Origin of the sequence: Acaryochloris sp. IP29b_bin.148 (assembly GCF_028285565.1) — a bacterium.
Classification (GTDB): domain Bacteria; phylum Cyanobacteriota; class Cyanobacteriia; order Thermosynechococcales; family Thermosynechococcaceae; genus Acaryochloris.
The window spans coordinates 1-42125 of the sequence record NZ_JANQOY010000174.1; the positions used below are offsets into that span (position 1 = coordinate 1).

Here is a 42125-nt window from a genome sequence, read left to right on the forward strand (position 1 = left end):
CGAAATGTAAATTCTATCAAATCTTATACAGAGAAAGGTTTTCAGATTAGTTCATAAAATGAAACTTAGTTGATCCTTTTTAGCCAACTCTACTTATGCTCAAAGACGGAGTGAACAGGCACTGCCAATTGATTCACCCAATTGATGCCAGACCCGAATGCGGAGAGTGCCATGTATGATCATCAGCACCTAATACAGCAGTTACGGCAACTCAATGGCAAAGGATACAAGGGATATCAATCCCTGCGGGGAGACTACCAGTTTCCTGAATTTACGCTGATTCTGGATCGGATCCAACGTGATCCCTTTGCTCGGCCCAGTCAATGCCGCGTGCAAATTCCACAGCAAATTGCTGGTTTTTCGCCAGAACTATACGCCAATCATAGTCGAGCAGTGGGGTTGCGAGATTTTCTCACGCGTCGGTTTAGTCAGATGACTCAACACCATCAGCAGCGTACTGGCACAGGCAATAGTGGACGGATTGCCATTGCTCAGCCGGGGCCAGAAATTTTGGAGCGGACCACTGCCTTGATCGACGATCAGCAGGTTGAGCTGCGATTCTCGGTGGGGTTGCCTGCCCAAGGACGACGGGTTGATGGCGATCAGGCGGCCCACTTATTCGGTGAGCAGATTCCCCAATGGGTCGCCAGGTTGTACTATCCTCAACTCTCTGCTCAGCACCTCCAACTCCATATTGATATTAATGAAGATGCAGACTGGTTACGGCAACGGTTGCACGCACAGGGGTTGGTGGCCTTTGTCGCCAACGGTGCGATTCTGCCTCGGCAGAGTGGTATTGCCACCCAGCCTCTAGCATCAGCCATACCGTTTCAATCGCCTCCGTCTTTACAGGTTGAGTTTGATTGTCCCCATCATGGCCTGATGGCAGGGCTAGGGATTCCGCAGGGGATTACCTTGATTGTGGGAGGAGGCTATCACGGCAAATCAACCTTGCTTAAAGCCTTAGAACTAGGGATTTACAACCATATTCCTGGCGATGGCCGTGAGTTTGTGGTGACAGATATGGATGCGGTCAAAATTCGAGCCGAGGAGGGACGTCCTGTAACGCATTTAGATCTGTCTCCATTGATTAATCATCTTCCCCATCAGCAAGCCACCACGGCGTTTTGCACCACCAATGCCAGTGGTAGCACCTCTCAGGCGGCCAATATCCTGGAAGCTCTAGAGCTTCAGGCCAAAGTGTTGCTCCTGGATGAAGATACAACCGCTACAAATTTAATGATCCGCGATCGCAGAATGCAAGCCCTAATCGCTAAAGACCAAGAACCCATTACGCCATTGATTGATCAAATTCGCCCCCTGTACGAGAATCACGGCGTTTCCAGCGTTCTCGTGATGGGAGGCAGTGGTGATTACTTTGAGGTGGCTGATACGGTGGTTGCTATGTCTGCCTATCGGCCCGAAAACGTAACGGAGCAGGCCCATGCGATCGCAGCTCAATACCCCAGCGATCGCACCTGTGAACTCAGCCAACCCATCGGTGCCAGACCGTCTCGAAGCATCCACCTGGATCCGGCGATGCTGGTCTGGAAGGGCCGACCCGCCAAGGTAAAAGTGCATGATTTGCGAGAAATTATTTTAGGTAGAGATGCGATCAATCTCAGCCAGGTCGAACAATTGGTAGAGCCAGGGCAATTGCGGGCCATTGCAGCTGCGATCGTACTCTTACATCAACAGCCCTCCACAGCGGCTTTGACCACCATCCTTCAGGACATCATGTCCAGACTAACCACATCGGGACTATCCACGCTGAGTTCCTTTCCCGAAGGCGATTTTGTCCAGTTTCGGCGATTTGAGCTAGCCGCTGCCCTTAATCGCTGGCGTTCACTCAAAATAGGAGATTAGGGGGTCAAAACGTTGCTGAACGCTGATGTCCTTCGCCATGACAGAATAGGACAGATTTTCCAGCACTCGGGTAGAGTTCTGGAAAACCCTTTATCGTCCTAAGCCCTATCTTCATTTTCTTCAGCATCCATGAACTCCCTCGGCAGACATATACTCGTTGAATTTTATGATGGCTCTGCAGAGATCCTCAATGATGTTCTTCTGATCGAAAACAGCATGCTAGAAGCGGCTCAGGAATCAGGAGCCACGATTATCAGCTCCGAATTTCACCGATTTCCTCCAAGTGGGGTTTCAGGCTTTCTGGTTCTCCAAGAAAGTCATTTTGCCATCCATACCTGGCCCGAATATGGCTATGCTGCCCTCGATCTATTTACTTGTGGGACATCCGTTAATCCCTGGATTGCCTATGAAATCCTCAAAAGCGCTTTTCACGCCGACCACGGATCGGCTTTAGAACTAAATCGAGGGCAATTGCATTTACTGGAAACAGTAGAAGCTGACTTGAAGCAAACCGAGGAGATCGCCACCTATCCAAACACTAATCCACAGGAAAAAAGAACCATCTGGTTTACGGAGCGCAACGATAATATCGCGTTCTCTATTCGCCATCGAGGAGGCTGGATCTTTCGAGAAAAGTCTCCCTATCAAACAGTGGAAGTTTTAGACACCTTTGAGTATGGCAAAATGCTCGTTATTGATAACCGGGTGATGTGTAGTGAGGCAGATGAACGAGCCTATCACGAGATGATCGTCCATGTGCCCCTATTGACCCATGCTGCTCGTAAAGTGCTGGTGATTGGCGGCGGCGACGGCGGTTGCGTCCGGGAAATTTTTCGCCATCCCCAGGTTGAACAAGTAACCCTCGTGGAAATTGATGAAGTGGTTGTCAAAGCCGCGAAGAAACATCTGTCCACCCTCTCCCTCGCACTGAACCATTCCAAGCTACAACTTATCATTGGGGATGGTATTGAATTTGTGGGGAAGACGAATGATGACACCTACGATCTAATCATTGTCGATGTCTCAGAACCGGTGGGTTGCTCAACCGCATTGCTGACAAAAGACTTTTATCAACAGATTCACCGTATTTTGTCGGTGGGTGGGGTAATGGTCACTCAAAGTGAGTCCCCTCGGTTAAGTCAGTCTAAGTTTTCGGAACGATATGGTGATTTAAACCAAATATTTGGGGCCTCACAGGTGCATTGCTATCTCGCGTTTATCTCAACTTACCCGACTGGAATTTGGAGTTTCGCCTACTGTGCGAAAACGGGTCCCCACCCACTACATGATTTTGATCCACAGCAGGCTCAACAATTTGCCCAAGATCATCAATTGGCCTACTACAACCCAAGTGTTCACCAAGCAGCCTTTTGCTTGCCCACCTTTGTCAAAAATATGATCACAATGCGGCTCTAGACGCTTAGGACGCTGAATAAACGGACGATGGGCACCCCAAAATTGCAGCGGTTTGTCATCTTGGCTCACTGTTATGGATTGTCTAAAAATGCTGATCAACCAATCGCTAGCGTTGCCATTGGAAGATAGCAGCTCCCCAGCTGAGGCCCGCTCCAAATCCCGATGCTGCGATGGTATCACCGGGCTTGATCTGACCTTGCCTGACTGTTTCATCTAAGGCCAAAGGGATTGAGGCAGCAGAGGTATTGCCATAATTGGCCATATTGCTGATCACTTTTTCTGCAGGCATTTTTAAGCGTTTCGCAACGGCATCTAGAATGCGTTGGTTCGCTTGATGTAACAGTAGCCAATCAATATCTGCAGTGCTGAGGTTGGCTTGAAATAAGGCTTTTTCGATGACCTCAGGGACCCGGTTGACGGCAAAGCGATAGACTTCTTTACCATTCATAGAAATAGGCTGATAGGTCCCCTGAGCGACCTCCATTCCTTGAGTCAGTGGGCGGGCTTTACCTTTATAGTTCACATTAAGACAATCATGCAGACAGCCATCACTATGCAAGGCAAATCCCAACAGGCGATCGTTCTCGTTTGCCTGTAAAACGACGGCGCCAGCTCCGTCGCCAAACAATACGCAGGAGCGCCGATCGGTCCAATCGACCCAACGGGAAAGCACATCAGCCCCGATAAGTAAAATATTGCGATACACCCCTGTACGGATAAATTGGGCGGCGGTAATCAAGCCAAATACAAACCCGGAGCAGGCGGCTGTCAAATCAAAGGCAACGGCGTGCTTTGCCCCCAGCTCAGCCTGTATCTGACAGGCGCTGCCAAATAAATCATCGGGGGTTGAGGTAGCCAACAAAATCAAATCAATATCCGTGGCCGCAACTTGAGCCATTGATAAAGCGTTTTGGGCTGCGATCGCACCCAAATGCGCCAAAGACTCTTGAGCGTTCGCTAAATGCCGAGAGCGAATGCCTGTACGGGTGGCAATCCACTCATCCGACGTATCCACTATTTGACTAAGGCCATGATTATCCAGTGATGCAGCAGGAGATGCTGAACCGCTCCCCGTTACTGCCATACCAGCGGCCAGATACTGCACAACTATTCTCCATTGGAGGCAGAAGCCACCGTCTGTTGATAGCAAGACTGAATACGTTGGGACACTTGGTTATCCGCCGCTTCTTTTGCCAGTCGGATAGCATTAAAAATAGAGGGAGCTTGGGAACTGCCGTGGCTAATAATACACACGCCTGCAACACCTAAAAGTAAGCCACCCCCATGTTCAGCATGATCCATACGCTGCTTGATTCGGCGCAAATTAGGCTTGAGAATACTGGTTCCCACCTTGCCATGAATACCTCTAGGCAGCTCTTCTCGTAAAATTTGCAGGGCAACTTCACCGACAGCCTCTGCAAATTTCAGCAAGATATTGCCCGTAAAGCCATCACAGACAATGACATCAAACTGGCCTGAGAGAACATCCCGACCTTCAGCATTGCCAATAAAGTCAATATGAGGATTCTGTTCAAGCTGTTGATAGGTTTGAACAGCGACCTCATTGCCCTTACAGGGCTCCTCGCCAATATTCAGCAACCCCACTTTGGGGGCTTCGGTTCCTAGCACAAATTGGCTGTAGATGGTGCCCATTGTGGCAAATTGGTCTAGAAAACTAGGCCGGCAGTCAACATTGGCACCCACATCCAGCACCAACACAGGTTTCCCCGCAATAATAGTTGGGAAAACGCCACCAATCGCAGGACGATCAATACCTGGAATCCGTCCTAATCGCAGTAATGCTGCTGCCATTGCTGCACCTGAGTGGCCTGCTGACACCACTGCGTCGGCCTGCTGCTTTTTAACTAAATCCATCGCCACATTAATCGACGCCTTCCGTTTACGGCGCAGGGCGCTAATGGGCTCTTCATGCATTTCAATCATCCCTTCCGCAGGGATGATCTCAACTGGAACAGACTCAGTATGATTTTTTATCGAGGTTTGGAGGCGATCTGGATCGCCCACCAAGAGAATATCTGCATCTAATTCTGCTTGGGCTCTAAGAGCTCCAGCAACAATTTCATCTGGGGCATGGTCACCCCCCATGGCATCAATAGCAATTCGTGCGCGAGTGGCTCCCATGTGGCAATCTTGTAGAATCTTTAAGCATTTTAGCAGATTGTCTTAGTCTAACTTAACGGAATTTACTAAACTCACAAACTGAGATGAAATGAATTCCATGTAAGCAGAGCGAAACTTAGTATCCAAGTTCGCATCCATTCAGGCTCTCAGCCAAAACATATCCCCCACTTGGATGCCAACCCTAGCATCATCCTATAACACTGTTCCCCTGCTAACCAAAACAACCACCTTCAAGCAGCAAGCGTACAATTGAGAATCTCGATACTTCTGCTTGGATGGTCGCCTGGCTTCAGGAAATCCCTGAATGAACGGCAGTTTAGCAATGGTAAAGACCAACGGATCGTGGATCTCTATCTCAAAAAGTCGAGTGAGCTGAGCAGTGTTGATGCACAACCCATTTTTAATTTTGCAAACTGCTGATGCAATTCAACAGTGAAATGCGGACGAAAGGACTTGAACCTTCACACTTTGCAGTACTAGAACCTAAATCTAGCGCGTCTACCAATTCCGCCACGTCCGCAAATTTGGCTTTAATATCATAACCTAGCTTTAGACGTATCAGCTCTTTTTCGAAAAAAATAGTCTTTTGAGAATACGGTTGAGCATAAATTCAATCCAGCACAGAGATGTAGCTGAAACGCTGCGAGAAAGCATAGTCTGCTTTGAGGGCTTTGATGTCGTATATTCCAGGGGCGTTTTTGAGTGACGACACTGCATTGAGTGAACGGCTTAAGCGACTGAAAAAGATCTAAACCCCATTGACACAATTTGAAGATCTACCCCGGATTGATTGAGGGTAAGCTTTTGTTCAGAGAGCACAGTTTGGGCATTAACGAGGCGATGGTATTGGACTGGTCTACCTTTGGTGTTGTAATTGTGCCACCGATCGCAGGGGGTATCATTGGCTATTTCACCAATGATCTGGCTATTTCCATGCTGTTTAAGCCCTATCGTGCCATTAAGGTAGGCAATCGCCGATTACCCTTTACACCGGGTCTGATTCCCCGCAATCAGGAGCGGTTGGCCCAGAAGGTGTCAGATGCGATTATGACCTCTCTGCTCACCCCCGAAGAGCTGCAAGCGATTGCTCAACGGTTGCTGCAAACTGAGCGAGTGCAAGGCGCCATTTTGTGGCTATTGCAACTTGCCTTAGATCAGGTGAAATCTGACCAAGATCAAAGAAGCGTCAAGATTTTAGCCAATATCTTGCGAGACTTTGCCGACCAGTCCTTACCCCGTATCATCGTCGCCTTAGCCCGACGGGAAGATTTTCTCCAAGATCAACTGGACCAAGTCTTTGATCAGGTCTTACTGGATTTGCAGCTCACCGATGAGCAAGCCCAACAACTGGCGAATTGGATTATCACTGTTGTTGTGCCGCCCGATACCCTCCGGTTATTGCTGATTGACTTTCTCACCGATCGCAATATTGCCATTTTGGATCAGGATTTGCGGACTAAAACTAGCGGTACATATTGGTGGGTTGCCAACGTGATGGGGGCTCAAAGTGCCCTGATTCGGCTACGGACCTTTTGTATCGAAGAGAAATTGGCTTGTAATGCCATATTGGCAGAGCTGTTCGTGTCCTTGAGTATTCGTCAGCGTTTTATTGAATGGTTGGCCAGTCTCTCGCTCCAAAACCTGCCAGTGCGCACTGTACGCCAACTACGACAACAGTTTCGGGAAAGCGTGCGGGGATATACGCAAAACAAAGGGGTCTCTGTCTTGCAAAATTTGGGAACCTCCGTTGATTGGAATGAAACAGCAACCCTAATCGTTAACCGATTACGCACGTCCGAAGTCGTCGCTACCTCTCTGAAGGACATCAGTGAAGACCTCGCCCTTATCCTAGAACGCTATTTAGAACGGGATTTAGAGATGATTGTAATCAAGGCCCTCCCCATTTTAAATCTCGATCAGGTGATTATTGATCGCGTTAAACGCACGGCTCCCGAAGATCTGGAGACAGCGATTCAGGGCATTGTCAAAACTGAATTACGGGCCATCGTGATTTTGGGCGGTGTATTGGGTATTGTGATTGGACTGATCCAATCCGCCATTTTGTTATTTTCTTGAAGCTAGTTAGAGTTCACCCATTTTTGGTGCCCTGCCTGCTTAGTTTAAGAATGCAGCGGAATCAGGGAAAGATAAGAAGAGAATTTGTGTTGTTTCTCTATTATCTGATACCGAGGTTAGTCGTTTCTCCCCCTTTGACGCCAGCTATGAGTTCTGAATACGAAGTAACGCCTATCAGCGATGCTCAGCCCCTTGAGCAATCCGGACCACAGCCTATTATTCAAACCTTTAGCCTTCGTAAAACCTATCGAACGGGGTTTTGGCTGAACAAGACCGTCACCTCTCTCCAACAATGCAGTGTTCAGGTGATGCCAGGTGAAACCTTTGGTCTATTGGGTCCAAATGGTGCAGGCAAAACCACATTATTAAAGATTCTCTTAGGCATTGCTAAACCCTCAGCCGGTAGGGGATTCCTCTTAGGGAAGCCCTTGGGCGATCGCTCGGCCAAGGAGCAGATCGGATATTTACCTGAAAATGCCTATTTCTATGACTATTTAACGGGATGGGAGTTTTTGAGGTATGCAGCGGGCATTTTTCAGATTCCACCTCAGGTTCAAAAGCGACGCATTCCAGAGCTATTGGATATGGTGGGTTTAGATCGCAAAACGGCCAAGAAGAAGCAGATGCGGCGCTATTCCAAGGGCATGTTGCAACGGGTAGGAATGGCCCAGGCCCTGATTAACGATCCTAAACTTGTCTTTTTAGACGAACCGATGTCGGGCCTTGATCCCATGGGACGGTATCAGATGCGGGAAATTATTTTATCCCTAAAAGAACAAGGTAAAACGGTCTTCTTTAACAGCCATGTCTTGTCTGATGTGGAAATTATTTGCGATCGCGTCGCCATATTGGCCCAAGGTCAATTAATTTGCGAGGGCACCCTCGATCAACTGTTAGGAACCCAAACTCAAACCTATCAGGTGAAAGGGCGAGCCGGAGATCCACAAATCCTCTCGGAACTGTTGGTTGATTTTGAGATGCAAGCTTCGCAATGGCATGGTCAGCTCCAAGGAGAGCCGTATACCTTCTTATCCAAACTAGAGCAAATGGACGGTACCCTCACGGAAATGAAGATGGTGCGGCAATCCTTGGAAGACTTTTTTATCCAGCAGTTGCGACAGAGAGGCATTCACAAAAGTCGCTAGCTATTCGCCATTGAAATCCCCGGTGGGGTCCTCATCAATGGTAGGCGCTACCTGTGAGCCGTCTGCTTCGCCTTCTCCTAAGGCAACTAACACAACCGTAATATTATCTTGTCCACCCTCTTCCTTTGCTGCTTCAATCAAAGCATTCGCAACCGTCTCACAGGGTTGCTTCGGTTGGAAGAAGGGGGCAATCTGTTCGTCCGCCAGTTCCTCCGTTAAACCATCACTACACAGCAATAACTGATCGCCTGCTTTGACATCCAGGGGCTGGATGCCCATTTCATCGAGTTCTTCTCTCCCCAAACATTGGGCTAATACATGCCGCCAGGGATGGTGACGAGCCTGATCAGGCGTTAGGAGTCCAGACTTAACGGCCTGAGAAATCCAAGTGTGATCTTCTGTGATCTGATCTAAATGAGCGTCTCGCCAGCGATAGAGCCGCGAGTCACCAATATGAGCACACCATGGCTGTCCTTCTTCTGGGAAGAGGACGACCACAACGGTTGTTCCCATATCAGCCCGCTCTGGGTAGTCTTTCTGATTCTGAATAATAGCCTGATTGGCCTTTAGCAGTGCCTTTTCTAGTAAATCATGGGGTTGAAGTTGAGCTTGCCAGTTGTCCAGCAAAAACTCACGGATGGTATCAGCCGCAATCCGGCTAGCTTCCTCTCCACCCGCGTGGCCTCCCATGCCATCCGCCACGATAAAAAATCGACCTTCGGACTCATCAATGCTGTAGGAGTCTTGATTGGCTTTTCGAACAAGCCCTTGATCACTAAGGCCTGCAAACAGACGTTTCATATTAATATCAACGATTCAATTGGTCCTCTAATGTAGTCACCGTCACTTGCAATCAAGAAGATTATACAAGGGCTCAGACATGCCAATAGTTTAGCTAAAAAGCAGAGAACCTTTTCCTATACGACTCTAGAATGCTACAACATTCGCTCAAAACTGTCATACCGCTTCATTCTTAACAGCAGACGCAAAAAGACTAAACTGGCAAGAATGGCGATAAAAGCTGCGATCGCAGCGAGCCACACATACTTATTCACCAGCAGAATTGTGGCCGATAGCGTGAACGCACCAATCAGCAGGGCATAGTTGGTGCCCATATGGGTCAAATTGAGTCGGCGCAGAATTCGGTCTGTTTCAGCGGACCGCACCCGCATTCGCAGGTCGCCCTGTTCCAACTTATCGAGGGTATCCTCCATTCGTCGAGGGAGCCCCAGGGCCGTATTACTCACCTGAGCCGCTTGCCGCCCTAACTCGCCCAACAGATCACCACTTTGATTATTTGAAAAGCCACCATTTGTCATAAGCTCTGCTGCAAAGGGTTCTGCAACCTCCATAAAGTTAAATGTGGGATCGAGTCCCCTGCCTACACCTTCTAAGGTGGAAAAGGCTCGCATTACAAATGTAAACGTTGCGGGGAAGCGAAAGGGTTGATCGTAAGCAATCTCAAACAGATCATCCCCAATCTGAGCAACGGACTGTTGATCAAAGGGCTGCCCCATGAAGTTATCCAGCATATATTGGATCGATCGCCGAATCGGCCCCATATCATCAACGGGGAGTAGTGCGCCTAAATCAATCAACGAAGCGATCACCTGATTGGCATCTTTTTGGGCAAACCCGAAAAACGTCTTGAGCAATTTCTCGCGCGTGATCGAGGTAATCCGCCCCATCATGCCAAAATCATAAAAAATCAACTGCCCATCTGAACTCACCGCCAAATTACCGGGATGGGGATCGGCATGAAAAAAGCCATCGGTTAACAGCTGGTAGAGATAAGCTTTCGCACTCAGTTGAGCAATTCGCTTGCGATCAATACCGGCGGCATCAATGGCGTCATAATTACTGATTTTGAGCCCTGGAACATACTCCAGCGTCAGCACCCGAGGCGTTGCATATCGCCAAAAGACTCGGGGCACATAGACCCAGTCTTGATCTCGAAAATTACGGCGAAACTGGTCTGCATTGCGGCCTTCATTTAGATAATCAATTTCTTCGTAGAGGATTTTGCAACATTCTTCGTAAATCCCTAACCAGTCCCGTCCGGGTCCCCATTTGGGATGATTCTGAAAGTAATGGGCAATGCCCTTCAAAATCCTCAAATCAATATCAAACAGTTTTTTGAGGCCTGGACGTTGAATCTTGACGACCACCTCTTCTCCCGACTGCAGTTGGGCACGGTGGACTTGTCCTAGACTAGCGGCGGCGAGGGGAACTGGATCAAAACTGCAAAATAATGCTGGAATGGTCCGACCAAAGTCCTGCTCAATAATCCGCTCAACCCGTTCATAACTAAAAGCAGGCACCCGATCTTGGAGCTTGGACAGCTCTTCCACATACTCAGCCGGGAATAAATCGGCACGCGTTGAAAATAGCTGCCCAACTTTGATAAAGGTAGGGCCTAAATCGAGTAAGGTTTCTCGAATCCAGGCCGCCTGCTTTCTCCGTCGAGCTGCCCGTTTCGCGTCTGTCATCCCGCCCGGATAACTCCAAGACTTGCTCAACCACCAGCGAGAGCTGAGCAACTGCAACACAAAGGCCCAAATGTCCAGAAAACGACGTTGGCGAGAATAGCTGTCTCGATTCCAGCGGTAGGCTTTGCGATTTTGTTTGGGTAAGATCAACTCAGAGGGAGGAACTGACACAAGCACTAACTAGAATGGCTGCGGTAGTTTTGTAGAGCGGAACGAAGTTGAGCAATTTCCGCCCGCAGCTCATCAATGGTTTCTTGTAAGTCAGCAGTGGCCGATGAAGCGCTAGAGGTCGATGTATAACTTTGAGGATTACGAACAGCCTCAGCATCAGCTCTTTCCATGACCTGATTAGTGAATTGACGGATTTTTTCCCGCTGCTCAGCGTCAAACTGACCCACGCTACTGAGGGTGTCCGTAAGCTGATGCTCTAGTTCTTCATACAACACTTCAGCAGTTGCTCTACCCAAAAAAAATGCACGAATTAAGGGGTTGGTCATGGGATAGTATCGTTAACATGGCTTCGCAAAAATTATAACTTGCCTCTTTGCACTCCTGCTCTAACTGACATCCGAGGATAATTGGGAAAAATAAAAATACACCCTCATTTCTGTGATCGGAGTGATGTTGGTCATTGCTCTCCTCTAGATGGATGGATATCAACTTATCCCTCCCCCATCTCGTGAAACACTGACCAAACAGACGTTGCCCCTTTAGCATTCAGAGTTAAAATATCAAAACTATGGCCATCCGCTTGCAAAGTTAGCCCCTCTTGAATGAGGCTCGCTTTGCACATTTCATATCTCTGTTGTTATTCAATCTCTTTGGACCACAAGACCATGTCTGTCGAAACATTGGACAAACGCTCTACAAGCCGTAAACTGGCACCGAAGTACCGTGTTTTACTCCACAATGATGATTTCAACTCCATGGAGCATGTGGTGCAAGTGTTGCTTCAAACCGTCCCTAACCTGACCCAACCCCAAGCCGTTAGCGTGATGATGGAAGCCCATACGAATGGGATTGCGCTCGTTATTACCTGCGCCTTTGAACATGCAGAGTTCTACTGTGAAACACTGAAGATGCATGGTTTGACCAGCACAATTGAGCCTGATGAATAGGTCGAGTCCTTGGCTTAAATGGCTGCAATTCTTTGATGTAGATGAGCAGAGGGGGGTGAAGGCTTCACTACCGCCAAGCAAAGTTATTCGCTACTTACCATGTACCATTGCCCTTCTTTTTTGGCCAGAAATACTTTGCCCGCTGCTTTCCCCTTTTCACCCGTGAGGTTAACGGTGGCTTTATCTCCCTTGATTTGGGTCTGGGCTATGCTGCCTTTGGCAATCACTTCCGAAAACCGATCTTGATCCGCTTGACTGGCATCCTCAAGATCGCAGATCTGTTGAATGCCCTGGTCAGCCTCAGGAGCACAGAGATCACTCAATTCTCCGTAGTTTCGAGAAGTCGCGACCTCAAATACTTTTTGCACCACTCCTTGAGGGGTGGACTGCACGCCATTCTCTGTACATGCTGTCAACACGAATACACTTGCGGCTAACCCTATTCTTTGCATCATTGCCGTTCTTCTCGGAAATAGACGTTGATTTCAAGCGCAAGTGTTCAGCTACAGCAGAAGTCATAGACAAGAGAGAGCTGTCACCTGCTCAATTCAGCGAGACGCTACTCTAGAAAACGTTGTAGATACCAATGCCCGTTTTCCTGAATCAGTTCAAAACTGAGGGTGCGCTCTAGGTTAGGTTGGCTGGCAACGGTCACAACTGCTGTATATCCCGTGATTTCGGTATTACCGCGTATTTTTGCCGCCAAGAAGCGATGAATAAAGGCCTGTTGTTGTTCGGGCTGAGCTTCAGACATTTCGCAGATGATATTGGCCGTTGTCTCTGCCTGAGGCGCACATAAGGTACTGAGTTGACTGAGTTCTCTGGTCTTAGCTGAATCAACAATCTTCTGAATCACCCCCTCTGGTGTCGATTGGATTCCGCTTCCTTGACAAGCTGAAATGGTAAGCATGGAGACCAGTAGGGTGACCTTTCTCAGCATAGGAGGGGCCTTTACATCGGGCTACTTCAGGGGTTTCTGTGGGCGATTATACACATAATTTGCGATGAGGAATTAAACGTAAAACCTACTTTTACGAAGTAACACTAACTATTGTCAATGTAAGTGTCATTGGGGATTACGGGTCACCTCGTTGTAAATGGGCAAGGTAAAAACCATCCATTTGCCCTCGATGCGGCCAGATTTTTGCGCCCAGGGCGGATTGCTGGAGTTCTAAATGTGTGGATAGGGGGTGAATAGACCAATTAGACGTCTGTTGGAGGAAAGATTGAACAACATTTTCATTCTCCTGGGGATGGAGAGTACAGGTGGCATAGAGCAGGTATCCACCGGGTTTGACCCATTGCGCACTGGTCTGTAGGAGTTCCAATTGCAAGGCTGATAATTCGGTGACGCGATCAGGGGTTTGCCGCCAGCGAGCATCTGCATGACGATGTAAGGTGCCTAAGCCTGAGCAGGGAGCATCTACAAGAACAGAGTCGGCTAAGGGAATATGGTTGGGCAGCTGACGACTGTCTCCCGTCCAAAGTTGAACGGTGTTGATATCTAGACGTTGAAGGTTTTGCTGAAGTTTACGGAGGCGAGACGGGGTGCGATCGCACGCCCAAATCTCTCCACAATCCTGCATCAACTCTGCCATATGGGTGGTTTTGCCACCCGGTGCGGCACAAACATCAAGGGCCACCGTTCCGGGTTGAGGATTCAGCACATGCCCAACGAGCTGCGCGCTGGCCCCTTGCACCGTCCACCATCCCTCTTGGAAACCGGGCAGTTGGGGAATGGGACCGGGTTTGCCTTCAATTCTTAAGGCTTGGGGTAGATGGGGGAGCGGTGATGTTGTGAGACCCGCTGCTGCCAGTTGTGATCGCACAAACGCTCGATCCATTTTTAAGGGATTGATCCGTAAGTCAATATGGGGAGGCTGGTTGCAATAATCACAGAGTTGCTCCGTCTCTGCTGGCCCCAGCTGATTGTTCCAGACTTGGACAATCCAATCAGGATAGCTATACAACATCCCTAATCGCTGGATTGGGTCGGAGGGAAGGTCCAAGGGATCATGGGTGCGGGCCGCTGCTCGCGTATATTGCCTGAGCAAGCCGTTAACCAATCCTGATAGCCCCGAGAGTTGATTCTGCTTGGCTAACTCCACCGTGGTAAAAATGGCCGCAGCATCAGGAATATGATCGAGGTAACGGAGTTGATAGAGACCCAGATGCAATAACGTACGCAGATCGGGCGGTTGCTGATCGGCGGGTCTTTTGGCAAATTGATCAATCAGGGCGTCCAAGGTTCGTTGGCGACGCACACTACCGTAGAGCAGCTCAGTTAACAAGCGGCGATCGGCATTGGGTATCACCTTCGGCATAACCCGACTCAGGGCAACATCCGCATATGCCCCTCGATGAACTGCTTTAAGCCCCTGAAAAGCAAGCTGCCGAGGGTTAGGATTACTCATTTTTGGCTAGAGAAATAAGACTACAAATCACCAAATCCTTTTCTCTTTTTGTTTTTCTTCTTCTTGCCCATACCGCCACGCCAGCCACCGCGACTCGGACGACCACCTCCCATCATCGGATTCCCCCCACCGGCAGGAGACATGCCTGGCATTTGCCCTTGTCCCATCTGCTGCATCATCGATCGCATGCGCTGGAACTCTGTCACGAGCTTACCGACATCATTTTGGGTATAGCCGGAGCCTTTAGCAATTCGACGGCGACGACTAGGAGAGTTGGACAACAACTGGGGGTTTTTGCGTTCCTCCTTGGTCATGGAGTTAATCATCGCTTCTGTCTGCTTCAGCTTTGTTTCCCCTTCTTGCAGCTGAGAGTTAGATATTTTATTCATACCGGGGATCAGCTTCATCACCCCACCCAGAGAGCCCATATTTTTGAGCAAACGCATTTGCTTGAGAAAATCAGTGAAGTCAAACTGAGCCTCCATGATCTTCTTCTGCATCTTCTCTGCATCGGCGATGTCAAACTCTTCTTGAGCTTTTTCCACCAACGTCAGCACATCCCCCATCCCCAGAATGCGAGATGCCATCCGATCCGGATAGAAGGGTTGTAAGGCCTCAACTTTTTCGCCAACCCCCACAAATTTAATCGGCTTACCCGATATTTGGCGAATCGAGAGGGCCGCCCCGCCGCGGGTATCGCCATCCATCTTGGTTAGAATCGCTCCGGTAATCCCAATCTGATCATGGAAGGTGCGGGTCAAATTCGCCGCTTCCTGACCGGTCATGGCATCGACCACTAGCAAGGTTTCATCTGGCTTGATCGCTTTTTTTATATCCGCCAGCTCAGACATCATTGCTGGGTCAATTTGCAGACGGCCAGCGGTATCCACAATCACTGTGTCCACATTTTGCTCGCGGGCTGCTGCTAGCCCCTGACGGGCAATCTCTACAGGGTTAGCATCTGTTCCCAGTTGAAAGACGGGGACATCAATCTGTTCCCCTAGGGTCACCAGCTGGTCAATGGCGGCTGGGCGGTAGACGTCCGTTGCCACCAGTAAGGCCGTCTGTTCTTGCTTACGTAAATGCAGTGCCAGCTTGGCCGTTGCCGTGGTTTTACCCGTACCCTGCAAACCCGCCATTAAAATCACGGTGGGCGGTTTGTTGGACTCAGCCAAGGGCTCGTTCGTGGCCCCCATCACCTCAACCAGCTGGTCATGCACAATCTTGATAAATTGCTGATCCGGTTGTACGCCCGTGATCACCTCGGCCCCTAAGGCCGATTCCCGGACGTCTTCGATAAAGTCTTTGACCACCTGTAAATTGACATCGGCCTCCAGCAGCGCCCGTCGAACTTCCCGTAGGGCATCTTGAATGTTCGACTCCGAGATTTTGTCTTGACCCCGGAGGGTCTTCCAGGCCGATTCCAGCCGATCGGATAGGGCTTCAAACATAGCGGGGTACCTATTTGCAGATAACTATTTTGACATAGGAGCAACAGACGCTGCTACTTAGAGGAGACGGTGGCTGAAGAGGGTGTCCGCATCACGCGAGACGTGGACTGCTTTTCTAGCACCGTTTGGTAATAGCCTTCCAATTGCCGAGTCGCCGCCGCCCAACCCCAGCGTTCCGCTTCTACTCGGGCATTGCGACGGATAGTTTCCCGCTCGTCTGAGTTGTTGAGTAAGCGTTGGGTGGCTTGGATAAAATCTTGATCGTCGTTGGGATTAAAGAGATAGCCATTGGCTTCATCTTCCACAATATCAGTAATCCCGCCCGAGCGAGCTGCCACCACGGGACATCCTGCCGCCATCGCTTCTAGGAGCACCAAACCCAAGGTTTCCGTGCGGGAGGGGAACATAAAGCAATCAGCCGAGGCAAAGGCAGCGGCCAAAGTTTTACCCGACATATACCCGGCAAAATAGGTTTTAGTGCCCGCAAAATGCTTCTCCAGCTCTTGCCGATAGGGACCATCCCCCACGAGAGCCAGACGCGCTGAGGGCATGGCATCCAAAATCAGCTTAATCCGGTCAATTTCTTTTTCGGCCGATAGTCGTCCGACATAGAGCAATAAGGGATCGTCAGGATTCCCCTGACTGAGCAGCATCCGCATCTCTTCAGAGGCGAGTTCAGGCTGAAAGGTATCGATATCAACGCCTCGTTGCCAAAGCGCCAAACGTTCAATGCCTTGCTCTCCTAGTTCTTCCACCATGGCGTTGGAGGTGCAGAGGTTTAAGAGGGCTTGATTATGGCCCGCTTTGAGCATCTCCCACAGGACCCCCTCAAACATGCCCAGACCGTAATACTTCAAATAGTGGGGCAGATGGGTATGATAAGACGCCACCAGCGGGATGCGGTGCATCTTGCTAAAGAAGAGTCCAGCTAATCCCAGCACCGCCGGATTAACCACATGCACCAAATCAGGCTGGAATTGAGTCAGCGCGTCACCAATGGAGGGACGAGGCAGGGCTAACTTCAGCTCAGGATAGAGCGGTAATGGGAAAGCAGAAACCCCATGAACTTGAGCACCCTTATATTCCGTAATACCGCCCTCTGGGGAGAAGACCAACACTTGATGGCCATCTTTTTGTAAATGGGCAACCGTATGACAGAGGCGGGTGACAATTCCATCTACCTTAGGTAGAAAGGTTTCAGTAAAAAAGGCAATTCGCATGGATACAGTTGCGTCGAAAGGAGCAAGGGGACAGGACAGCTAAGATTAGGCGTCCCCAGGGTGTGGCCTATCAGCCTTTTCTCAAAGTACCAGGAAGTCGGAATGTTTAGAACTGCTTTCTGTCAGAACACGGATCATCAATCTCCATAAAATGCTTGGAAGTGCTATTCTTTGAGGCTTGTAGAATTTACGCAAGCCATCACATCATCGGCCTGGGTGGGTAAAGCAGACGTTAAGACCTGGCTTCCCTCTGACGTGACTAGCACATCATCTTCGATGCGGATCCCCCGGACATCCTCAAATTGAGCCAGGCGATCCCAATTGACGCAATCTCGATACTGCTGGCGCAGGTCAGGGTTATGAAGCAGGGCCGGAATTTGGTAAAAGCCAGGTTCAATGGTGACCAGCATCTGGGAGCATAAGGGACGATCTAAACGCAGATAGCGTAACCCCATGCGATCGCATCTCTGTCGCCCCGGTTCATATCCTGCCCCATCCCCCAAATCTTCCATATCATGGACATCGAGTCCCAGTAAGTGTCCAATCCCATGAGGGAAAAAGAGAGCATGGGCATCGCGTTCAACGAGATCCTCTGGCTGCCCCCTGAGAATGCCCACATCGACGAGTCCTGAAGCGATGGTCTGGGCTGCTAAAAGATGGACATCGCGGAACTCCACGCCTGGCGCAATCTGGGCAATACAAGCGTCATGGGCTGCCAGTACAATGTCATACAGGTCTCGCTGGGTAGCGGAAAAATGACCGGAGACAGGCCAAGTGCGAGTAACATCTGCTGCCCACCCCAAGGGCGTTTCTGCACCTGCATCCACCAGCAATAAATCGCCGGGTGCAAAGGTATGGGGATAGATATCGTTATGGAGGATTTCGCCCTGAACCGTGACGATGCTGGTATAGGCCGTGGGACATTGATGCGCCATCATCACAGATTCTATTTCAGCGCGAAGGGCCGCTTCGGAGGCGTGGTTCAGCGTAGACCGCATGCCTTGCAGATGAGCTTCTACTGTAATTTGGGCCGCTTGTTGGAGCTGAGTCAGGGCAAAATCATCCTGCTGTAACCGCAAACGGATGATGGCTTGGGCCAGTTGATGATCGCGCTCCATATGGCGATCCCATTCCTGAGGATGGCCTGAGCCGCTCCCACTCACCGATCGACCCAACCACTCCGTCTGCTGTTGAAGACTATCAGCGGTGGGCGCGGGTAACGTTGCCACTGCTAGGGTCCAAGTGGGTACGGCTGATAGGGGCAAGTGATCATCTGCGCCCATTTGCTCGGCCACATCTCTTCGACTCAAGCTAGGACCGTGCCATACCGTGGATTCGGGCGAGGGTTCATCCCAAAAAAGGGTTAGCTGCCCTGCCGCCAAACCAATGACTGCATTCTGAAGGGGCATCCCGGCAAAATAAAGAAAGTGACTGCTGGCCCGGAAGGGAAACCGATTAGCGGCAAAGTTCCGTGACACGGAGGTCCCCGACCAGAGCAAGACGGGGTCTTCAACCCAATCGGCAAGCTGTTGGCGACGGTGGTGTAGACAGGCGCGGTCAACGGAGGTTAGCACCCTGTTCTTGTCCTTACTGAGGAAATTTATGAATGGTATTAATTATAGGTGGGAAAAAAGCACTGGACCGCAGCGTAGAGGCTTCAGTTTAGAGGAGAAAAGGCTAGCAAAACCGCAAACCTTCCTGCCTAATCGGGGGTACGGGCTAGTTGTTCTGTGTGACAGGCTCCTGCGATCGCAAAGGGCACCGTTTTCGTAAACTTGCGTCTTTCACTCGGCTGTTGGACCTCCACATGCAGATGGGGACCTGTACTCCAACCCGAATTGCCGCTGTAGCCAATCAACTGTCCCGCCTCAACGCGATCCCCCGCTTTAATTGGAACTTGGCGCCGGAACCCTTGCTGAAGGTGGACATATACAGTGCGATAGCCTTCATCATGCTCAATCCAAACATAATTAAACCGAGCAATGTTTTCCTTGCCCCCGCCCGTATCGGGATACTTATCACGGACGGCAATCACTTGGCCCGCCCGCATCGCATAGACCGGTGTCCCAATGCTGGTTGCCAGATCATAGGCAAACTCCATGCGTCCCTGGTGGGTCCGACCGCGAATCCCCTGGCTCAGCCAACCTTGACCGTTTAAGGGATGGCAAAAACCCCTCAAGGGTGAAGAGACAGAAGCTTGCTTAGCGAGTGGTGACTGCACAAAAGCAGGGTAACGAAGCGTGGAAGAGGATGCCGCCGGAACAGAAGATCCCCCCGCGGCCTCAGATTCGCCCCCACCGATGTCTTGATGGGCAACTAACGGCTGGTACTGGCGATGGTGGGGAGCCTCAGGTATCTGAGCAATAACTTTGGGCAAGCTAGGTAACAACGTGCTCGCAGATAAGAGGAAGGTTGCCACCACATTACGCCATACTTGCTCCTTGAGGGCCAGACGAACTTGTTGAGGGGTAATCACCCCCTGCTGCACCAGAATTTCACCCAGTTTTTGATGGCTAGACTGCTGAATGACTAACGCGTCGTTCAACTGGGCTTGATTGATCACCCCTTTTTGCAGCAGGACTTCACCTACTCTAATTTTGTCTTGATTGCGCTGATGGATCACGGGTTGCTCCTGGAGGAATTCTGGCAGAAAGGGGACTATTCGCGGGCATAATGGCACAAACAAGCCATTTTCGGAAACCACCATAGTCGGATACAATCTGGAGCCGTCACTGAGAGAGAGGAGACGATTGGGAATGCTTTAAAACATTTGCAGGCAAAATAAATACCGGAAGCCCTAGAACCATCCCTAGACTTAGTTTTCCCGGATTAACGTAGAAAGCGATCTCTCTTTTACGAAGAACTTTGACTTCGGTAAAGGTGACCAGTAAGGTTTTGACTGCAAGGATATGTCGACGTTGAACGTAATGGTCTGTCACAAAACGGTGATCTGCACAGAATGAGGAATGATTAAACCATCAACGTATATACCTACAGATTGTCCGCCACGGTCCCCCCTGCCCCGCTGGTTAGGGCACTCCTTGTCGGTGGCGATGATCAGCTTACTTATGGTTGGGATACCACCCACACTGGCCTGCATTAATTTTTTGCAGGGGCAGGAATATGTCGAACTGCCTGCTGATTTTTGCCAAGGCTATGCAGACACCCTTTTGGGCAGACAAGGGACCTATGAATATGGCAGTGTGGTGTGCGATCGCCCAGAGGGATCCTACTTATTCCTGCAACGGTTAGTAAAATATACCGCTGAGAAGAAAGCCGTGTGGAAAATTATTCAGATTAAACCCCTGGCTAAGCTACAAAGCAATGAACTGGCGATTAGCCAGGGCTGTTATCAGGCTGATCAGAAGCACTCAGCAATTTTTGCTATCGTTCGCGAAGATCCCAAGCGGTTGACCACAACCCGAGCCTGGGCCATTGATTTTTCCATCGGGGCACTGATTTATCTTGATCCGACTACGGTGTCTTGCCAATCGGAACCACCACCCAATCTGACGTCGTAAGCAGGGAATGCTCTACTCCACCGTTTGGCTGGTAACGTCGATGGCTTGGACGTCAATGGTCCCTGGCTCTGTGGGACGCTGAAAGTCTGAATTTTCCACGGCCACGGTTTGAGTACAAAAGGGACAGGTGGTTTGCGTATTTTTTAGCCCCGTTAAGGGATTGCCACAGGAGGGACATACACCTTGAATCAAGTTGCGTCCCAGCCACCAGCGGAGGCCCACAAACAACACGACTGGCGCAATTAAAATCAGCCCTACCAGGATTAGCAAAGATTTCAGTAACCAACCCAAGCCAATGGTTCCCAAGACGAACACAATCAGCACAACGGTTAACCAAGACCGAATCACAGACAAGCCAATAGACAAACGCTGTGGTTGGTTCAAATTCACTATAAGGCTCCTCAGCTTAAACTAGGGCTGCATTCATTCTTATCTTAATCGGTTAACTTTAACTGCTGCGGGTTTAGTCACTAAATGCAATGGACCCATCACTAGAGATCGCATAATTTTCTAAAATGCAATCAGTTTCCCTATTTCTTAACCTTTTGCAGACCCATGGGCAATTTTTCCCGTCACCTTGGCCAAATCCTGAAACGCTTGGCCCCTTGGACCCTATCCTTAGGGTTGAGTACCGTCTTGGTTTTGGGCCTGTCCTGGCTATTTCTGAAGCCAAAGCTGGAACCCTCTGCTGACCGGCCGCGATCGCAACAGGTCTCACCGATTAATTCTGCTCTAGCGGCCTTGAGATCGATTCCTGCCCAACAGCGTCTTGACCCTCTGAAGCAATTGGCCCAGCAGGGAACGACTCAAGAACAGAATCAGGCTCGCTATGTTTTAGCTGCTGACCTCGTTCAACTTCAGCAAGGGGAAGAAGCCCTGCGCTGGCTAGAGGGATTAGAAGAGCGCTATCCGCTGCTGGCGAGCCATATTGCAGTGCTGCACGCTCAGGCCCAGACACAGGCTGGACAAACGGAGCAAGCTGAAACAACGTGGCAGCGGATTTTGGCCGACTATCCGCAAGAGCCCGCCGCCGCCGAAGCGTTGTTTGTGCTGGGTAACCAAAATCCCGATCTCTGGCAGCAGGCGATCACCGACTTTCCGGCTCACCCCCAAACGGTGGAGATTGCCGTAGCCCAACTGCAGAAAAAGCCCAAGCAGTTGAAGCCATTGATGTTAATTGCCAAGCACGGTCTGTTTTTACCCAACTATGGGGATTATTTGACGCAACTGACCCAGAATTTTAAAGCCCAGCTGAAGCCGTCGGATTGGCAAATCGTTGCCTTTGGCTACTGGGAAAAGCAACTCTACAAGGAAGGGGCACTGGCCTATGCCCAGGCCCCTCAGACGTCGCAAACCGCTTATCGGGCTGCACGGGGATTACAACTAGGGGGCGAACAGAAAAAAGCGATCGCAGCCTATCAAAAAATGATTGCGGCTTATCCCAACGCCAAGGAAACGCCCCTAGCGTTGAGCAAGCTGGCCAGTCTAGAGAAAGATTTGGGCCAGGCTGCCCAGCATTACGATCGCGCCTTTCAACTCAGCAAAGAACAACAGCCCACCTTAGCCGCCCAGGTTCTTGGGGAGCGAATTCAGCGGTTGCAGAAGGCCAAACAGCCGTCTCAAACGCTCCAGCAAACCTTGCTAGAGCAGTTTTCTCAAACGGACGATGCCGCAGCCCTTCGTTGGCAACAGGCTGAGAAACAGCGACAAGCAGGCAATTTGCCCCGTGCTCGCCAGTTAGCGCTGCAAATTCAAGCGCAAAATCCCAATAGCCGCCAGGCTGCTGCCGCCGTGTTCTGGGCCGGGAAATGGGCCTCTTCCTCTGATGAGCGCCAGACGGCCTTTCAAACCCTGTGGAAGACCTATCCCGATTCCTACTATGCCTGGCGGGCAGCGGTGCTGTCTGGCTGGACCGTAGGCGACTTTAACTCGATTCGCTCCTTTCAACCGCAAATTCAGTTTCCGAGTACGCAACTGCCCTTGGCCGCAGGGTCGCCTGCACTACAAGAACTGTATCAACTGGGGCAGCATCAAACCGCCTGGGAGCGATGGCAATGGGAGTTTCGCAATCGTCAGGAACCGAGTTTATCGGAACAACTGACGGATGGCTTGTTGCGATTGGGGGTTCGGGATTACTTAGACGGCATATATATGCTGGCCAATCTAGAAACCCGCGCTCGCGAAGAGCAGGATTCTGAGCAGCAGGTCAAGCAATGGCAAGACCATCCGGGCTTTGAGCAAGCGCTGTTTCCCCTGGCCTACTTTACGCCCATTCGTAAATGGTCTAACCAGCGCAATCTCAATCCCTTCTTGGTGCTAAGCCTCATGCGACAGGAATCCCGATTCCAGCCCAAAATTCGCTCGGTAGCGGGCGCAGTGGGGCTGATGCAGGTGTTGCCTGAGACGGCGGAATGGGTGAGTGGGAAGGCAGGCCTGAAAACTTACGAGATTGATGGGATTGATGACAATATCAATTTGGGGACCTGGTATTTGGACTATACTCACCGCAACTACAACGACAATTCTATGCTTGCGATCGCAAGCTACAATGCCGGTCCTGGCAATGTTGATCGATGGGTCCAACAGACCGCAATCACAGATGTTGACATGTTTGTGGAAGATATTCCCTTCCCCGAGACGAAGAACTATGTCAAATCCGTCTCCGAGAACTATTGGAATTATCTACGGCTTTACAATCCCCAAATCCAGCAATTGATGCGAGCCCAGGCTAATCCATCAGATCAGCCCAATCAGCTCGACAGTAGCCTGAAATAGCTCGATTAATTATTCAAGCGGAGATAGCCGCGCATTCCTGCCCGAAGCGGACTGCGGCCTTCGCGATCGTAACTTCTGGTTGTCCGCGTATTGCCCACTTGTCTCGCCCAAACCACTAAGTCTTGGCTGTCGACGCGAATCGTTCCACCTAGGATTTTGATAGCCAGCTGGCCATTCTCACATTCCATACTTCTGAGAGCATGCCATTTTTCGCGACGGCTAGTGGGACCTTGTCCCCACACCATCAGGTCTAAGGGAATTCCCGAACGAACGCTATATCCTCGGCCCCAACAAACCCGCCACAGCTCCTTCGCCGTCGTGCAGTGCATCTCGTGGTTATCTGTAGGGGCGCAATAGCGATAAATATAGCAATCACTTTGCTCACCCTTCGCCAGTGGATAAAAGCTCTGCTCCATCATAGCTTCATGGAGTTCCCCCCAATAGGCAGAAACGGGACGAATTTTTGCCGAGATGGGCGCTTGCTTGATATTGGCAGTGGAAATTAGCCCTTCCTTATTGTCAATCAGCTGCATACTGCCAAACAAAGGCTCTGTCCGCAGATTGGCATTTGATAGCAAGACAGGGCGACCTTGCACAAATCCTTCAACAAAGGTTTGAATAAGTTCACTATCTGAGAGTGAGCCGTCAGAATTGTGAGAAGGCATGGTTAGGTTAGGTTGTGTGAAGACCATGATCGAGTTCTACCTGCTGTTGAGTCAGTCGTAGCGAAATAAATATGAACATCCAGTTCAAGTCAGACCACTGTTATTCAGTGGATACCCCCAGCAGAGTTTTAAATATAGCATCGGCATATGAAGACCCGCACTAAAAATCTTCACCTTTTTCAGAAAATATCCCAAAAAATCGATTGAGTGAGGGATGATCAGTCCTTTAATGCAGGTGAAAGAATCTATGGCCTTTCCCCAGGCTTTCTTCAATTCCATTAGGATCAGAAAGAACGCTTTAGTATCCATCCCATGCCAGAAACATCTAAGGTGGCGAAACCCTTTCTCAGCCAAGCATCTCAATGTCTCAAGTCGCTGAATCTTCCGGCTAAAGACATGGAATCAATGTAACGATCACTGCAACTGTGGGTTCCGTTTTAACGTATTTTTTACCTACAAGTTGCAAAATTAATCCCGAAGCTACCCTGTTTTTCCCACCCCATCCTTAATCTAATTCAGCAACCTAATGGGTACCGATACTGTTCGAATTTATGCTCTAGCCCGATCACTGCACCTCAGTTCTCAAGAGATTCTGGCCCTGAGTCATCAATTGCAAATTGAGGCCACCACCCCCAGTAGTTCGGTGACCCAAGCTGAGGCCAATCGACTTATTGCTGCCATTCAGGCTAACGGTAAGGCGCAGGCCAACGATAAGGGGGCTGTGCCCATGCGTGCCGAAACACCGAATAGCCCCGCTACATCGTCTACCGATCCCATTAATCTTCGGGATCCAGCCTATTATCTTAATCGTGAAATTAGCTGGCTACGATTTAACCAACGGGTTCTCCATGAAGCCTTTGATGAACGCACGCTGCTGTTAGAACGGCTAAAATTCATGGCCATCTATAGCTCTAATTTAGATGAGTATTTTATGGTCCGTGTGGCTGGACTCAAGCAACAAATTGCAGCTCAAGTGACCCAGCGATCTCTGGATGGATTAACTCCCCAAGCGCAACTTGATGCCATCCATCAAGAGCTAAAACCCGAAATTCAAGAGCAACATCAGTACTTTACGGCGTTCCTGAAACCTGAGCTGGCCAAAGAAAATATTTGCTTACTCGATTATGCCAATCTCAATCCTCAGCAAGTTGCCTTTCTCCATCAATATTTTCTGGATCAGATCTTTCCTGTATTAACCCCCCTCGCCGTTGATCCGGGACATCCCTTTCCCTATATTTCCAACCTCAGTCTGAATCTGGCGGTTTTGGTCAAGGATACGCAAACGGGGGATGGTCATTTCGCCCGCGTCAAAGTACCCAGTATGTTGCCTCGGTTTATCAAGCTGCCCGCAGACAGCTGTAGTGATTCTATCTGTCGTTGGAGCGGCGTCCCCATTGAGCAAGTCATTGCTCAAAATCTGGAGTTTCTATTTCCGGGTATGACCATTCAAGCCTGTTATCCGTTCCGCATTACCCGTAATGCAGATATTGAACTAGAGGAGGATGAAGCCGACGATCTGCTCTTGGCGATTGAAGAAGAACTGCGGAAGCGCCGCTTCGGCTTTGTGGTGCGGATGGAGATTCAAACGGGGACACCAGAGTATATTAGTCGCACTCTGATGCGTGAGCTGGGACTAGAAGAAAGCGACGTCTATCACATTGATGGATTGCTAAGTTTGAATGATCTGATGGGGCTGGCGTTTCTGCCTTTCCCCCATTTACAGCAGGCCCCTTGGACTCCGATCGTGCCATCACGGCTCCGCAAGGTGGAGCCGCTAGAAGTGCCGGTGGCGACGGTCAATGGGCATGCGGAGAAAAGTATCAAGGAACATCCCACCGACATTTTCTCAGTGATTCGGGGGGGCGATCTCCTTGTTCATCATCCCTACGATTCCTTTACGGCCACGGTGCAAAAATTTATTACCCAGGCCGCTCATGATCCGAATGTGCTGACGATTAAGATGACCCTTTATCGCACTGCAGGCGATGGCGGCCTGGCCAGTTCTCCCATTGTTAGCAGTTTGATAGCGGCAGCGGAGAACGGTAAGCAGGTGGTGGCCCTGGTGGAACTCAAAGCTCGGTTTGATGAAGAGAATAATATTGTCTGGGCCAGAAAGTTAGAAAAAGTTGGCGTCCATGTGGTCTATGGACTCGTAGGGCTTAAAACGCATACCAAAATTGCCCTGGTGGTGCGGCGGGAAGGCAAGCAGATTCGCCGTTATGTCCATATTGGCACGGGGAACTATAATCCGAAAACGGCTCGCCTCTACACGGACTTAGGGTTGCTGAGCTGTCGAGATGAACTGGGGGCCGATCTGACGGATCTGTTTAACTACCTAACGGGCTTTTCTCGGCATCAGAGCTATCGCAAGCTGTTGGTGGCTCCAGTGAATTTGCGCGATCGCATCTTGGAATTGATTGATCGCGAAGTGGATCACCAACGGCAAGGGAATGCGGGTCGCATCATCGCCAAGATGAATTCCCTTGTCGATCCGAAAATCATCCGAGCCCTCTATCGAGCCTCTCAAGCAGGCGTCAAAATCAAGCTAATCGTCCGGGGGATTTGCAGTCTTAAGCCTGGCATAGAGGGAGTCAGCACCAATATTAGCGTCATCAGTATTATTGGTCGCTTTTTGGAGCATGACCGCATTTTTTATTTTCATAACCAAGGACAACCAACGGTATTAATTGGCAGTGCGGACTGGCGTCAGCGTAATTTGGACCGCCGGGTGGAGGCGGTTGTCCCCATTGAGGATCCAGCCCTGGTCGCGGAGCTACGGGAGTTACTAGAGATTATGCTCTCTGATAATCGCCAAGCCTGGGATTTACAGCCAGATGGAACCTTTATTCAGCGTCGTCCTGGACCAGATGAGGCTGAACGATCCACCCATGAGTTATTTATGCAGAGAACAACTCAGTATGCCCACTGCCTTTTGCATTAGAGCGTTTCCCCATCTCACTAGCAGAACAATTGCATACCGTTTCCAACCACCCTCATCCGGCATGGCATTAAGGTCCCAGGTGGTCCAGTGGAGGGCATTGGCAACCATTGAATGTAACTGTACCGTTCAACGCTGTTTGTTTAGTGTAGTGGATTTGCTCAGCAGATCTGTCCAAGCACGGCTCCTTAACCTTTGCCCTGGCGAGAAGAGTGGTTCTGTCTTAAGCGCAGAATAAGCCATAGGCCAACGATGTAACCAATTACACCCGCTAAACACCCCATCACAAAACAGCCTGCCAACCAAGTTGCGATAAAATTCGGTCCTAGGGCCAAAAGTTCTTGCCAGTGCAATTGTTGGAGCTGCCCAAACTCAAATTCCTTGGCCTGCAACAACCATTGGCCCACCCGAAAGTTGAAGGCAAAAAGGGGTAAGTAAGTAAAGGGATTACTAATCCAAGTGGCCGCTGCTGCAGTTAACTTGTTTCCACGCACCCAGGCAGCTAAAAAGACACCGAAAAGGATCTGAAATCCAAAAATAGGGAACATACCTGCAAAAGCACCCACTGCCAGACCGCGTGCGATCGCATCTGGACTGCCTTGCAAGCGGATAAATCGTAAATAGAAGTAGCGGCCCCGTCGTTGCCAAGTCATACGCTTGCGCGCCCGTGGCCCTCGCAAGCGTTGTCGTCTCAAAGGATGTTTAGGCTGATGCATGCCGTTTCGTCACCGCACAACAAGACGGTTTCCCCATAGATTCGATATCCCAGCTCAATATACCCAACCCTCGACATCTAAAGGCACTCGTCAGGATTGTCCTCTATGGCACGTCGTAATTGGGGGATATCAGGGCATTGAACATTCCCTACTGTGCTCACCGCAGCTTGTCTAGACGCTGCTTGATGCTGGAGTTCAATCCATAAATAGGCAGATGGACGATGCAAGAGACGCTCAGACCATTCGATGGCAACTATTCCTGGAGGCACTTCAACCCCTTGCCAGTAAGTCTCTATATACAGCTCATCAACTTGCTGAGGGTTTAAACGGTAGAGGTCAAGATGATACAGGGGAACCCGGCCTTCATGATACTCATTGACCAACGTAAACGTCGGGCTCACAATCGCATCAGTAATCCCTAGCCCTCGGCCTAGTCCCTGAACCAGAGAGGTTTTGCCACATCCGAGATCCCCTTCCAGGAGAATAACGCTGCCAGCAGGGAGGGTTTGGCCCAGGATCATGCCTAAGCGTTGGGTAGCGGCTAAATCAGCTAAAGAAAAAGGCGCTGCGGTCATGCTAATATCGCGATCATTTCAATCTATTCTTCACTTTGTAGCAGTCTTCACCGCCATCGTCAGGGGTTGACTCAGTGCGGAACAGTGAGTGCCTGACCATTATCCTGAGCAGAAAGATTCAGGATAAACGGGACGGCCTGTTGTGCCCATACAGTCGGCGAAGGATAATGATGGGCCTGCTCACCGAAACAGGTTTCCAGCATTTCGGTATCGATAATGCCAGGGTTCAAGGCAACCGTAGCGATGCCAGCGGGCACCTCCTGAGCCAGCGCTCGGTTTAATCCTTCGATGGCCCATTTAGACGCACAGTAAGGCGCAACGCCAGGTGATGTCGATCGCCCCCATCCAGAGCTGAAATTAACGATAATCCCCTGACCTTGTATAGCCATACGGGGCAGAAAGCTGCGGATAACGTGGATGGTACCTTTGATATTGACATCCAAGACCTGGCTAATGGTCTGGTCTGCAATTTCCCATAGTGGCGCCACGTCATTAATCTGCCCTGCATTGTTAATCACGATATCTGGCGTTCCCCCCTTCTCCATAAGTCGCTCGGCCCAAGCTTGGACCTGCTGAGCCTGGGAGATATCCACCACTGCAAAATCGTGCGGAGCAGCAAACTGCTGGGCGAGATCATCAATGGCAGTTGCTGTTCGACCACATCCCCAGACGGTATGCCCTTGCTGAATTAACCCAATCGTCAGGGCTTTGCCCAGCCCTTGGGTGACGCCAGTGATGACAATCCTACACGCCATGAAGTTGTGCTAAGGCGGTGGTGGCGGCTGAGGCAACTTGCGGATGATCGTCCTTCGCTAAGTAGTTAAGGGCAGACCGACTTTTCTGACTGGAGAGATGCCCCAAGGCCGTTGCTAGACACTGGCGCACCATCCAATCCTCCGATTGCACAAACTGCAATAAGGCGTCGATAGCATCAATGGCTTTAATTTCGCCCAGGGCTGCGATCGCAGCTTGCTGAATAATTCCTTCTGGATGGTTGAGAGCCTGCAAGAGCACCTGATAGGCCCGCGGATCTTGTAAATTCCCCAGGGAAACGGCAGCGCTAAAGCGCACCAACCAATCAGTGTCTTCTAAAAACGCTCTGGTGAGCGGCTGTACGGCCCGATCATCCCCTAATTGGCCTAAGGCCCCGGCTGCCCCGGCCCGAATTTCATACGCTGGATCTTCTAATAGGCGCACCAATAAAGGTAAGGACTCAGCAGTGGAATGGCTGACTAATGAGCGAATGGCCATTGATCGCACGGGCAAGTCGTCATCATAGAGACCTTGCTTGATCAGCGGCACGGCGTCGGGGGTAGGAAGGTTTCGTAAGGCGACCAATGCCAATATGCGATCGCGCGTGTTCCCACTATTGAGTTTTGAGGTGAGTTCTTGTAGTTGGGGGTGGGGCATACAACCCTCAGTAAACCGTCACTACCCAAATTCTATGCGAGAAGGGGAAATCCTCACAGTAAACATTTAGAAGAAAAACTCCTAACTATTCAGGTTTAAATCATGAATAATCATAGCTTATGAATAAGAAATGCTGAGCACATAGACTTAGCGTGTGGACCAAAAGTAATCTCCCGGCTCTGTCAAGGGCTTACCTAAATTGAGTCAACCTTACCGTTACGTTGTGGCCAAAAGAGTACCTTACTAACGTGATGTGTAACTTTAATTGCAACGAGTTTACGTTGTTTCAGTCCCTTAACAGGCATGAAGTGCCTATTTCTTCCTGGAAATAATGAGAATACTCTCTTTGAAGGCTACCGAGCAGAGAGTAAGAAGAACTTTCTAAATACTCAATTCAAGTTACAACCCTTGCATAGATAGTATTACAAGCGGAGTAACTAACAAACATAAGTTGCATATCACACTAGTTAGATTTAAGCATGACAAGCCTCCGGTAGAACCAGAGATAATTCAACTGTCAAATTTGAACGATGAAGAAGTTCTCGTAAAGCACCAATCAAAAGTTGAAGTTTGAGGAGAAGTAGCATCAGTTTCTTTATTGGCAATCTCAACTTCAACACTTGCTCTAATATAATTAGATCTTACTTCAGTTATATTAATTTCTACCAAGCTAACATCGAGCGGACTCCAGTAATGTTTGTATGCGTTATACTTGTTGCTTGGATTACCTCTAATTCTTTTTTTTCTAAAATTATCGCTAAGGTAGTTATTAAATGCAGTCTCATAGTTTTCATCATTGTCGCTACTAATGAGATAAAAGTACTGTCTAAGAAAGCTCCTCAAGTCCAAGTCAACTTTGTCATATTCTCTTTTTAGTAGAATTTGCAAATTACTAGCTTTAGTAAAATGCTTAGAGCTTTTAGGTATTTTTTTTAATTCAGAAATAGCTGCATTATAATCCCCATCACCTTGATAGTTTTTGGCTAATTCTAGGATGGGAGCATGTTTGCAATCATCAACCATCCTAAATATAAATTCTGCCTTATTTCTATAGAAATCAGTAGTGAGAGAGCTTGCTATTTTCTCTGCTTCTAATACATGTTTGCAATCTACAACTTTATGTTGGGCTATCTTGAAGTTTTCGGAATTTTTACTCCATGTATATTTCCATTCATTTACTATATTATTAGCCTTTCTATGATAAGTACTACCCTCGATAAGAATATCTATTAAGGGTGTCATATTCTCAATTGCAGTTTTCAGTTCGCCTTGATTATATTTTTCCTCAGCAGAATTTGTGATTGCATTAACTGAGTCTCTGATTAAAACCTGAGCATTTGTGTAAATATCTTGATCAAAATCTGTCACTTGCTGTGCTTCTTGAATAGTTTCTATATAGGAATTTGCTTCTGCATATACTCCAGCATTATATAAGTGATCGCTATCCACCTTCAACTGACATATCCCAAAAAGAGACACTGCCTTATCTTTTATCTCATTATCTCTAATGAAATAATTTGCCTCATGAATATCATGAGCATCTTGAGCCATAGATACGCATGCAGAATAGTTTTTAGAATTCTTAAAATGATCTGATTTTTCAATAAACGCTTTTGCATCTCTCAACTTATCTAATTCCAAGAAAGAAAACAACAAGCCACCTAAAACAAATAAGCCTGCAATACCTCCAATCCATTTAATCAGGGAGCGTCTAGAGATTCTTCGCAAAATAATACTATTAGCTATGCAATAAAATCTACTAGATTTTCTTTGCTGCTTATCATAAGTGAAGTCTATGTTTCTATCTCTATTAGAAACAGGTGTCAATTGATTCGTAGATGATAAATTTTCATGATTATCATTAGTTTCTTTATAGAAATATTCATCAGATGAAGGTAGTGTTAGTTCTATTCGTGGCTGTATTTCTTCTAGGATACTACCACTATATAAAGCTGTGAAAAGCGGAGGAATTTTAGAAATATCTGTGAGTTTACAAATCCTATACAGTGTTGAGGATAAACTACTTATTTCTAAAGTTGAATCTAATAACCTTTTGAATAAATTAGAGTCATCAGGATCAACAAAGTCTGCCTCTGAAAATAGAAGTCTTTCTGAATTTTCAATATTATAAGTCTGCCAAAAATCAGGATACTCTGCCAAAGCTAATATAGATAAATATATGACTATAGTAGAGAAAAAATCGATTTCAATACACTGGTTATCAGTATAGTTCCTGCAAGGATGTTGGTATCCAGGAATCCCCTTTATTTCATCAACAACCTTTCCACTGTATCTTTCAAAGTAGAGACTGTCATAATCAATTAATTTAAGATTAAAACCTTTGTCCTCAAGGACTAAAATATTTCCATGTTGCAAATCGCCATGAGCAATTCTATTAATAAACAAATCTTGAGTTAGCTGCAGCCAAACATCTGCTAGCTCTCTTAACTTCCTACTATTACCTAAATAATGCTTGATAGTGTCTTTTAGATTTTGCCCTTCTATCCACTCCATTTTGAGAATTGGATAGATATTTCCGTTTACACGGATACCTTCTTTGGCAAGATTGAAATCCACAAAATATGACTTACAGGAAATATTACTAAAATACTTAGTAAGCTTTTCATAATGCTCAATCACATCCGATTTACTCTTCAAGAAACATCGAACTGCCCATGTTTGGTTAGGTGAGTAAGTTTTATATTTAAAGACACAGGCAAAATTACCAGAAGCGAACCATATCACCTCTTGTCCAGCATTATTTATTAGCGTAGCTACTTGTCCTGCCACCAGAGATTTATCAAGAAATTTGTCCACTTTTGTAATGATATCTTTCTTCATAAATGCGAACTCTGGATTTTTAATCGAACTTACATATTCACTTCTTGTAGGATAAGTTAAAGTCATTACACTAAAGTATTTCCTAAACTGTAGTTAACATCTACTTGGATTATTATCTTTACTGAGGCTTTTTCTTTTATCTTTTTTTGTGTTACTGTGAGACAATGAATAGCCTGATCCCTTTTTACACTTTTCTAGCTTTATTTTTACCCAATAAAGATTGTCTGATAAAGTGTCTTTAAAAAATATTTTAAAATTGTCAGTGTATTTCTCTCGTGTCTCGTAGAAATATGAACCTTTGAATAAGTAACCAACTATTGGGTAATATTCTGTTGTGAGATCAAAATTTTGTTCATAAATAGGAGTCGCTTGCGAAATTCTTATGAGATTAGATCCAGGTTTTTTAGTTGCTAACTCAAAGTCGAGATCTGCTGCAAGCAACCAGATTGTTCCAGAGTCTGAGGTCTTAAACCATAGAACCCCAGAAAGCGTTTCTGACAAGCTTTTTGACTCCTTTTTCTGGTATATTCTATATGGCCGTGATTCCGTTATGAAATACTCAATGTATCCTGATTTTTTGTTAAAGTTAGCTTCAAATAAAAAATGCTTTTTATGAAAAGTAAAAATGCCAACAACCATAATTACTAGCAGTAGTAAATAAATGTATAATCTACAAGGCAAAAATAGTACCGAGGTTATGGTGGCTATTTTTGTTCTTTTTTCAAAAAGAATACGCTGAAATTTAGAAAATATTGTTTTTTGTGAATTTTCAGATTGGCAATTCTTATGTTGAATAGGCTTGGTATTTGTTATATAATAAAATTTATTTTGCTGATTTATAGCTTGTGTTTTGTTATTTGAGTATAGCTTTGTTTTTGTGATTGAGCATCTTTTAGGAAAAGCAAGTACTATACTTGTGTCATCATTATGAATCTCTTTTTGTACTCTTAAATGATCTATATAGTCTGAGAATTGTTCACTATTATTGATCTTGGTGAAATTTTCATCAAATTTCTGCTCTTCTAAACTCTTAACTATCCATTGCGCAATGGCATCTGTTGCTAATATAAAATAGTCACCTTTATCATATTCTCCTGTCCAAAGATTTGGTATGCGAGAATTATACTCAGGAAGGCTACTTGTACATACACTAACACTGCTAAATTCATGAGATTTTATTTGTGGATAAGAGCTAATCTTTTTTTCCTTGGGGTGTATTTGAAACAAGCAGCTATCTCCAATTGAAATAGCTTCCCAATAGCCTTTATTGCTTGCATATTTATGTATTTTTAATCCTAAAAAAGTAGCTGAACCATGATCTTTATGAGTTGATCCTTTTGCATACCAAGGTAGAGAAGCGACTTTTGAAAGATAAAAATTTCTCCAGTCTTCTTGTAGAGGATGAAGCCAGTAATACCAATGTTTATGGAGCGCTTTTAGAGAGATATAAGTATTTTGGCAAAACTTTCTAGTTAGAATTTGTGCCCATTCTTTTGAAAATAGTGAGGATGAAACGCCATCTGCTATAGCAAGTAAAGTACCACCATCGTTACAGCATGCAGCATCTTGGTTATTTTCCTGTGACTCGCCTTCTTTTGGGATAGAAAATATATAAACTAAGTTATCCATTCTTATCCAATACCTGATTTTTTAGATGTAGTATTGTAAATAACTTAGTGAATGTTTTCTGTAGAGATATTTAAAAACTAGAGTTATCTTAAGTTGGCACGCGTTCCAATATCTAGTAAGCGAATCATCGCTTCAGCATCAGCGTTATAAACCATCCCTCTAGCCATAGGCTTTGGATTAAACCCTAGAACATGAGCACGCTCAACCATGACTGATGGTAGTGCGCTAGATATATCAAATAGAAAATGAGAATATTTATCTGGTAGTTCTTCTACTTTTGATGGTAATTCAACTCGATTTAATTGAGAAGCTGAAATATGTATATTTAGAACTAAGGTTTGACCGTCATTAGTTCTAGAATTCATTAGTTTGTGAGCAGCATTTTTGGCAGCTGTAATATCATTAGGTTCTCCATCTGTAATATTAATAATAATTGGTGGGAAGCTCAACTTGTGGCTTTTAGTCCAAGTTTCTACAAGTTTGCTAGCACTTAGAAAAGCCATTCCCATTGGCGTGCTACCGAAGGCAGATGGTTCTATCCATATTGGAAAATCATCATCAATCTCAACTAAGCCTCCGGCTCCATCTGATACTTTTCTTTTAACAGTTACTATGTCTTTAACATTATTGACTAGTTCTTGCATAGTAACGATTGGTTTTGAGCCTAATAAACCAGGTAGAGCATTTTTTATTGCATTTCCTTCTGCTCCATAACTAATAACGGAAACGTCGCACCTATTTTTTACATCTTCACCTACAGTACAAGCTAATCCGATTTCACGAAGCACTCTATTAACTGCTTTGGCACACTCATCAGCTTTGACACCTCCTCCAGGTAAAGGGTCTGCCATTGATGCAGATTGATCTATAAGAAGAATGAGATAACCCGGATGACTTGTGCTAAGTGATTCCCGATAAGGCATTTGTTCTATTTGTATTGCTGATACATCAGCTTTTAGGTGGTAGGTGGCTTTTAGTAAAGATCAGAAAGCTTCTAATTTATTCCCATAAATCATTTCTTGATTTACTTATTAGGAATGGACTCGGTACTCTGATCGTCCCGAGGAAATAATGTGTCAAGTGCATCAGTTTTAAATGCAACATAAGAACCTAACGCGACTATTACCAGTATTGAGATCCAAAAACTGATATTTATAGTGGTTTTTTTCTCATAATCATGCCCAACTATGATGCTGTCACGACCAGCCTTTGCTTTCTGCATTGACCTATTCGTCTCGTTCACTTGATTCATATCAATCTTGCTCCACCTGAATTAGATGTTTCTTGTGAATAATCTTCCAAGACTCTCTGACTTTCTTCAGTTGTAGAAAATTCAGATTCCAGCCTCCTTAGTTCAAGTGAATCAGTTGTTGTCTGTCGTGTGTCTCGCCCTCTTGGTCCACGTAGTCCACGCTCTCCCTGTAGTCCACGCTCTCCCTGTAGTCCACGCTCTCCCTGTAGTCCACGCTCTCCCTGCAGTCCACGTTCTCCCTGTAGTCCACGCTCTCCCTGTAGTCCACGCTCTCCCTGTAGTCCACGTTCTCCCTGTAGTCCACGCTCTCCCTGCAGTCCACGCTCTCCCTGTAGTCCACGCTCTCCCTGTAGTCCACGTTCTCCCTGCAGTCCACGCTCTCCCTGCAGTCCACGCTCTCCCTGCAGTCCACGTTCTCCCTGTAGTCCACGTTCTCCCTGTAGTCCACGTTCTCCCTGTAGTCCACGCTCTCCCTGTAGTCCACGCTCTCCCTGCAGTCCACGTTCTCCCTGTAGTCCACGCTCTCCCTGCAGTCCACGCTCTCCCTGTAGTCCATGCAATCCCCTAGGTCCTTGAATGCCTTGCTCTCCACGTTCCCCTTGCAGCCCCTGTGCGCCTGTCTTGCCTGGGGTACCTGCAAGTGCATAGATCCCACCTGCCAAGCCACCGGTGACTAAAAGAATCACAATAGTGTTGACAATAACAACGCCGAAATTACCAGAGTCGATTTGGACCTTGATATATCTTATGTAGTCCCGGCCAATTTGAATTAAGTCTCTGTTTGCATTACCAACCTGAATATTCAAACTCTTTGAATAGGGTTGAGATGGTGAATTAATTTCAAAATCTTGTTTCCCAATTCTAGAGGCTTCTTGAAGCCTAGAACTATTATCTTCAGAAACCTCATCAGTTAATTGCCCTAATCGCCAAGCTAAAGCTTCTTCGTTGAGAGCGTTGTGACTGGGAGTGAAAGATGCATCGTCTGTTGTATAACTGTCGTCTACTACTAGAGGTGTATTAGATACTTTCCAAGGATGCTGAGCTGCTACAGATCCTCTCAAACCATCATTTGAAGAAATAACTCGCCATGGAGAACACTTCCTCCCTTCGTGGTAGTTGCTAAAATCAATGACATTACTAATCTCTAATTCTTGGGAAGCTTGATCATCAATCACAGCAGCGGATGTATCGTTATATGTGCTCTGGCTAGAATGATTGCTTAACTTCCAAGGTGTCTTAGCTGCTGGCATATAATTTTCTCCAAATTAAAAAATCAGCAAACTGGTAGGCTAATCTATATCTTCTGGCAAATTGTTATGGTAGCTTTATCTAGCATGGCTTTCAGAAGATAGCTTCTATTTCTTTATCAAACAAAATAAAGATATTTTTCGGTTACGTTAATTATTCCTAATGATATCAAAATACGAAAAATAGAAGCCAGGATAAAAAAATAGAAAAAATAAATTATGACTTTGACAAAGTAATAGTTGAATTAATACTCCCTCATATTAGATAATTGCATTATATTATTTTTTGGTCGATATATTTAATAAGAGTTAACACTATTTTAGTGTCCTGACATAAGAAATTCATAATATATTGAATATTTATCTCAACTCTAAAGATAGATTTTATAGGAAAACTACTGCATCGGATGTTAGTACTTATGATTAGAGCTGATACCTTGTAGTCTATATAATTAGATGATTATCTTTATTTTGCTTTCCAAGAATTACTATTATGATTAGTGGTAGAAAAATCAGTGAATGATACCTTACGCAATTCAGAGAATTACGATGAGGCTGAAAGCACTAGCGAATAGTGTGACTGTAGCGAATTTATTACAACAACTTGAGTTAAACCCTTAAGCCCAGACAGTGATCTCAGAAATTTGAGTAAACTACATTACTTTTGACTTCTATATATTTTTGATTGAATTAGCGAGAACTGTTCTAGAAGGGTGTATCCTGTCTACGACTCGTATTCACCATCCCTAGCCTCACGAATCTAACTAAGCAAGAAACGGGTGGTGTTTGATACCAACTCTCGATACCGTAGAAAGAAATGACATAACAATTGCGCAGTAACATGCCTTCCCCTGCAACGATCGCAAGCAATGTTGAAACCTACGATCGCATCGCCGATGCCATTGCCTTTATCCGCCAACATCAGCTAGAGCAACCCAACCTCTCCACCATCGCCCAGCACATCAACCTCAGCGATTATCACTTTCAGCGATTATTCACCCAATGGGCGGGGATTAGCCCCAAACGCTTTCTCCAATACCTGACCCTAGACTATGCAAAATCGAGGATCGATCAGTCCCAGAACCTGCTAGCGCTAACCGCCGAATCAGGACTATCCAGCCCCGGTCGACTCCACGATTTATTTGTCACCCTAGAAGCCATGTCCCCCGGAGAATACCGAGCAGGGGGGGCGGGGCTAAACATCCACTACGGTATCCATGAAACCCCCTTTGGATATTGCTTGATCGCCCTTACCTCCCGTGGCATCTGCAACATCCAGTTTTTGCATAATGCCGACGAACAAACCGCCCTCCAGCAGCTCCAGGCAGACTGGCCCCAGGCCAAAATTACTCGTGAACAAACGGCAACGGAGAAAGTGTGCAATCAAATCTTCCACACCTCTCGTTCCTCACTCCTAACTCTCCACCTCAAAGGCACCAACTTTCAAATTCAGGTTTGGCAGGCCCTACTCAGAATTCCCTTGGGTGAACTGACTACTTACCAAGGCTTAGCCACCGCCATTGGCAAACCCACTGCCGCTCGGGCCATTGGCAACGCTGTAGGCCGTAATCCCATCGCCTATTTGATTCCCTGCCATCGGGTGATTCGAGGAACAGGAGAACTGGGAGGATATCGATGGGGATGCGATCGCAAAGCAGCACTGCTAGGTTGGGAAGCCAGTCAAATCAGCCAACATAAGACTGAATAGCTATTGAGGTTGAGGATGCCAAAATTTATGGTGATTGAGACATTCAAGCCTAATTGCCGATCCCTCGCGTACGACCGTTTTTATCGGCGAGGTCGTCTGTTACCGCCGGGGCTAAAGTATTTAGATAGCTGGCTAGAAGCGGAAGGGAATCGATGCTTTCAATTGATGGAAACCGCTGATTCAGCCTTATTTGATGAGTGGATTGCCCACTGGGAAGACCTGGTATCCTTTGAGGTGGTTGAACTTGGCGGGAAGCCACAATCTTAGACCTTACCTGAGCAAAGTGGAGCTTGCCAGGATTCGACTAACCAAACCTGGAGACACAACCGATCTATTTGCTATTGTCCCAGTAGATGGATTGCCAGCCCGACAGAAAGAAATTAAGAGTGTTTTTTAGTCTACTTTGAAACTTGATAGTTAAAGTGATCCATTCGTTCCTTACAAATAGTCTCTATGCTATGTAAGTGCGAGGATTTATAAAATTTCGACCAACTTACCGCGTGGTTCCCTTTAGGTTGATATTGTTTATTGAGGTGTCCAGCAAGATCATTCGTTGGATGTAAACCCACTTTTTTAGCAAGGCTAGCAATTGTGCCAGGCTTATCTAAGCAAAAGTCTTCGTAGCGAACTAAACAGAAATCATCTGGGTGATTTAAGTAGACATCCGTTGCACAGTTCCAACGATTGGCTAGCCGCTCTATATAATTATTCCCAGCTACGATAGGGAGCCTCGCGATACCACCTGCTTTTTCTTCTAATGGCGAAGGCAAATTATCTAGATCTCCAGGAATACCTCGACGATTGAGGAAGCTTCGAATAGTATCTCTGGGGTCACGAATAACAAATATATACGTTGCAGAAGGGAAAAACTGACGTAATTCATCATAAAAAAATGTCAGCTTTGGATCTTTCCATAAAGGTGTCGAAAAGTAAAACTTATATGATTGAACTAGGGTAGATAAAGCAAGCTCTCTATTAAAAAGTTGATGGTTCAGCACTCCCTCAGGATCAATCCGGAAAATCGGGTCAATTGTGACAGATTTACCACTCACTTCACCTAAAAGCTTAGCAATAGCAGTTGTTCCAGATTTAGCATGCCCAAGTATTATGATGGGATTAGGATAAATTCGAGATGTATATGTTTGGAGAAATCTTCTTGATGCATCAGGAAGATTTAATATCTTTTTGATTGCCTTAGAATTATAAGATTTTAATGTATCTGTGATGAACATCCTTAGCATCCATAAGAACTATCAGACAGGAATTCTAGACAGATTATACTAATTTGCAGCTAACCACGAGGAGAGATCTCTCCCAATTAGATCTTGAAGATTCAAAATATCCTCTCGATATTCTTCAATAAATTGATTTCTTAGTGTAGGCGATAGTTTAGGCTTTCGATTAAGATTCAGTTGTATAATCTTGGCCTGTATATATTGACTAAATTCCAGATTCAATAAGCGATCCAGAACATTTTTGGGTCGCTTATTGTTCCAAAATCTTTTCATTAGATACTGGTGTATATTGTTGCTCTTAGGTAAGCCAGATATATTGTATTTAATAGACATATTTGGCACGAAACTTTCCTCGACACCTAGGAAACTGAATATATCTTTCAGCACTTCAACGGGATTATTAGTAAAGTCTTCATAGAGATAGACTCTAATTTTATCTTGCTCGAAAAGGTCAAAATAGCGTTGTAAGTGAGAGTAGTAGAATCCTTGTTGCTTATAATGCCAGTGCGGTGACCAGTTATGTTCAATTCGAAGATCCTCAGCAGACATAGCCTGCGAAAAACTTGTAATGGGCTCAACTTTATCACGTATTAAATGGAGAAAATGTGAATAAGCTCTATCTACTGGATCTCGTAACATAGCAATTAGCTTGACGTCAGGGATGTGGTGATAGATCCTTTGAGGAGCTTTATGACTGGATAAGTACCATGTAGATGCTTCTCCAATCGCGATCTCATTAGATGCCTGTTTGAAGAGAGAACGATAATCCTCAAGATTCGTAACGCAACTTATTTTCGAACTACTGGGATCTTGAAAAGATAACTCTTCATCTTCATAAGCAAAAAAACGGGGTTCTTTTACGAGGGCTAGTGAAGATTTGTGGATGTTGTTTTAAATAGTAGTAAAGAGAAGTAGTTGCAGATTTACCAGCACCAATAATTAGAAAGTTAGGCATTGTCATACTATTAAGTCCCCCTATTTATAGAAAAATCAATACATAGATCACTTTTTTGCATGCAAACCATACAAAACATACTGTAAATGTTTAGTCAGTAAATATAGACTTCTGCCTTTGTTAAGGCAAAATAATCAAAATGGCTTTAAATACTCTCTATTAAATCATTCTCTTTAAAATACAAAAACAGATTTTATGAAAAACAAACAAGCCAACCCAGAAAAGCACGAAGGAAACTACAAAAGACTTCTTCGATAGATTTGCTTGATATTTCCTGATATTAAATATTAGGAAATACATATTTTGTGTATAGTCGAAGCAATATAAAAAAAACTTTTTTTAATTTTCTTCGCAAAATTACTTTAATTTTTTTACGCTTAGTGAAATTTATGTTTAACACTAATTTAAGGTTTCATTTATTCTCTTTTGATTGAAAAATTCCTCTGATTTCATACCAGTAACAAATGACAATAAAGGTTTTAAATCTATAACTAAAGTTGGAGATTCTGATAATTTAAGAAGGCAGGTTAGATAAGAGCATAAATGATAGAGTCAAGAGTGGGAAAGCTATCCAGCCCTGTCATTACACTTAAAGAACGAAGTGCTATTGAGTTCGGATTGTGCGATTTCAAGATAGTAACGTTTAACGATTCAAAACCAATCTTTCGATATTTTGCAATCGAAGACTTTTGCCTCCTCGTTGGGGGACTGTTGGCTAGGCTGCGATCGCATCCATCTGCGGCATCGGGGCTAACCGTCCATCTTCCATATAGATAATCCGATCGGCAATGTCCAAAATTCGGTTGTCGTGGGTGACCAGAAGAATAGTACAGCCCTGTTCTCGGGCAAGTTTTTGCATAATCTCAACCACGTCCCGTCCAGACTTTTTATCCAGAGCGGCAGTGGGTTCGTCCGCCAGGATGATTTTAGGATGGCTGGCGAGGGCACGGGCAATAGCGACTCGCTGGCGTTGTCCCCCGGAAAGTTCGTCGGGATAGTAGTTGATGCGTTCCTCTAAGCCGACTGCGCTGAGAATGTTGGCTGCGATCGCATCTAAGTCTTGCTCCAAAAAAGCGTCATGTAGTTCCAGGGACATACGCACATTTTGCTGGGCCGTTAGAAAGCTCATCAGATTGTGGGCCTGAAAAATATAGCCAATATGACAGCGGAGTTGGCTGAGCTGCTGCTTCGAGGCTCCCAGCATTTCCTGGTCAAGGATCTGGAGACTGCCGCTTTGGGCTGCCCTTAAGCCTCCCAGTAATGTGAGTAATGTTGTCTTCCCTGATCCAGAAGGACCCGTGAGAATCACAATTTCACCCGC

The 42125-nt window shown here is 46.7% G+C and carries 36 protein-coding genes and 1 tRNA gene; 10 read left to right on the forward strand and 27 right to left on the reverse strand.

Annotated elements, in window-relative coordinates; translation table 11 throughout:
- The first annotated feature begins 171 nt into the window (after positions 1–171).
- Together Q0986_RS16095 and speE are read left to right on the forward strand one after the other, a co-directional pair.
- On the forward strand, positions 172–1866 hold the full coding sequence (locus tag Q0986_RS16095; RefSeq protein ID WP_366918606.1) for an ABC-ATPase domain-containing protein: 1695 nt from the start codon (positions 172–174) through the stop codon (positions 1864–1866).
- Between the two features lie 129 nt (positions 1867–1995).
- Positions 1996–3282 (forward strand): polyamine aminopropyltransferase, encoded by a 1287-nt coding sequence (speE, locus tag Q0986_RS16100; protein ID WP_299412544.1) that lies wholly within the window; start codon positions 1996–1998, stop codon positions 3280–3282.
- A 106-nt stretch (positions 3283–3388) separates the two neighbouring features.
- Here the strand turns inward: speE and Q0986_RS16105 are convergent, their stop codons facing one another.
- The 3 genes from Q0986_RS16105 to Q0986_RS16115 all read right to left on the reverse strand — a co-directional run bounded on the left by Q0986_RS16105 (position 3389) and on the right by Q0986_RS16115 (position 5944).
- Positions 3389–4387 carry a beta-ketoacyl-ACP synthase 3 gene (locus Q0986_RS16105; protein WP_299412548.1) on the reverse strand — a complete coding sequence of 333 codons (999 nt, stop codon included), beginning with the start codon at positions 4385–4387 and terminating at the stop codon, positions 3389–3391.
- A 2-nt stretch (positions 4388–4389) separates the two neighbouring features.
- Positions 4390–5424 carry a phosphate acyltransferase PlsX gene (plsX, locus tag Q0986_RS16110; protein ID WP_299412551.1) on the reverse strand — a complete coding sequence of 345 codons (1035 nt, stop codon included), beginning with the start codon at positions 5422–5424 and terminating at the stop codon, positions 4390–4392.
- Positions 5425–5862: 438 nt separating this feature from the next.
- Positions 5863–5944 (reverse strand) — tRNA-Leu (locus Q0986_RS16115).
- 326 nt (positions 5945–6270) lie between these two features.
- Between Q0986_RS16115 and Q0986_RS16120 the strand changes: the two genes are divergently transcribed.
- Positions 6271–7500 carry a DUF445 family protein gene (locus Q0986_RS16120; RefSeq protein WP_366918607.1) on the forward strand — a complete coding sequence of 410 codons (1230 nt, stop codon included), beginning with the start codon at positions 6271–6273 and terminating at the stop codon, positions 7498–7500.
- Positions 7501–7646: 146 nt separating this feature from the next.
- Positions 7647–8645, forward strand: coding sequence for an ABC transporter ATP-binding protein (locus tag Q0986_RS16125; protein ID WP_299412554.1), 999 nt, complete (start codon positions 7647–7649; stop codon positions 8643–8645).
- Here Q0986_RS16125 and Q0986_RS16130 read toward each other — a convergent pair whose 3' ends face one another.
- The 3 genes from Q0986_RS16130 to Q0986_RS16140 form a co-directional block, all read right to left on the reverse strand.
- Positions 8646–9446, reverse strand: coding sequence for a Stp1/IreP family PP2C-type Ser/Thr phosphatase (locus Q0986_RS16130; RefSeq protein WP_299412558.1), 801 nt, complete (start codon positions 9444–9446; stop codon positions 8646–8648). It lies immediately after the preceding gene.
- A gap of 134 nt (positions 9447–9580) precedes the next feature.
- Positions 9581–11311, reverse strand: a complete 1731-nt coding sequence (locus Q0986_RS16135) for an AarF/ABC1/UbiB kinase family protein (protein ID WP_299412561.1) — start codon at positions 11309–11311, stop codon at positions 9581–9583.
- Positions 11311–11631, reverse strand: a complete 321-nt coding sequence (locus tag Q0986_RS16140) for a DUF6825 family protein (protein WP_299412564.1) — start codon at positions 11629–11631, stop codon at positions 11311–11313. The genes Q0986_RS16135 and Q0986_RS16140 overlap by 1 nt, the downstream gene beginning before the upstream one ends.
- Before the next feature lie 339 nt (positions 11632–11970).
- Between Q0986_RS16140 and clpS the strand changes: the two genes are divergently transcribed.
- Positions 11971–12252, forward strand: a complete 282-nt coding sequence (gene clpS / locus Q0986_RS16145; RefSeq protein WP_299412567.1) for an ATP-dependent Clp protease adapter ClpS — start codon at positions 11971–11973, stop codon at positions 12250–12252.
- Positions 12253–12335: 83 nt separating this feature from the next.
- On the opposite strand, the gene Q0986_RS16150 is transcribed toward clpS, so the two are convergent.
- The 8 genes from Q0986_RS16150 to Q0986_RS16185 form a co-directional block, all read right to left on the reverse strand.
- A complete protein-coding gene (locus Q0986_RS16150; protein WP_299412570.1) occupies positions 12336–12707 on the reverse strand; it encodes a hypothetical protein in 372 nt (123 codons plus the stop codon).
- Between the two features lie 104 nt (positions 12708–12811).
- A complete protein-coding gene (locus Q0986_RS16155; protein WP_299412572.1) occupies positions 12812–13192 on the reverse strand; it encodes a hypothetical protein in 381 nt (126 codons plus the stop codon).
- A 136-nt stretch (positions 13193–13328) separates the two neighbouring features.
- On the reverse strand, positions 13329–14666 hold the full coding sequence (locus Q0986_RS16160; RefSeq protein ID WP_299412576.1) for a 16S rRNA (cytosine(967)-C(5))-methyltransferase: 1338 nt from the start codon (positions 14664–14666) through the stop codon (positions 13329–13331).
- Positions 14667–14686: 20 nt separating this feature from the next.
- A complete protein-coding gene (gene ffh, locus Q0986_RS16165; RefSeq protein WP_299412578.1) occupies positions 14687–16117 on the reverse strand; it encodes a signal recognition particle protein in 1431 nt (476 codons plus the stop codon).
- A 53-nt stretch (positions 16118–16170) separates the two neighbouring features.
- Complete coding sequence (locus Q0986_RS16170; protein ID WP_299412582.1) at positions 16171–17337, reverse strand: glycosyltransferase family 1 protein; 1167 nt, start codon at positions 17335–17337, stop codon at positions 16171–16173.
- A 164-nt stretch (positions 17338–17501) separates the two neighbouring features.
- The gene (locus Q0986_RS16175) at positions 17502–18911 is read right to left on the reverse strand and encodes an aminopeptidase P family protein (RefSeq protein ID WP_299412587.1); all 1410 of its coding nucleotides are present in this window, start codon (positions 18909–18911) and stop codon (positions 17502–17504) included.
- A 128-nt stretch (positions 18912–19039) separates the two neighbouring features.
- On the reverse strand, positions 19040–20044 hold the full coding sequence (locus Q0986_RS16180) for a M23 family metallopeptidase (protein WP_299412591.1): 1005 nt from the start codon (positions 20042–20044) through the stop codon (positions 19040–19042).
- A 22-nt stretch (positions 20045–20066) separates the two neighbouring features.
- On the reverse strand, positions 20067–20276 hold the full coding sequence (locus tag Q0986_RS16185) for a hypothetical protein (RefSeq protein ID WP_299412595.1): 210 nt from the start codon (positions 20274–20276) through the stop codon (positions 20067–20069).
- Positions 20277–20303: 27 nt separating this feature from the next.
- On the opposite strand from Q0986_RS16185, the gene Q0986_RS16190 reads away from it, so the two are divergent.
- On the forward strand, positions 20304–20858 hold the full coding sequence (locus Q0986_RS16190) for a hypothetical protein (protein ID WP_299412599.1): 555 nt from the start codon (positions 20304–20306) through the stop codon (positions 20856–20858).
- Between the two features lie 12 nt (positions 20859–20870).
- On the opposite strand, the gene Q0986_RS16195 is transcribed toward Q0986_RS16190, so the two are convergent.
- A complete protein-coding gene (locus Q0986_RS16195) occupies positions 20871–21248 on the reverse strand; it encodes a hypothetical protein (RefSeq protein WP_299412601.1) in 378 nt (125 codons plus the stop codon).
- Between the two features lie 165 nt (positions 21249–21413).
- Between Q0986_RS16195 and Q0986_RS16200 the strand changes: the two genes are divergently transcribed.
- The gene (locus Q0986_RS16200) at positions 21414–23633 is read left to right on the forward strand and encodes a transglycosylase SLT domain-containing protein (RefSeq protein WP_299412604.1); all 2220 of its coding nucleotides are present in this window, start codon (positions 21414–21416) and stop codon (positions 23631–23633) included.
- 5 nt (positions 23634–23638) lie between these two features.
- On the opposite strand, the gene Q0986_RS16205 is transcribed toward Q0986_RS16200, so the two are convergent.
- Entirely contained in the window at positions 23639–24325 is a 687-nt protein-coding gene (locus Q0986_RS16205; RefSeq protein WP_299412607.1) for a hypothetical protein, read from the reverse strand.
- A gap of 700 nt (positions 24326–25025) precedes the next feature.
- On the opposite strand from Q0986_RS16205, the gene ppk1 reads away from it, so the two are divergent.
- Entirely contained in the window at positions 25026–27239 is a 2214-nt protein-coding gene (ppk1, locus tag Q0986_RS16210; protein WP_299412695.1) for a polyphosphate kinase 1, read from the forward strand.
- Positions 27240–27424: 185 nt separating this feature from the next.
- Here the strand turns inward: ppk1 and Q0986_RS16215 are convergent, their stop codons facing one another.
- From Q0986_RS16215 to Q0986_RS16250, 8 genes are all read right to left on the reverse strand, one after another.
- The gene (locus Q0986_RS16215; protein ID WP_299412610.1) at positions 27425–27952 is read right to left on the reverse strand and encodes a DUF2062 domain-containing protein; all 528 of its coding nucleotides are present in this window, start codon (positions 27950–27952) and stop codon (positions 27425–27427) included.
- 77 nt (positions 27953–28029) lie between these two features.
- On the reverse strand, positions 28030–28527 hold the full coding sequence (tsaE, locus tag Q0986_RS16220; RefSeq protein ID WP_299412612.1) for a tRNA (adenosine(37)-N6)-threonylcarbamoyltransferase complex ATPase subunit type 1 TsaE: 498 nt from the start codon (positions 28525–28527) through the stop codon (positions 28030–28032).
- A gap of 71 nt (positions 28528–28598) precedes the next feature.
- The gene (locus tag Q0986_RS16225; RefSeq protein ID WP_299412647.1) at positions 28599–29282 is read right to left on the reverse strand and encodes an SDR family NAD(P)-dependent oxidoreductase; all 684 of its coding nucleotides are present in this window, start codon (positions 29280–29282) and stop codon (positions 28599–28601) included.
- Positions 29272–29937: a HEAT repeat domain-containing protein gene (locus tag Q0986_RS16230; RefSeq protein ID WP_299412652.1), complete on the reverse strand. Its 666-nt coding sequence runs from the start codon at positions 29935–29937 to the stop codon at positions 29272–29274. Before Q0986_RS16230 ends, Q0986_RS16225 begins: the two co-directional genes overlap by 11 nt.
- Before the next feature lie 510 nt (positions 29938–30447).
- Positions 30448–32844, reverse strand: coding sequence for a hypothetical protein (locus Q0986_RS16235; protein ID WP_299412657.1), 2397 nt, complete (start codon positions 32842–32844; stop codon positions 30448–30450).
- A 27-nt stretch (positions 32845–32871) separates the two neighbouring features.
- A complete protein-coding gene (locus Q0986_RS16240; protein ID WP_299412660.1) occupies positions 32872–34407 on the reverse strand; it encodes a protein phosphatase 2C domain-containing protein in 1536 nt (511 codons plus the stop codon).
- A gap of 83 nt (positions 34408–34490) precedes the next feature.
- Positions 34491–35330, reverse strand: coding sequence for a hypothetical protein (locus tag Q0986_RS16245; RefSeq protein WP_299412663.1), 840 nt, complete (start codon positions 35328–35330; stop codon positions 34491–34493).
- Positions 35331–35756: 426 nt separating this feature from the next.
- Positions 35757–36215 carry a hypothetical protein gene (locus tag Q0986_RS16250; protein ID WP_299412667.1) on the reverse strand — a complete coding sequence of 153 codons (459 nt, stop codon included), beginning with the start codon at positions 36213–36215 and terminating at the stop codon, positions 35757–35759.
- Positions 36216–37747: 1532 nt separating this feature from the next.
- Here Q0986_RS16250 and Q0986_RS16255 point away from each other — a divergent pair.
- Both Q0986_RS16255 and Q0986_RS16260 read left to right on the forward strand, forming a co-directional pair.
- Positions 37748–38614 (forward strand): methylated-DNA--[protein]-cysteine S-methyltransferase, encoded by an 867-nt coding sequence (locus tag Q0986_RS16255; protein ID WP_299412672.1) that lies wholly within the window; start codon positions 37748–37750, stop codon positions 38612–38614.
- Between the two features lie 15 nt (positions 38615–38629).
- Positions 38630–38881 carry a DUF3303 family protein gene (locus Q0986_RS16260; RefSeq protein WP_299412675.1) on the forward strand — a complete coding sequence of 84 codons (252 nt, stop codon included), beginning with the start codon at positions 38630–38632 and terminating at the stop codon, positions 38879–38881.
- Positions 38882–39012: 131 nt separating this feature from the next.
- Here Q0986_RS16260 and Q0986_RS16265 read toward each other — a convergent pair whose 3' ends face one another.
- From Q0986_RS16265 to Q0986_RS16275, 3 genes are all read right to left on the reverse strand, one after another.
- Positions 39013–39846 carry a sulfotransferase gene (locus tag Q0986_RS16265; RefSeq protein WP_299412680.1) on the reverse strand — a complete coding sequence of 278 codons (834 nt, stop codon included), beginning with the start codon at positions 39844–39846 and terminating at the stop codon, positions 39013–39015.
- A gap of 48 nt (positions 39847–39894) precedes the next feature.
- The gene (locus Q0986_RS16270) at positions 39895–40734 is read right to left on the reverse strand and encodes a sulfotransferase (RefSeq protein WP_366918608.1); all 840 of its coding nucleotides are present in this window, start codon (positions 40732–40734) and stop codon (positions 39895–39897) included.
- Between the two features lie 785 nt (positions 40735–41519).
- A partial coding sequence (locus Q0986_RS16275; RefSeq protein ID WP_299412687.1) for an ATP-binding cassette domain-containing protein occupies positions 41520–42125 on the reverse strand: 606 nt, incomplete at its 5' end.

Bases quoted from the DNA above. Each gene is read 5' to 3' on its own strand.
- Q0986_RS16155 (WP_299412572.1), bottom strand. From the start codon at position 13,192: ATGCTGAGAAAGGTCACCCTACTGGTCTCCATGCTTACCATTTCAGCT.
- Q0986_RS16240 (WP_299412660.1), bottom strand. From the start codon at position 34,407: ATGGATAACTTAGTTTATATATTTTCTATCCCAAAAGAAGGCGAGTCA.
- Q0986_RS16180 (WP_299412591.1), bottom strand. From the start codon at position 20,044: ATGGTGGTTTCCGAAAATGGCTTGTTTGTGCCATTATGCCCGCGAATA.
- Q0986_RS16265 (WP_299412680.1), bottom strand. From the start codon at position 39,846: ATGTTCATCACAGATACATTAAAATCTTATAATTCTAAGGCAATCAAA.
- Q0986_RS16250 (WP_299412667.1), bottom strand. From the start codon at position 36,215: ATGGACTACAGGGAGAGCGTGGACTGCAGGGAGAGCGTGGACTACAGG.
- Q0986_RS16225 (WP_299412647.1), bottom strand. From the start codon at position 29,282: ATGGCGTGTAGGATTGTCATCACTGGCGTCACCCAAGGGCTGGGCAAA.
- Q0986_RS16170 (WP_299412582.1), bottom strand. From the start codon at position 17,337: ATGCGAATTGCCTTTTTTACTGAAACCTTTCTACCTAAGGTAGATGGA.
- clpS (WP_299412567.1), top strand. From the start codon at position 11,971: ATGTCTGTCGAAACATTGGACAAACGCTCTACAAGCCGTAAACTGGCA.
- Q0986_RS16260 (WP_299412675.1), top strand. From the start codon at position 38,630: ATGCCAAAATTTATGGTGATTGAGACATTCAAGCCTAATTGCCGATCC.
- Q0986_RS16160 (WP_299412576.1), bottom strand. From the start codon at position 14,666: ATGAGTAATCCTAACCCTCGGCAGCTTGCTTTTCAGGGGCTTAAAGCA.
- ffh (WP_299412578.1), bottom strand. From the start codon at position 16,117: ATGTTTGAAGCCCTATCCGATCGGCTGGAATCGGCCTGGAAGACCCTC.
- Q0986_RS16230 (WP_299412652.1), bottom strand. From the start codon at position 29,937: ATGCCCCACCCCCAACTACAAGAACTCACCTCAAAACTCAATAGTGGG.
- Q0986_RS16125 (WP_299412554.1), top strand. From the start codon at position 7,647: ATGAGTTCTGAATACGAAGTAACGCCTATCAGCGATGCTCAGCCCCTT.
- tsaE (WP_299412612.1), bottom strand. From the start codon at position 28,527: ATGACCGCAGCGCCTTTTTCTTTAGCTGATTTAGCCGCTACCCAACGC.
- Q0986_RS16215 (WP_299412610.1), bottom strand. From the start codon at position 27,952: ATGCATCAGCCTAAACATCCTTTGAGACGACAACGCTTGCGAGGGCCA.
- Q0986_RS16130 (WP_299412558.1), bottom strand. From the start codon at position 9,446: ATGAAACGTCTGTTTGCAGGCCTTAGTGATCAAGGGCTTGTTCGAAAA.
- Q0986_RS16200 (WP_299412604.1), top strand. From the start codon at position 21,414: ATGGGCAATTTTTCCCGTCACCTTGGCCAAATCCTGAAACGCTTGGCC.
- Q0986_RS16245 (WP_299412663.1), bottom strand. From the start codon at position 35,330: ATGCCTTATCGGGAATCACTTAGCACAAGTCATCCGGGTTATCTCATT.
- Q0986_RS16190 (WP_299412599.1), top strand. From the start codon at position 20,304: ATGATTAAACCATCAACGTATATACCTACAGATTGTCCGCCACGGTCC.
- Q0986_RS16140 (WP_299412564.1), bottom strand. From the start codon at position 11,631: ATGACCAACCCCTTAATTCGTGCATTTTTTTTGGGTAGAGCAACTGCT.
- Q0986_RS16235 (WP_299412657.1), bottom strand. From the start codon at position 32,844: ATGACTTTAACTTATCCTACAAGAAGTGAATATGTAAGTTCGATTAAA.
- Q0986_RS16095 (WP_366918606.1), top strand. From the start codon at position 172: ATGTATGATCATCAGCACCTAATACAGCAGTTACGGCAACTCAATGGC.
- Q0986_RS16255 (WP_299412672.1), top strand. From the start codon at position 37,748: ATGCCTTCCCCTGCAACGATCGCAAGCAATGTTGAAACCTACGATCGC.
- Q0986_RS16205 (WP_299412607.1), bottom strand. From the start codon at position 24,325: ATGGTCTTCACACAACCTAACCTAACCATGCCTTCTCACAATTCTGAC.
- Q0986_RS16150 (WP_299412570.1), bottom strand. From the start codon at position 12,707: ATGATGCAAAGAATAGGGTTAGCCGCAAGTGTATTCGTGTTGACAGCA.
- ppk1 (WP_299412695.1), top strand. From the start codon at position 25,026: ATGCGTGCCGAAACACCGAATAGCCCCGCTACATCGTCTACCGATCCC.
- plsX (WP_299412551.1), bottom strand. From the start codon at position 5,424: ATGGGAGCCACTCGCGCACGAATTGCTATTGATGCCATGGGGGGTGAC.
- speE (WP_299412544.1), top strand. From the start codon at position 1,996: ATGAACTCCCTCGGCAGACATATACTCGTTGAATTTTATGATGGCTCT.